General features: G+C 46.8%; 45 protein-coding genes and 1 riboswitch (1 of these 46 running past the window's edge). Of the genes, 20 read left to right on the top strand and 25 right to left on the bottom strand.

The window, feature by feature from the left end:
- The 3 genes from DXD78_RS02050 to DXD78_RS02040 all read right to left on the bottom strand — a co-directional run.
- Nucleotides 1–262: the 5' end (the start) of a SusD/RagB family nutrient-binding outer membrane lipoprotein gene (locus tag DXD78_RS02050; RefSeq protein WP_005826719.1), read on the bottom strand. Its footprint begins 1586 nt before the window's first position; 262 of the gene's 1848 nt are visible here — the first part of the coding sequence; it begins with the start codon at nt 260–262; the stop codon falls past the left edge of the window.
- Nucleotides 263–283: 21 nt separating this feature from the next.
- On the bottom strand, nt 284–3493 hold the full coding sequence (locus DXD78_RS02045) for a SusC/RagA family TonB-linked outer membrane protein (protein ID WP_005826721.1): 3210 nt from the start codon (nt 3491–3493) through the stop codon (nt 284–286).
- A gap of 597 nt (nt 3494–4090) precedes the next feature.
- Nucleotides 4091–5287 (bottom strand): hypothetical protein, encoded by a 1197-nt coding sequence (locus DXD78_RS02040; protein ID WP_009036798.1) that lies wholly within the window; start codon nt 5285–5287, stop codon nt 4091–4093.
- Between the two features lie 288 nt (nt 5288–5575).
- Here DXD78_RS02040 and DXD78_RS02035 point away from each other — a divergent pair, with 288 nt between their 5' ends.
- From DXD78_RS02035 to DXD78_RS02025, 3 genes are all read left to right on the top strand, one after another.
- The gene (locus DXD78_RS02035) at nt 5576–6265 is read left to right on the top strand and encodes a response regulator transcription factor (protein WP_005835972.1); all 690 of its coding nucleotides are present in this window, start codon (nt 5576–5578) and stop codon (nt 6263–6265) included.
- Nucleotides 6240–8033 carry an ATP-binding protein gene (locus DXD78_RS02030; protein ID WP_005835971.1) on the top strand — a complete coding sequence of 598 codons (1794 nt, stop codon included), beginning with the start codon at nt 6240–6242 and terminating at the stop codon, nt 8031–8033. The genes DXD78_RS02035 and DXD78_RS02030 overlap by 26 nt, the downstream gene beginning before the upstream one ends.
- Before the next feature lie 327 nt (nt 8034–8360).
- A riboswitch (cobalamin riboswitch) is annotated at nt 8361–8562 on the top strand.
- 272 nt (nt 8563–8834) lie between these two features.
- Entirely contained in the window at nt 8835–10208 is a 1374-nt protein-coding gene (locus tag DXD78_RS02025; protein WP_005826739.1) for a tryptophanase, read from the top strand.
- A gap of 5 nt (nt 10209–10213) precedes the next feature.
- Here DXD78_RS02025 and DXD78_RS02020 read toward each other — a convergent pair whose 3' ends face one another.
- The 4 genes from DXD78_RS02020 to mutY form a co-directional block, all read right to left on the bottom strand.
- The gene (locus DXD78_RS02020; protein ID WP_005826741.1) at nt 10214–10843 is read right to left on the bottom strand and encodes a 4'-phosphopantetheinyl transferase superfamily protein; all 630 of its coding nucleotides are present in this window, start codon (nt 10841–10843) and stop codon (nt 10214–10216) included.
- Nucleotides 10844–10872: 29 nt separating this feature from the next.
- Nucleotides 10873–12222, bottom strand: coding sequence for a gliding motility-associated protein GldE (gene gldE / locus DXD78_RS02015; protein ID WP_005826743.1), 1350 nt, complete (start codon nt 12220–12222; stop codon nt 10873–10875).
- A 23-nt stretch (nt 12223–12245) separates the two neighbouring features.
- A complete protein-coding gene (locus DXD78_RS02010) occupies nt 12246–12701 on the bottom strand; it encodes a single-stranded DNA-binding protein (protein ID WP_005826745.1) in 456 nt (151 codons plus the stop codon).
- Between the two features lie 72 nt (nt 12702–12773).
- Nucleotides 12774–13814 carry an A/G-specific adenine glycosylase gene (mutY, locus tag DXD78_RS02005; RefSeq protein ID WP_008663717.1) on the bottom strand — a complete coding sequence of 347 codons (1041 nt, stop codon included), beginning with the start codon at nt 13812–13814 and terminating at the stop codon, nt 12774–12776.
- Between the two features lie 157 nt (nt 13815–13971).
- Between mutY and DXD78_RS02000 the strand changes: the two genes are divergently transcribed.
- Together DXD78_RS02000 and DXD78_RS01995 are read left to right on the top strand one after the other, a co-directional pair.
- Nucleotides 13972–14247: an HU family DNA-binding protein gene (locus DXD78_RS02000; protein WP_005826750.1), complete on the top strand. Its 276-nt coding sequence runs from the start codon at nt 13972–13974 to the stop codon at nt 14245–14247.
- Between the two features lie 235 nt (nt 14248–14482).
- On the top strand, nt 14483–16057 hold the full coding sequence (locus tag DXD78_RS01995) for an Rne/Rng family ribonuclease (protein WP_009036797.1): 1575 nt from the start codon (nt 14483–14485) through the stop codon (nt 16055–16057).
- An 80-nt stretch (nt 16058–16137) separates the two neighbouring features.
- On the opposite strand, the gene DXD78_RS01990 is transcribed toward DXD78_RS01995, so the two are convergent.
- The 7 genes from DXD78_RS01990 to DXD78_RS01960 all read right to left on the bottom strand — a co-directional run bounded on the left by DXD78_RS01990 (nt 16138) and on the right by DXD78_RS01960 (nt 23949).
- Complete coding sequence (locus DXD78_RS01990) at nt 16138–17310, bottom strand: iron-containing alcohol dehydrogenase (RefSeq protein WP_009036796.1); 1173 nt, start codon at nt 17308–17310, stop codon at nt 16138–16140.
- A gap of 8 nt (nt 17311–17318) precedes the next feature.
- Nucleotides 17319–18251: a phosphatase PAP2 family protein gene (locus DXD78_RS01985; protein ID WP_009036795.1), complete on the bottom strand. Its 933-nt coding sequence runs from the start codon at nt 18249–18251 to the stop codon at nt 17319–17321.
- Nucleotides 18248–18901, bottom strand: a complete 654-nt coding sequence (locus DXD78_RS01980; protein WP_005826758.1) for a CDP-alcohol phosphatidyltransferase family protein — start codon at nt 18899–18901, stop codon at nt 18248–18250. The genes DXD78_RS01985 and DXD78_RS01980 overlap by 4 nt, the downstream gene beginning before the upstream one ends.
- The gene (locus DXD78_RS01975; protein WP_005826761.1) at nt 18891–19418 is read right to left on the bottom strand and encodes a GtrA family protein; all 528 of its coding nucleotides are present in this window, start codon (nt 19416–19418) and stop codon (nt 18891–18893) included. The genes DXD78_RS01980 and DXD78_RS01975 overlap by 11 nt, the downstream gene beginning before the upstream one ends.
- Complete coding sequence (locus tag DXD78_RS01970; protein WP_005826764.1) at nt 19403–19876, bottom strand: phosphatidylglycerophosphatase A; 474 nt, start codon at nt 19874–19876, stop codon at nt 19403–19405. Before DXD78_RS01970 ends, DXD78_RS01975 begins: the two co-directional genes overlap by 16 nt.
- Nucleotides 19877–20014: 138 nt before the next feature.
- Nucleotides 20015–21304, bottom strand: coding sequence for an inositol-3-phosphate synthase (locus DXD78_RS01965; protein WP_034525517.1), 1290 nt, complete (start codon nt 21302–21304; stop codon nt 20015–20017).
- 107 nt (nt 21305–21411) lie between these two features.
- Nucleotides 21412–23949 carry a DUF5686 and carboxypeptidase-like regulatory domain-containing protein gene (locus DXD78_RS01960; protein WP_005826767.1) on the bottom strand — a complete coding sequence of 846 codons (2538 nt, stop codon included), beginning with the start codon at nt 23947–23949 and terminating at the stop codon, nt 21412–21414.
- Nucleotides 23950–24137: 188 nt separating this feature from the next.
- Between DXD78_RS01960 and aspT the strand changes: the two genes are divergently transcribed.
- Both aspT and aspD read left to right on the top strand, forming a co-directional pair.
- Nucleotides 24138–25832, top strand: coding sequence for an aspartate-alanine antiporter (gene aspT / locus DXD78_RS01955; protein ID WP_009036794.1), 1695 nt, complete (start codon nt 24138–24140; stop codon nt 25830–25832).
- A 276-nt stretch (nt 25833–26108) separates the two neighbouring features.
- The gene (aspD, locus tag DXD78_RS01950) at nt 26109–27728 is read left to right on the top strand and encodes an aspartate 4-decarboxylase (protein ID WP_009036793.1); all 1620 of its coding nucleotides are present in this window, start codon (nt 26109–26111) and stop codon (nt 27726–27728) included.
- A 26-nt stretch (nt 27729–27754) separates the two neighbouring features.
- On the opposite strand, the gene DXD78_RS01945 is transcribed toward aspD, so the two are convergent.
- From DXD78_RS01945 to DXD78_RS01935, 3 genes are all read right to left on the bottom strand, one after another.
- Nucleotides 27755–29068, bottom strand: a complete 1314-nt coding sequence (locus DXD78_RS01945; protein ID WP_009036792.1) for a PAS domain-containing sensor histidine kinase — start codon at nt 29066–29068, stop codon at nt 27755–27757.
- Entirely contained in the window at nt 29059–30420 is a 1362-nt protein-coding gene (locus DXD78_RS01940) for a sigma-54 dependent transcriptional regulator (RefSeq protein WP_009036791.1), read from the bottom strand. Before DXD78_RS01940 ends, DXD78_RS01945 begins: the two co-directional genes overlap by 10 nt.
- A 143-nt stretch (nt 30421–30563) precedes the next feature.
- A complete protein-coding gene (locus tag DXD78_RS01935) occupies nt 30564–32051 on the bottom strand; it encodes a TolC family protein (protein WP_005826781.1) in 1488 nt (495 codons plus the stop codon).
- 289 nt (nt 32052–32340) lie between these two features.
- Here DXD78_RS01935 and mce point away from each other — a divergent pair, with 289 nt between their 5' ends.
- The 7 genes from mce to DXD78_RS01900 all read left to right on the top strand — a co-directional run bounded on the left by mce (nt 32341) and on the right by DXD78_RS01900 (nt 40435).
- The gene (mce, locus tag DXD78_RS01930; protein WP_009036790.1) at nt 32341–32757 is read left to right on the top strand and encodes a methylmalonyl-CoA epimerase; all 417 of its coding nucleotides are present in this window, start codon (nt 32341–32343) and stop codon (nt 32755–32757) included.
- 58 nt (nt 32758–32815) lie between these two features.
- Nucleotides 32816–34369, top strand: a complete 1554-nt coding sequence (locus tag DXD78_RS01925) for an acyl-CoA carboxylase subunit beta (RefSeq protein WP_005826784.1) — start codon at nt 32816–32818, stop codon at nt 34367–34369.
- Nucleotides 34370–34400: 31 nt separating this feature from the next.
- The gene (locus DXD78_RS01920) at nt 34401–35333 is read left to right on the top strand and encodes an OadG family transporter subunit (protein ID WP_008663742.1); all 933 of its coding nucleotides are present in this window, start codon (nt 34401–34403) and stop codon (nt 35331–35333) included.
- A gap of 23 nt (nt 35334–35356) precedes the next feature.
- Entirely contained in the window at nt 35357–35791 is a 435-nt protein-coding gene (locus tag DXD78_RS01915; RefSeq protein ID WP_005826788.1) for a biotin/lipoyl-containing protein, read from the top strand.
- Nucleotide 35792: 1 nt separating this feature from the next.
- Nucleotides 35793–36953: a sodium ion-translocating decarboxylase subunit beta gene (locus DXD78_RS01910; RefSeq protein ID WP_005826789.1), complete on the top strand. Its 1161-nt coding sequence runs from the start codon at nt 35793–35795 to the stop codon at nt 36951–36953.
- A 169-nt stretch (nt 36954–37122) separates the two neighbouring features.
- Nucleotides 37123–38475: a lipopolysaccharide assembly protein LapB gene (locus DXD78_RS01905; protein WP_034528951.1), complete on the top strand. Its 1353-nt coding sequence runs from the start codon at nt 37123–37125 to the stop codon at nt 38473–38475.
- A gap of 109 nt (nt 38476–38584) precedes the next feature.
- Nucleotides 38585–40435 (top strand): glycoside hydrolase family 13 protein, encoded by a 1851-nt coding sequence (locus DXD78_RS01900; RefSeq protein ID WP_009036788.1) that lies wholly within the window; start codon nt 38585–38587, stop codon nt 40433–40435.
- Between the two features lie 470 nt (nt 40436–40905).
- Here the strand turns inward: DXD78_RS01900 and DXD78_RS01895 are convergent, their stop codons facing one another.
- Together DXD78_RS01895 and DXD78_RS01890 are read right to left on the bottom strand one after the other, a co-directional pair.
- A complete protein-coding gene (locus DXD78_RS01895) occupies nt 40906–41916 on the bottom strand; it encodes a class II fructose-bisphosphate aldolase (protein ID WP_005826798.1) in 1011 nt (336 codons plus the stop codon).
- A gap of 282 nt (nt 41917–42198) precedes the next feature.
- The gene (locus DXD78_RS01890; RefSeq protein ID WP_005835947.1) at nt 42199–43206 is read right to left on the bottom strand and encodes an endonuclease; all 1008 of its coding nucleotides are present in this window, start codon (nt 43204–43206) and stop codon (nt 42199–42201) included.
- Nucleotides 43207–43394: 188 nt separating this feature from the next.
- Here DXD78_RS01890 and DXD78_RS01885 point away from each other — a divergent pair, with 188 nt between their 5' ends.
- A complete protein-coding gene (locus DXD78_RS01885; RefSeq protein ID WP_005835945.1) occupies nt 43395–43646 on the top strand; it encodes a type B 50S ribosomal protein L31 in 252 nt (83 codons plus the stop codon).
- Between the two features lie 177 nt (nt 43647–43823).
- Complete coding sequence (locus DXD78_RS01880; protein ID WP_009036787.1) at nt 43824–45347, top strand: M48 family metallopeptidase; 1524 nt, start codon at nt 43824–43826, stop codon at nt 45345–45347.
- A 90-nt stretch (nt 45348–45437) separates the two neighbouring features.
- On the opposite strand, the gene gcvT is transcribed toward DXD78_RS01880, so the two are convergent.
- From gcvT to DXD78_RS01865, 3 genes are all read right to left on the bottom strand, one after another.
- Nucleotides 45438–46526: a glycine cleavage system aminomethyltransferase GcvT gene (gene gcvT / locus DXD78_RS01875; RefSeq protein WP_005826806.1), complete on the bottom strand. Its 1089-nt coding sequence runs from the start codon at nt 46524–46526 to the stop codon at nt 45438–45440.
- Nucleotides 46527–46557: 31 nt separating this feature from the next.
- The gene (gene pepT, locus DXD78_RS01870; protein ID WP_005835942.1) at nt 46558–47781 is read right to left on the bottom strand and encodes a peptidase T; all 1224 of its coding nucleotides are present in this window, start codon (nt 47779–47781) and stop codon (nt 46558–46560) included.
- Between the two features lie 196 nt (nt 47782–47977).
- Complete coding sequence (locus DXD78_RS01865) at nt 47978–49390, bottom strand: amidophosphoribosyltransferase (protein WP_005826808.1); 1413 nt, start codon at nt 49388–49390, stop codon at nt 47978–47980.
- Nucleotides 49391–49561: 171 nt separating this feature from the next.
- Between DXD78_RS01865 and DXD78_RS01860 the strand changes: the two genes are divergently transcribed.
- A complete protein-coding gene (locus DXD78_RS01860; protein ID WP_005826809.1) occupies nt 49562–50368 on the top strand; it encodes a helix-turn-helix domain-containing protein in 807 nt (268 codons plus the stop codon).
- A 3-nt stretch (nt 50369–50371) separates the two neighbouring features.
- On the opposite strand, the gene DXD78_RS01855 is transcribed toward DXD78_RS01860, so the two are convergent.
- The 3 genes from DXD78_RS01855 to DXD78_RS01845 form a co-directional block, all read right to left on the bottom strand.
- The gene (locus tag DXD78_RS01855) at nt 50372–51313 is read right to left on the bottom strand and encodes an EFR1 family ferrodoxin (RefSeq protein WP_005826810.1); all 942 of its coding nucleotides are present in this window, start codon (nt 51311–51313) and stop codon (nt 50372–50374) included.
- A 206-nt stretch (nt 51314–51519) separates the two neighbouring features.
- On the bottom strand, nt 51520–53682 hold the full coding sequence (locus tag DXD78_RS01850) for a glycoside hydrolase family 97 protein (protein ID WP_009036785.1): 2163 nt from the start codon (nt 53680–53682) through the stop codon (nt 51520–51522).
- A 218-nt stretch (nt 53683–53900) separates the two neighbouring features.
- On the bottom strand, nt 53901–54386 hold the full coding sequence (locus DXD78_RS01845; RefSeq protein WP_005835937.1) for a DsbA family protein: 486 nt from the start codon (nt 54384–54386) through the stop codon (nt 53901–53903).
- Nucleotides 54387–55111: 725 nt separating this feature from the next.
- On the opposite strand from DXD78_RS01845, the gene crcB reads away from it, so the two are divergent.
- The 3 genes from crcB to eno all read left to right on the top strand — a co-directional run bounded on the left by crcB (nt 55112) and on the right by eno (nt 57526).
- Nucleotides 55112–55489, top strand: coding sequence for a fluoride efflux transporter CrcB (gene crcB / locus DXD78_RS01840; protein ID WP_005826820.1), 378 nt, complete (start codon nt 55112–55114; stop codon nt 55487–55489).
- Nucleotides 55490–55502: 13 nt separating this feature from the next.
- Nucleotides 55503–56171: a pentapeptide repeat-containing protein gene (locus tag DXD78_RS01835; protein ID WP_009036784.1), complete on the top strand. Its 669-nt coding sequence runs from the start codon at nt 55503–55505 to the stop codon at nt 56169–56171.
- A gap of 65 nt (nt 56172–56236) precedes the next feature.
- On the top strand, nt 56237–57526 hold the full coding sequence (gene eno / locus DXD78_RS01830) for a phosphopyruvate hydratase (protein WP_005826824.1): 1290 nt from the start codon (nt 56237–56239) through the stop codon (nt 57524–57526).
- The last annotated feature ends 145 nt before the right edge of the window (nt 57527–57671 follow it).

The following is a 57671-nucleotide window of genomic DNA, read 5'->3' as shown; positions in this document are numbered from 1 at the left end:
GACTCCAATAAGACATGCTCCAATAAGTACCGCCGTCATAATAGCGTGTCCAATCGCCCATAGACATACTGGAACGCCAAGCAGCAAACTGAGTGGCACTGTTGGTATAAAATTCAATATGTGCCAATCGTGAATCATAGGTCGCATTTCCGGCTGTGGGATTTTCGGGATCGACATTTACATCGAGCCAGTCACTACACCCCGAGAACAAAGTCATAAGGGCACCCACACTACATAATATCATAGATTTGAATAATTTCATATTGCTTCTGTTTTTTAAGAGTTAGAAAGTAAGATTCAAGCCAAACGACATGGTAGAAGTGGCAGGTACACCGCAGTAGTCAAATCCTACTGATGATGAGCCACCTACACCCGCACCGGCGGCAGCCACTTCAGGATCACCGTCGTAATTGGTGATGAGCAATAGATTGGTAGCAGCTACCGATACCGAAGCACGCTTTACAAATCCAATCTTGGAAAGCCACGTTTTAGGAAACTCATAGCTCAATGAAACAGAACGCAAACGCAAAGAGTTGACATCGGTAATATAGTTGGCTGACTCCTTAGAATAATAGTTCTGATAGTAATCCTTAATGATGTTGTAGCCACTCATTTGTACTCCATTAAAAGTATAGGTTTTATCGGCTTCCCAAGTATTGGTCACTGGGTCACCATTGGCATTGACACCCGTTACAGTGAGAGAACGATTGCGTACATCGGCAGAGAACTGGCTCACACCGCTGTTATCCATAGCATATTGAGTACCGTTGACCACATCGCCACCTACACGGAATTCCCATAGCATATTGAAAGTAAAATTCTTCCAAGTAAGGGTGTTGTTCAATCCACCGGTAAACGATGACTCACGATTACCTACTGCTACAAGGGTTTTGTCATAAGTAGGCATACCGTTTTTGTCGAGTATCACCTCACCGGCGTCATTACGTTTCCATTTGGTACCGGCAATACCCATAAAATCTCCACCGCTGAACGAGGCTGCCTGCATACCGGCATATTGCACATCGGTAACATACATCACGCCCATACCTTCGGGAAGCCCGTCCAAAGTACCACGATTACCTGCCATGTTCAAGCCAATGTCCCATGTCCAGTCCTTAGTCTGTATGGGAGTTCCCGAAATAGAGAGTTCCATACCTTTGTTATACACATTGCCCGCATTGATACTCCAAAAGATGTAACCGGTAGATTGCGGACCGCGAGGAGCAAGAATCTGATTATATGAATCGTTGGTATAGTAAGCATAGTCTATGTGCAGGCGGTTTTTGAAGAAACTCAATTCCACGCCTATTTCGGTAGACTTGGTCATTTCCGGTTTCAGTTTGTCATTACCGCGTGTCCAAGTATTTCCCACACCTACCGTACCGTCAAGATAGGTACCCGTAGGCCATAAGGCAGTTTCCAATTCGTACACACCGGTATCTTTACCTACCTTGGCCCACGATGCACGCAATTTACCAAAGTTGAGCACACTGTCATCCAGCCAACCGAGTCGCTGCAAGGCTTCAGTAAATACGAATGAACCGCTTACCGAAGGATAGAAGTACGAACGGTTTTCAAGAGGAAGAGTAGAAGTCCAGTCATTACGACCGCTCACAGTGAGATAGAGCATATTTTTCCATGATGCACGGAATTCTCCAAAAGCTCCTACCAAACGTTTCTTAGTAGCTGCATGTGTGAATTGCTTATTGTCTTTACTGGCATTGGCGTATGAGAAGAAATCAGGAACGGAAAAGTTCCAAGCCATCATCGAGCTACGGTCTGTCTTGGTTTCGTCCATTGTGGCACCCAACAAAAGATTCAAATCGAAATCACCGAACTTATGGCTCATGTTCGACATAAAGTCATGGCTCATATAGCGGAACTGCTGGGTGTTGTCACTCATCATACCTTTTTGCCACACTTGTTTAAGCACGCCATTGGCAGCCAAACGGTTGGAAGCAGTTTGGGTATAACGGTCAATACCTATTTTATAAGAAACAAACCACCATTTGGCAATATCGGCTTTTATACTGAGCATCCCATTGAAACGGTCGATGTCGTCATACATGTGGTTACGATTGACAATCCAATAGGGGTTGTCGCGTTCGTCCCATGGATCAAGACGATCGCCAAACAAACGATAACGGGTACCATCCTCGTTCTGATAGTGGGTCATTCGGTCGAAAGGAGACCAGTTGTACACACCATAAAGAGCACCATTACCACTCGAATTATAAAGCCCGGCACCCGTCAAAGTACGGTCTGTATGAGCATCGCTATAAGCGGCACTGGCGTTAAAGGTAAAAATCCCCACCTTCTGCTCACCATTGAAACGGAAAGCATATTTCTTGTATCCTGTTTCGGGTACAACACCTACTTGATCATAGTAAGACCCTGAAAGATAGAATTTACTGTTCTTGGTACCCCCGGCTACGCTGGCACTTTCATCGAAAATGTTTCCGCCTTGAAAGAAATCACCTATGTTATCATAAGTAGCTGCGTTCGACTTCTCTCCCCACGAAGTATAAGCAAAGTCATTAAACACAGTACCAGTATAGTTCTTCTTTGAATCATATTGGTCTTCCATATATCCACGGGCATATTGGCGTTGCGTTTGCGGCAGGCTCTTTACCCATGAAGCAGTAAACTTAGAATTGATATTCACTTCAACCACGCCCTCTTTACCTTTCTTGGTAGTGATAAGAATAACTCCGTTGGCTGCACGTGAACCGTATAAAGCGGCAGCTGCAGGGCCTTTGAGCACCGACATACTTTCTATATCTTCGGGGTTTATATCCATCAAACGATTGGAAGTAGTAGAGGCAGAACGCATGGAACCATCGAAAGCCGAATTGCCCACCACTGATGAAGAGTTATCAAAAATAACACCATCCACCACAAAGAGCGGCTGATTGTCTTTGCCTTCAGCACCCGACGTTCCTCCACGCAATATAATCTGAGCGCCCGCACCAGCAGCACCGGATGACTGAGTAACATTCACACCGGCCACTTTCCCCGAAAGGGATGAAATAGGATTGGCAGTTTTCATCTTCATCAATTCATCCGACTTCACATCCTCCATTGAATATCCCAAAGCCTTGCGCTCTTTCTTGATACCCATTGCCGTCACAACCACTTCGTCCAGCGCTTGCGAGTCATCTTGCAAACTCACAGTATAAGTAGTGGCGTTCGTCACCTTCAATGTCACTGTTTTGTAGCCAATGAAAGATACCTCCAATGTGCTACCCACCGGCGCCTCTACAGAAAAATTTCCATCAATATCCGTCACAGCGCCGGTACCAGAACCTTTTACTAACACGCTGGCGCCGATGATGGGTTCGCCTGCCGCATCTAAAACTTTACCTGTGATTTTCTTGGCTTGCTGAGTACTTTGGGAACTTAGCACACTTTCAACAGCTGCATTAGCAGCAAAAGGTGCAGACACCCCAAACAATGCAAGCAACACTAATGATAAGCAATAATTTCTTTTCATAAGCTCTATTATTTGGATTTGTTTGCAAACATATGAATTAATTTAGAAATTCTATCATCAATCGAATTAAAAATTACTAAATAAACATTAAAACATTTGCATTTATATTTTTGCAAAGTTTTAAATATCTATTTAGTAATTATTCAAAGCATTAACTCTTAATCATATTAATGCCGTACTTGTATATAATATATCTCAATGATGCGAAAAAACGAAAAACACATCACATTTATCATTTATATATAGCGATGTTTTGAACTATTTGATTTACGCATTAAAGCATATTCATAAATCTTTTTATATAAAAAGAACTTGATTACGTGGGGATATTGGTATGGATAAGGATTCTAAAAAGCAAATTAGTTAAAATGATTCATAAGTTCATCAAAAAATAGTGTTAGACTATTAACAATAATAAATTCCATATATAATCTACATTAACATTTTATTTTTCAGCATAATACTAATATATACAAGTTTCATAACAGAAATCACTAGTGTTCAGTTTTAATTCATTGAAGCCTCTCAACGGTCTTCATTCATAGATGATGATTGGAACGGCCGGTTCGTGAAAATCGGCTGTTTGCATTCTACGCCTCATTTCCCTATCGGCTGTATTCTCCTTCTCACCTCTTTGGATATTTCCAGAAACATATAGTTCAGTTTGCCGGAATGAATACCTTCCTTATTCTGGGCATACTTCTTATTGGCATACTCCTTGGACTTGTCAAAGGTGATGCGCGACATCTGGTTCTGCGACTTTCCCACCATCGTCGAATCCAACTGTTCGTCCGGAAAGAAATCATCCAAATCCACATCACCAATCATGGTCGTTTCAAGGAAATTCATGTCTTTATGACTGGAATCCGTGTAGTATCCTACAAACATATGCCCCGGGGTGCGCACCAATATAGGTTCTATGTTGATGGCACGGAGCAGAGAAGCAAAAAGCACACTTCCATCCACACAGTTGATTTGCGAGGACTCCAAGGCGTCATCGAACGTGCGCACACGCTGTGAAAAGACCACATTGCTGGAAAGGCTCGTATTGGAGACCGAGCTATAACGGAACTTACGCTTCTGCAGTACATTCCACAAGGCATAAACCTGCCTGTCCACCACTTCGGTACCTCCCTGATAACCCAAAAACCGGTTGACGATACGCGTATCCAGCGCTTCACGCAACAGTTTGTCAATCATAGGATTCTCCTCATTTACATATGCTGCAAAAAAGATGCCGGTATCATGGAATTTTGTACCATTCGTGACATACCCCAACAGACATTCATTAATGCTGCGAACGGAAAAAGTACGCACCCTCTGCCCCAAATCCTTACCGTTCATCTCTACCATAACGGCCACACTAATGGGTTCCGCCTGGTTGTTATTCTTCAGAGCCTCATAATTCCATATGATATCAGGATAGATAATATACTCCGTACGCGGTTTTGCCAACACAAACTCCGACACTGAACGGGAAAAGAACGGAGTCTCCGCAACTTCTACCCGCACCCGGCTATAAGCATTCCTCGAACGGACACGGACAGCGATGCACGACTTCGGATTACCTACATACATGGAGTCTACCGGCACTATGACCTGAGCATCGGTGGTAGCCACTGAAAGGATACTGGAAGGGAATATATTACCGCCCAGCTCATCCGCGATATCAAAGCCCGAACGGAAAGGAGCCGTATTCAGCCAGACAGAGCCGATTATCACTAAAAGCAGAGTTCCCACAATAACCGGCAAACGCCTTTTAGAGAAACTCCTGATATACATAAGTTCTTTCATACAATTCAATATTTACGAAGCAAAGATAATATTTTATATGTGACAGGGCTTTTAGATAAACGAGAATTTAATGTAACCCAAATGTAACACTTGTTTCATCATTCCGTAACAAATTAGCCTCACTTTTGTACCCAGAAAGTAGAAATGGCCTGCATCTCAGCACAAGTTTTCATGCAAACATGAAAATTCTGCATTCGGTTTGCACTATTTTTGCCGATAAAAAGAAATAAAGTTTAACTTTGTGACAAGAGAATTGTTTTATCCTTGTCATACATAAACAACAAAGCAATGAACGATTACCGGATTTTAGTAGTGGACGATGAAGAAGACTTATGTGAAATTCTGAAGTTCAACCTCGAAAACGAAGGCTACGAAGTGGATACGGCAAACTCCGCTGAAGAAGCTCTGAGAATGGACATTGGCAGCTACAGCCTGCTACTGCTGGACGTGATGATGGGAGAAATTTCCGGCTTCAAAATGGCGAGCATGCTGAAGAAGGACAAGAAGACAGCCCAGATACCCATCATCTTCATTACCGCCAAAGATACGGAAAATGACACCGTGACCGGTTTCAACCTGGGAGCGGACGACTACATATCCAAACCCTTCTCGCTGCGCGAAGTGGCGGCACGTGTCAAAGCCGTACTTAGACGCACCCGACAAGGAGAAACGGAACATGCACCGGAACAGATTGTCTACAAGACGCTGGTACTGGACATCATCAAGAAGAAAGTCTGCATTGACGGCGAAGAGGCACCGCTCACCAAAAAAGAATTTGAAATCTTATTGCTGCTTTTGCAGAATAAAGGACGCGTATTCTCGCGCGAGGATATACTGAACCGCATCTGGAGCGACGAAGTATATGTGCTGGACCGCACCATCGACGTGAACATCACACGTCTGCGCAAGAAAATCGGAGTTTATGGCAAATGTATCGTAACACGCTTGGGATATGGTTATTGTTTCGAAGCCGAATAACGACAGACACTTTCTGTCCTTCAGCCGGAAGCTTTTCCTTTCGGTCATCTCGCTGTTCCTCGTATTCGCCGCCTGCTTCATCGCCTACCAGTATCAGCGGGAAAAGGAATACAAAGTGGAGCTGCTGGACATGCAGCTGCAAGATTATAACGACAGACTGCACCAGGAGCTTCGTTACCTCCCCGACAGCCTATGGACTTCCATGCTGGACAGCTACATCTCCAAGCATGTGAACAAGGAATTGCGCGTCACTGTGGTAGACCTTCATGGCAACGTATTGTTCGACAGCTCCCAGAACGACAGCCATGAACTGGACAACCACATCAAACGCCCCGAAGTTCAGAAAGCGCTGAAAGACGGCAAGGGCTACGACCTACGGCGCATCTCCGAAACCACCGGCAAGACCTATTTCTATTCTGCCACCGCCTACGAAGGCTGTATCATCCGCTCAGCCCTCCCCTACAACGTCAACCTGATGAACAATCTGGCTGCCGACCCACACTACATCTGGTTCACGGTCATTGTATCACTGTTGCTGATATCCGTCTTCTACAAATTCACCTCCAAACTGGGCAGCGCCATCAACCACCTGCGCGAGTTTGCCAAAAGGGCCGACAAGAACGAACCCATAGACATGGACATACAAGCCGCCTTCCCGCACAATGAGCTTGGAGAGATTTCGCAGCATATCATACAGATATACAAGCGCCTGCGCGAAACCAAAGAGGCGCTTTACATTGAGCGCGAAAAGCTTATCACCCATTTGCAAACCTCCCGCGAAGGACTGGGCGTATTCAACAGAGACAAAAAGGAGATATTGGTAAACAATCTGTTCACCCAATACGGCAATCTGATTTCAGACTCCAACCTGCAGGCTACCGAAGAGATATTCTCCATCTGCGAATTCCAGAAGATAACGGATTTCATCAACAAGGCGCAGAAGCGCCCCTCCTACAACGAAGAACGAAGGATGTCCGTACACATCAACAAGAACGGACGCACCTTCATCGTGGAGTGCATCATCTTCCAAGACCTCAGCTTTGAAATTTCCATCAACGACATCACCCAGGAAGAAGAGCAAGTACGGCTGAAACGGCAGTTGACCCAGAACATCGCCCACGAGCTGAAAACCCCCGTAAGCAGCATACAAGGTTATCTGGAAACCATCGTGAACAACGAAAACATTGCACCCGAAAAGATGCAGGTCTTCCTGGAACGCTGCTACGCGCAAAGCAACCGCCTGAGCCGCCTGCTGCGCGACATATCCGTACTGACCCGCATGGACGAAGCCGCCAACATGATTGATATGGAAAAGGTGGACATCAGCATGCTGGTTTCAAACATCGTCAACGAAGTGTCCCTGGAACTGGAACAGAAGCAAATCACCGTTGTCAATTCCCTAAAACCGAAGATACAGTTGCGGGGCAACTACTCTCTACTCTACTCCATCTTCCGCAATCTCATGGACAACGCCATCGCTTATGCCGGCACCAACATACACATCAACATCAGTTGTTTCCGCGAAGACGAGAATTACTACTATTTCAGTTTTGCCGATACCGGCATCGGCGTCTCTCCCGAACATCTGAACCGTTTGTTCGAACGCTTCTACCGTGTAGACAAAGGACGCTCGCGCAAGTTGGGCGGCACCGGCTTGGGGCTCGCCATAGTGAAGAATGCAGTCCTTATTCACGGAGGCACCATCTCTGCCAAAAACAACCAAGGTGGAGGACTGGAGTTTGTATTCACACTGGCAAAAGAGAGATAACAGCCCGTTTTACCACACCAAACAAAATGCTTTGCATACCTCTGGAGAAGGTTCTTGTGGCAAGTGTGGCTTGTATTGGTATCTTTTCACCTTACCGACATGACGGATTGCTTAAATCGCCTTAAGTCACTATCAATCAGAGAGTAATTTTGCCAACCGATTGCCATGCTTTTGGCAAACTTTTGCCATGCCTATGGCAAAGTTTTGCCAACGCGGTGACAAAGTCTTGCCAAGAGGGTGGCAAAACCTTGCCAATTTGTCGGCAAAAAGAAAGAGAGCGGGGAAGAAAATTTATCACTCATAGAATTGTTTTCTCAAAAAGAATCCGTATCTTTGTCATGCATTGGTTCGCTCCCCCTCTTCTGGGAAAGCGATTAAAAGGGAATCAGGTGTAAATCCTGGACAGTCCCGCTGCTGTAAGTTTCGTGCAACGTTGCAGACAATTACTCTATGCCACTGGAATATTCTTCCGGGAAGGCGCCTGCAACAGAAACAAGTCAGAAGACCTGCCATGCATACTTTATCATTGCTTTCGAGGAAAAAGCGTTGAGTCTAATGAGCCGGACAAACCGTCCATCATTTCATTCATCAAACCTAATTCAGAGAAAGTAAAGAAGGTAATAAACTCTGCCAAGTTTATTTGATGATGTCCGGCCGAAGTGATTTCGTCCGGACATTTACATTACAAAAAGTCATATTTAAATTGGTTATTACATAGATTTTGCCTAAATTCGGCACATTAAACTGCAACAATCGGTTTATCCGTTAACCTATTGTCAAATTATTAAAGATACAGAGTCTATGGAATTACCATTTGCCGAAGCATGGAAAATCAAAATGGTGGAACCTATCCGTAAAAGTACCCGCCAGGAACGCGAACAATGGCTGAAAGAAGCCCACTACAACGTATTCCAACTCAAATCGGAACAAGTTTATATCGACCTCATCACCGACTCAGGCACCGGCGCCATGAGCGACCGCCAATGGGCAGGCATGATGCTGGGTGACGAAAGCTATGCCGGAGCCACCTCATTCTTCAAACTGAAAGAAGTCATCACCCGCCTCACCGGATTTGAATACATTATCCCCACCCACCAGGGACGCGCTGCCGAAAATGTACTCTTCTCCTACTTGGTGCACGAGGGCGACATTGTGCCGGGAAACTCCCATTTCGACACCACCAAAGGACATATCGAGGGACGCCGGGCATTGGCTCTGGACTGCACCATAGACGAAGCCAAACAGACACAGCTGGAAATTCCCTTCAAAGGCAATGTAGACCCTAAAAAACTGGAAAAAGCATTACAGGAACATAGCGAACGGATACCGTTCGTCATCGTCACCATAACCAACAACACTGCAGGCGGCCAGCCGGTTTCCATGCAGAACCTGCGCGAAGTCCGCGCCATTGCCGACAAGTACGGCAAGCCCGTTCTCTTTGACTCGGCACGCTTTGCGGAAAATGCCTACTTCATCAAAATGAGAGAAGAAGGTTACCGCAACAAGAGCATAAAGGAAATTACCCGCGAGATGTTTGACCTTGCCGACGGTATGACGATGAGTGCCAAAAAAGACGGTATTGTCAACATGGGCGGATTCATAGCCACCCGCCGGAAAGACTGGTATGAAGGTGCCAAAGGCTTCTGCGTGCAGTTCGAAGGCTACCTTACTTACGGAGGCATGAACGGTCGTGACATGAACGCCCTTGCCATCGGCCTGGATGAAAATACTGAATTTGACAATCTGGAAACCCGCATTCACCAGGTGGGCTATCTAGCCATGAAACTGGATGAGTACGGGATACCCTACCAACGTCCCGCAGGCGGCCATGCCATATTTGTGGATGCCCCCAAAGTGCTGACACATGTGCCCAAAGAAGAATTCCCGGCACAAACACTGACCGCTGAGCTCTATCTGGAAGCAGGCATACGCGGCTGCGAAATCGGGTATCTGCTGGCAGACCGCGACCCGGTGACCCGCGAAAACCGCTTCAACGGCCTGGACTTGCTTCGGCTTGCCATCCCCCGCCGCGTGTATACCAACAACCACATGGATGTGGTGGCAGCCGCTTTGAAAAATGTATATGACAAACGGGAAAGTATTACCCGCGGAGTGCGCATCACCTGGGAAGCTCCGTTGATGAGACACTTCACGGTACAACTGGAAAGGCTGTAAGAGATTTACAGACTCAATGTCAAGACAAAATCCGGAAACAAATAATAATGAATAGTGAACCGGCGTTTCTCCACCGTACGATATTCTTCGGCGGAGAATACGCCGCTTTCATTTACAGCAAAAGGCAGAATGCGCATGTGCCCGCGAAAATCAACCTCGGAAGCATTCAGGCATTTGAACATGGTCTCCTTAGCCGACCAGTGCAGCAACAGTGACCAAGTGTCTGTTCCGCGAAACACGGATGGCTGTTCATCTTCGCGCATGAATTTATGTGCCACCTTCCTTACCCGCTCACCATACTGCTCGATGTCAACACCCACTTCCCGACCCGGCAATCCCAAGACAACAGCCACATAACCTTTCGTATGCGAAATACTGAGAGAGGCGGAGTCATCCGCCAGATAAGGTTTCCCACTGGGATGATAGGCAATCTCTTTCTCTTCTCCCGACAGAGTATAAAGCAATACGCGGACAGCCAACCACTCCAAACGGCGGTGTGCCGCGGTGAAGCGCCGCATACCTTCCCGGTATACTTCCTGATGAGGAAGCATGGCCAGCAATTCCTCCGGAGATTCCTCCGTTTTCCAAATTCCCCATCGACAGGGAAGAGCGGTATGTTGCAAGAAGAGGGGCACGGAACAATTTAAAAATTAATAATTAAAAATTAAAGGGAAGAAGAGTTGGGTTCTGCCGGGGCATTTACTGTGAACTTCACTTTCAGGATACGGCGGTTGTCCATCTCCAACACCTCAAACTCATAACGGCCGTAGGTCACCTTTTCATGGAGAGCAGGAAATTCCCCCTTCAGTTCCAGCAGAAGTCCGGCAAGCGTATCGGCATCCCCTGCCACCTCATCGAACGTTTCCTCGTCTATCTTCGTTATTTTATAGAAATCAGTCAGCTGGGTCTTGGCTTCAAATACCCAAGTGTGGTCATTCAGTACGGCATATGTACGTTCTTCATCATCGTATTCGTCATGAATTTCGCCCACAATCTCCTCAATAATGTCCTCCATGGTGACAATGCCCGACGTACCACCGAACTCATCGACCACAATGGCTATATGAATCTTGTTTGCCTGGAAATCGCGCAGCAAATCATCAATCATCTTGGTTTCGGGCACAAAATAGGCGGGCCGGATAAGCGACTGCCAACGGAAATTATCCCCTTTGTTCAGATGGGGAAGCAAATCCTTGATATAAAGCACCCCCTTGATATTGTCACGGCTATCCGCATAGATGGGAATACGGGAGTAGACATTCTCTACGATGCACTTCACCACATCTTTGAAAGGGGTACGGATATCCAGGTCCACCACATCAAGGCGAGAGGTCATGACCTCCTTGGCCGTTTCCCCGCCAAAGCGGATGATACCTTCCAGAATATTATTCTCCTCCGAAAGCTCTGCCTTGTCGGTCAGCTCCAACGCATGCGAGAGTTCATCGACCGATATGTTATGGTTCTTGCGGACCATATGCTTGTTCAAGAAAGAGGTGGAACGTACCAGCATAGATGCCATCGGATAGAATACGGAACGGCAAAACGTGATGCCGGGAGCGGCAAAACGGCAGAAAGCCAGCGTCTTCTGAGCCGAATATATCTTAGGCATGATTTCACCGAAAAGCAACAGCAAAAATGTAAGGACTACTGTCAGAATGAGGAACTCTGCAATGGGAGAATGAAATTGGAACACATTCATAAAGAAGAAGTTGCAGAGCATGATTATGGTTACATTCACGAAGTTGTTCGTAATCAGAATCGTTGCCAACAAACGTTCGCTGTTGTCCAGCAGATTACTGATTTTCTCATCCGAAGGATGCTTTCTCTCCGCTATTGCATTCAGGTCTGACGGAGAAAGAGAGAAAAAGGCTATTTCGGAAGCTGATGCAAAACCGGAAACAAGCAAAAGCAAACCTGCCAACACAATGGCTACAACGGCCGAAATAGAAGGAGTCTGTACGGATATACCGTTAAAAACATCTGCCAACTGGCATAAATAAGCGTCTGGGTCCAAAGATTTTGGTTTTAGTTAAACAATTAGAACGGCAAGTCGTCCGTCGGGTTATCTTGTGCAGGGGCAGCCTGCGGTTGTACTGGTTGTTGTGGCTGGGGGGCGGCTCCCGCCTGCGGCGCATAAGGGCCAGCACCGGGAGTTGCCGTTCTCGGAGTCAGCATCTCCATATTGTCGACAAATATCTCAGTCACATAACGCTTGATGCCTCCCTGGTCATCGTAAGAACGGGTACGTATCTTACCTTCCACGTAAAGCTTATCGCCTTTATGCACATATTTCTCAACGATTTCGCCTAAACGGCCACGGAATATCAGGTTATGCCATTCGGTACGGTCCGGAATCTGCGTACCATTCTGCAAAGTGTATCCTTTCTCCGTAGTGGCCAAAGAAAGCTGGGCAACACAGTTTCCACCTTCATAATAGGTTATTTTAGGGTCTTGTCCCACATTTCCTATCAATATCACTTTATTTACTGACATAAGCTTCTATTTTATTAATTTGCTGCCAAAATTAACGAGAATATTCACACCATGCAAGAATACAAACAACTTTTATACATATTTCTCCAAGAAAGCATGTATAAGGCGGGGCACCGCATAACGACCCAAATCTTCGACTGCAACCCGTTGGTAACTTGAGAAGGAGCTCGAATTATCGGGCAGAGTAACCTCGTAGAAGTTGGTGTAAATCACTCTGTGGGACAATACATGTTTCACCCCCCGAAGCAGTGTACGGACCATCCGCACCTCTCCCTCTGCAAACAGCGCATGAAACTGCGGACATGCCAGAAATTCCTCTTCGGATAAATCTTTTTCCGTTTCAACCAGAGGCAATTCAAAGAGATTTTTCCAGATATCGTCCTCCGTCCTCTTATGTATCAAGGTATGCGCGCCCATGCGTACATATATATAATTAAAATAGCGGTTGGTGGTCTTGGTTCTGTGCTGCTTCACGGGCAGTTGCTGCACTTTTCCTTCAGACAATGCCCGGCAGCTGCCGGACAAAGGACAAAACAGACAGTTGGGCGACTGCGGCGTACACTGCACGGCTCCGAAGTCCATAATTGCCTGGTTATAATCTGCCGGCCTGGATTTATCGAGCACCTCACCCGCCAAAGCGGTAAAAGTCTTTTTCCCTTCAGTAGAATCAATGGGAACATCAATGCCGAAATAGCGGGAAAGCACCCGATACACATTCCCGTCGACCGCCGCATAAGGCATGTCATAGGCAAAGGAGCAGATGGCTGCTGCCGTATAATCCCCCACTCCCTTCAAAGCACGTACCTCTGCATAGGTTTTCGGAAATGTCCCCTTCATGCTTTTGGCTGCGGCATGCAGGTTGCGGGCACGCGAATAGTACCCCAGGCCCTGCCAATATTTCATCACTTCGTCCTCGGACGCAGCAGCCAGCGACACCACATCCGGGAAGCGTTTTATGAAACGCAGAAAATACTCATACCCCTGCGCCACTCTTGTCTGTTGTAAGATGATTTCAGAAATCCATATCAGATAAGGGTCCGTGGTATTTCGCCACGGAAGGTCGCGTTTGTTCTCCGCATACCAGTCCAACAATGTTCCGCTAAAAATATTCATGCTGCAAAAATACTTCATTTTCAGCCTAACAAAGCTTAATGCCAAGACTTTTTTAGAAAATTGTCCGAAATATATTTTTTAGAGCCACGGAAAAGCTATATATTTGCAGTCCAAAAAATTAGGAAAACTATAGTAATAATATTTTTTTTAAAGAAAAATGACTAAAGCTGATATTGTAAACGAAATTACAAAGAACACCGGAATTGATAAGACAACCGTACTTACAACCGTTGAAGCATTCATGGACGCAGTAAAGGCATCTTTATCCAAAGATGAAAATGTTTACCTCCGCGGGTTTGGTAGTTTTGTAGTGAAGAAAAGAGCTCAGAAAACTGCTCGCAACATCTCCAAGAACACTACAATAATCATTCCGGAACATAACATTCCGGCATTTAAGCCTGCAAAAACGTTCACCCTCTCAGTGAAGAAATAATAAACAATAGTATTAACCCATAAAAATTTTGAAGCTATGCCAAGCGGAAAGAAGAAAAAAAGACATAAAATGTCTACGCACAAGCGTAAAAAAAGACTAAGAAAGAACAGACATAAAAGCAAAAAGTAATTTTTAGTCTGAAGGACAAAATAAAGAACAAACTTGTGAAGCAAAATGTCTCGCGGGTTTGTTCTTTGTTTAAGTAGTAAATTGAATCATTTAAAAGCCAATTATTGTGACAAGCGAACTCGTTGTAGACGTACAGCCCAAAGAGGTATCCATTGCACTGCTTGAAGACAAGCAGCTGGTGGAACTCCAGAGCGAAGGAAGAAACATCTCCTTTTCGGTGGGCAACATGTATTTGGGACGCGTCAAGAAATTGATGCCCGGCCTGAATGCCTGCTTCGTGGACGTGGGTTACGAGAAAGACGCTTTTCTTCATTATCTGGACCTGGGTCCTCAATTTAACTCGTTAGAGAAGTACGTAAAGCAAACTTTAAGCGACAAGAAGAAGCTGAATCCCATTACCAAAGCAACCATACTTCCCGACCTTGAAAAGGACGGAACGGTTTCCAACACACTCAAGGTGGGACAAGAAGTAGTGGTGCAAATTGTCAAGGAACCTATCTCTACCAAAGGGCCGCGACTGACTTCCGAACTTTCCTTTGCCGGAAGATACCTCGTGCTGATTCCCTTCAATGACAAGGTTTCCGTATCACAAAAAATTAAATCGAGCGAAGAGCGCGCACGCCTCAAGCAACTGTTGATGAGTATCAAGCCGAAAAACTTCGGCGTCATCGTCCGCACCGTGGCCGAAGGAAAACGTGTTGCCGAGCTCGACGGAGAGCTTAAAGTATTACTGAAACATTGGGAAGATGCCATTACAAAAGTACAGAAGGCCACCAAATTTCCGACACTGATTTACGAAGAAACCAGCCGTGCCGTAGGACTGTTGCGCGACTTGTTCAATCCTTCCTTCGAAAACATCCACGTGAACAGCGAGGCTGTGTACCACGAAATCAAGGATTACGTAACCCTCATCGCCCCTGAACGGGCAGGAATCGTGAAGCTGTACAAAGGTCAACTCCCCATTTACGACAATTTTGGTATCACCAAACAAATCAAGTCGTCATTCGGCAAGACCATTTCATACAAAAGTGGTGCCTACCTGATTATTGAGCATACTGAGGCGCTTCACGTAGTAGACGTGAACAGCGGTAACCGCACCAAGAATGCCAACGGGCAGGAGGCCAACGCACTGGAAGTGAATCTGGGTGCAGCCGACGAACTGGCACGCCAGCTCAGACTAAGGGATATGGGTGGTATCATCGTGGTGGACTTCATCGACATGAATGAAGCCGAAAACCGACAGAAGCTTTACGAACGTATGTGTGCCAACATGCAGAAAGACAGAGCACGTCACAACATCCTGCCGCTCAGTAAATTCGGACTGATGCAGATTACACGCCAGCGTGTACGCCCGGCTATGGATGTAAATACGACGGAAACCTGCCCCACCTGCTTCGGTAAAGGCACCATCAAATCGTCCATCCTCTTTACGGACACCTTAGAGAGTAAGATTGACTACCTGGTCAACAAATTGAAGATAAAGAAATTCTCGTTACACATCCACCCGTACATCGCAGCCTACGTCAATCAGGGACTCGTCTCCCTGAAACGGAAGTGGCAGATGAAGTACGGATTCGGTATCAAGATTATTCCAAACCAGAAATTAGCATTCCTGGAATATGTATTCTACGACCTGCAAGGGGAAGAGATAGACATGAAGGAAGAAATCGAAATCAAATAAAAAAGACGGCGAAGGGTATTTATCTTCGCCGTCTTTTTTATCTCTTGCTTTGGGGGAGCTCTCCCCAAACATGCCTTCCGCTATAAAGCCAAACGATAGATTTCCCTGCAATCAGTCATGGTCAGCTTCACGTAGTTGCCAAGCAGTTCGCCTTTATTGCGCTGCAGACTGACGAGCATACGGTCTATATCGGGATGCTCGATGCCCAACTCCTTAAAGCTAACCGGCAAGCCCATGTAACGGAAAAAGTGTTTCAGGCGGGCGGTACCAGCCAAAGCCATCTCTTCCAAATCTTCGGACTTGGGTATATCAAAAACGCGGTGGGCAAACTGGGCTATCTTTGCCGGATTATGTTCTGCCATAAAAGCCATCCAGGCAGGGAAGATTACAGCTAAGCCGGCACCGTGGGCTACATTATAGATAGCACTGATTTCATGTTCCAGTGCATGGGATGCCCAGTCTTCCTCACGCCCTACCCCACAAGTTCCGTTATGCGCCACAGTGCCACACCACATAATGTTGGCACGCGCGGCATAGTTGTCCGGTTGCTGTTTCACCCGGTAAGCTTCTTTAATGATAGCTGTCAAGGTGCCTTCGCAAAGCCGGTCGCTGATTTCCACATCCGGTGTATTTGTGAAATAACGCTCCATGATGTGAGCCATCATGTCGGCAATACCACAAGCCGTCTGATAAGCTGGGAGAGTGTAGGTCAGTTCAGGATTCATGATGGAAAATACGGGACGCAAATGCTCGGGGGCACAGAGCCCCAGTTTTTGGAGTGTCTCTGTCTTGGTAATTACCGTATTGCCCGAACCTTCGCTTCCGGCAGCCGGGATAGTCAGCACCACGGCTACTTTCAACGCTTTCTCCACCTTGGCACGACCGATAAAGAAATCCCAAAAGTCACCATCATAGAGGGCTCCGGCAGCAATGGCCTTTGCCGTATCTATGACCGAACCACCTCCCACAGGAAGCATCATATCCACCTGCTCACGACAGCAAAGCTGAATACCTTCGTATACCTTCCCGTCAATGGGATTGGGCTGGACACCTCCCATTTCGCAATAAGCCACACCGGCTTCCTGCAAGGATTGCTTCACTCTATCCAGCAGACCACTCCGTACAACAGAACCGCCTCCATATACTATCATCACTTTTTGTGCACCATACTTACGCGCCAATGCACCGACTTGCACTTCAGTATTCTTGCCAAAGACAAACTCTGTAGGACTATAAAAAACAAAATTATTCATTGTATACCTTATTTAATGTATCGACTGTATCTTTCAAAGAAGCGTCCGAACGCTCCCCACTTCATCAGTCCTTTCTCAAAAACAAAAATACCCAGCAATGCACAAGAGATGCCCAGCATCACATCAATCAGATAATGGTGTCCCGAATAGACAGCCGTCCACCAGATACCGACCATAATCACCGCAAACAACGCTATCAACCACTTTTTGCTGCGGTCCATAACCGCGTAAGCCAAAGCCACCACCATATAGGCGGCATGGAGCGAGGGCACTGCTGCAAATACATTGGCATTCCTTCCGTAAATGGAGTTGAAGATGGAACATCCCAGCAATTCGTCAAAGCGCCCTAAGCCTGCCACATTGCCCGGAGTGTCGAGTATCGGCTCGAAACCATAATTCATGGCATACCAGGGCGGAGCAGCGGGATGGATGTAATAGCCGGCAAAACCGATGAGATTAACCAGCAGGAACACCATCGCAAAACGAAGATATACCTTACGGTCACCCTTCAGATAGAGCCACAACCCGAATGCAATGGGAACCGGTACCCAACAGAGGTAGAATATCCCGGCAAAGAAATCGGCAACAGGACAATGGTTCAAAGCAAAATACTCACAAGGGATAAGGACAGCACCGTCTACAGACAAGCCAAAAAGGGATTTTTCTGCCTCATAAAGTCCTTTTACATCAATGGGATTCACCTGGTAATTGGGATATACGCGCATCCAGTCATACGAAATGCCGAATATGAAAAACGGCAACAGCGCCACTGCCAACTTACGGGTTATCTGTCCGGCAAAGAACAATACCAAAAATACACCCGCCATCAGGAAATGTTCCGGACGAAGCCCGATACAGACCGCTGTCAGAATCAGGAAAAACGCTGTGATGACAATCACCAGCACCGCCTCTCTCACAGAGGGAAACAAACTATTTTTCATTCCTTGTCTTTCAGTAGTTTATAGCAATGCGCCAAGCGGGCAAATGCCGTCAAATTCGCCAATATTGCAATCACTGCCATAGGCACAATCAGTATCAGCATCGGGTCGAATAAAGTACAATCACCAAAGATACCGCAGAACATGGCACCGAGGGCAGTCAGCACAACGCGTTCGGGGCGCTGCATGAAACCCACTTTACACTCCAGCCCCAAACCTTCGGCACGGGCACGCACGTAACTCACCATCAGCGAACCTATCAGCGCAATGAATGTAATGATGGAGCCCCACAAATAGCCTTGCAGCATCAGGTAATAGAAGATGCCGAACAATGTCACGAGCTCGCTGTAACGGTCGAGTACGGAGTCGTAGAGCGCACCGAAAGTAGAACTCATTTTACCCACGCGTGCCACGCGTCCGTCCATCATATCAAACAACCCGGCAAAGAGCACAATACCGCCTCCCCAGCCTACATAGGCCAGTTCACCACTCTTGTACACTCCTGCATACACAAACAAGGCAGCCGCCACGATATTCAGTACCAGCCCCGTAGTCGTAATAAAGTTAGGCGTAATGCCAATTCTAATCATACCATGCACCACAGGGTTGATAATCTTGTATATCACCTGCTGCAACCAATCTCTATAATTCATATTCGTCTTTTTTGTTCTCTAAATAATGTTTCAGAAAGCCTTTTATATTGTGATTACGATAAACGAAAAAACGTTGCAGATGGTAGTTCCAAAAAAAAGCTACCAGCACTGCTACAATTATCTTTGACAGAATAAATACATTGTCGATATAATATCCCAACAATCCATTGACCCATGTCATGCCGGTAAGCCACTCGGTCAATGCAAAAGTGCCCCAGGTATTCAGTATAATGCTGCCTCCCCAGACAAAGAGATATTTCACGGCAACATGCGTTTTCTTACAGTCTTCGGCATGGAACACCCATCCGTAATTAATGGCACAGTTTACAATGCCTCCTACCACGGAACCCGTGAATGTGGCATAAAGATAAAAAACAGCAAAAGCCTTTACCAGAAGGATAGTCACCAGAAAATCGACAAAGCTTGCGAATTGCGCAGAAATCTGGGCCTTGAAGAAGATCCAGACAGAATGGCGCCACGACACACCTTTGCCATTTGATTTCAACTGATTATCCATCTTGCCACAATCAAAATTATAAATCCGTAGACTCCAGACAGAATATCGTCCATCATTACCCCGATTCCACCCGGCAGACTTTCCATACGGCGAATGCCCAAGGGCTTGAATATATCAAACAAACGGAACAAGACAAATGCTCCCAATGCATACCATACATGTCCGGCGGGCGCCGCAAGCAAGGCAATCCACACACCGACCATTTCATCGACCACCACGCGCGAAGGGTCTTCGCCCCAAGATGCCTCCAGGCGGTTAGCAGCCCAGATACCGGCAAGTGTAAATACCAAAATCAATGCTACTGTCAGCCACAAAAGGCAGGCACTTGAAACCAGATAAGACAACCCGAACCAGATAAGCGTAGCCAGCAAAGCTCCCGCAGTGCCGGGTGCAAAAGGAGAAAAGCCCGAGCCAAAGCCCGTACCGATAATGACTGGGAGGAGGGAGGGTTTCTTCATCAAAAAAGTAATAAGGTGATAAATGCGATAAAAACGGTAAAGTGATAAATGCAATAAAGTAATAAAAGTGATAAAGTGGTAAAGTGCTATCACTCTATCACCTTACCACCTTATTTCTATCACCTTATCACTGTTTTTTTAATCCAAATAACTTGGTGCAGTTTCACCCACCATGTTGCGGAGAGTCTCTTTCACCATGCGCCATTGCTGGAACAAATCGTGTACCGGCTCATGCTCGAAATCGTGCATCGGGCTCTTGCAGAAGAAGGACAGCCACGTCTGGATGCCGCACATACCTGCACGCAATGCCAAATCACTGAAAATAACCAAGTCGAGCGCGATGGGAGCAGCAAGAATGGAGTCACGGCACAGGAAGTTAACCTTGATTTCCATCGGATAGCCCATCCAGCCGAAAATATCGATGTTGTCCCATGCTTCCTTGTTATCCTTACGAGGAGGATAGTAGTTGATGCGTACCTTATGATAAACATCACCGTACAAGTCAGGATATTTCTCCGGTTCGAAGATATTGTCGATAACAGACAGCTTGCTGACCTCTTTTGTCTTGAAGTTCTCCGGTTGGTCGAGTACCTCGCCGTCACGGTTACCCAGAATATTCGTAGAGAACCAGCCGCTTACACCCAACATACGGGTCTTGAACATCGGAGCAAGCACCGTCTTCATCAAAGTCTGGCCACTCTTGAAGTCCTTACCGGAAATGGGCACATTCATTTTCTTGGAGAATTCCCACATAGCCGGAGTATCCACACACAGATTAGGAGCACCCATAATAAACGGAGCGCCTTCTGCAATGGCAGCATATGCATAGCACATACTCGGAGAGATAACTTCAGTATTGTTTTCCTTCATTGCCTGCTCCAAAGCAGCGAGAGATTCGTGCTCTTTGGACAGCGGAATATATATTTCGGTACTTGCAGCCCACAGCACAGCAATACGCTCGCAGTTATTGGCTGCCTTGAAGTTACGGATATCCTCACGCAACTGCTCTGTCATTTCCCAGCGAGTAGCAGCCTTCTTAATATGCGTACCGTTCAAACGTTTTGCAAAATTGTGGTCGAATGCAGCAGGCATCGGCTTGATGGCTTGCAGTTCGTCTTTTACCAAATTCAAGTCTTTCTCTTTCAAAACCTCGGCATACATAGCAGCTTCGTAGGCGTTGTCCGGGAAAATGTCCCAACCGCCGAAAATGATATCATTCAAATCAGCCAAAGGCACTATGTCTTTGATAAGTTTCTCTTTGCCATCCTGCATGCGCATAGCAGCCATTTGTGTGATTGAGCCTATAGCTTTTGCCAAGCCCTTGCGAGCAGCTAATGTACCGGTAATCATGGTGGTTGCAACCGCACCACCTACTCCGACTACCAGCACGCCCAGGCGTCCGGTTGCCGGCTTAATGTTTTCTTTCATTGCCATTGTATTATTTAGAGTTTAAAAAATTGCTCAAATTTAGGGTATTTTACTCAATTGGGATTAGTCATTTTATCCGATTTAATGTCCTATTAGTAAGATTTAAGTTAAAATGTCATGTGTAGACTGATTCTGAGCCCGGATTTGTCGATATTTGGTAAATTTCGGTAAGTCAAACGCCATACATAATCGACACGCAATACTTTGAAAATATTTTCAACACCTACACCTGCCTCTACGTATGGCGTATGCCCCATTGTAGTGCTGCCGGCAGGAAAACGGAACAAATCCTGCTGAAAAGCCGGATTATTCTTATCACTCAAATTCCCATACAAGCCGCGACAGGAAAGCACTTCACGCCATTTCAACTTTTTCAACAAAGGAATACGGTTGAAGAGCCAGCCGTTCAAGTAATAGGTCACATCCCAGGAAGCGTATTCATCGTTCATGAATTCCATGGCATTCATCAGTGAATAGGACTCGGGCTGTATGGTATAGGACAAGTTCGCGTTGGGAATGACGAGCAAAGGGAAAGGAACCTTGTTCCATACTTTCCCGGCCTTCAGGATAACGTCCGTATAACCGAATGCCGAGAACCAGAAACGCTTTTGAAAACCCGCTTCCGTATAGTGATAGGTATAGTCTCCTCCCAGTACCCCTTTGGCAGCCATGGTATGTGTAAGCGAAAAGACCGGAGCATCCAGCGAAACGGGGAAACGGTTCCATTGGGTCTGGAAGAATTTCTCGTTGGGAGCATAGCGCAGCTTCAATTCCAGTTCACTGGTCGAAATACTTTTTACATACGTATTATGGTCGTCCTGCTTGACGAAAGGAATCAGATGGGATGATTCATCTTTACGCAGACGCGTCGTCATCTGTACGGAAAAGCCGGAATGGAACTCATTGGTATAGGTCAGTTCCGCCTTCCGCTGATAACCGATACGGTCATCCTTCTGACGTTTCAAGGCAAGAAAAACATTATCCTGACTGGTATAAAGATAGTGTTGTCCATATTGATTGACGTCTGACAAGTAACGGAGCTTCAACGAATGTATAGGAAATTCATTGGCATATTCCTTCTTCCTATGAAAAGAATATTCCAGTTCGGCGAGTCCCTTTACACGATGGTCGCGAAAACCGTATGCCATATAGCCCCTGCCGAACAAATGCGGATTGAGCCATGCCGTCGTCATACCGCCGGCACGCAAGCGCACCCCTTCCAGTGTATTTCCGCTGATAGTGGTATTCATCATACCGATATAGAACAAAGGTTCTTTTTCCTTCGGAGCGGGAATATACCCCGTGAACAGCACCTTCAACACTTTCTCCGTCCAGAAATAAACGGGATAGCTGCGCAACTGGGCCATCATCTTGTCCACCGAAGTCTCTTTCTTGCTGACTTCCACCTGGCGGTTGGCATCCCAATATGCTTCCGAATAGCCGGAAGCCGATGTCTCTTCAATCACCTTTTCCGGTTTTCGGAAAGCCTGCAGAGCCTTGTCATCCGGTTCATACTGATAGTTTCTGTAATACACATCCCGCTTGGCATAAATACCGTCACTATTGTCCACCAACTTGAATTCCGTAGTGATACTCTCATTGAGCAACTGCCTCGTACCGTCCTCCGCGCGGTCAAAATTCTGTTCAATCTTCATGTAGTCCACAAAGTTCAGATTTATTTTCTGAGGAAAGTTCATGACGGCACGCTTTACAAAATAGGTACTGTCCAGCATGACGTATAAATGTCCCGTAAAACCGAACGACTCGGAGTTGAAAGGGACAAATGTCAAGTCAACACAAGGCTTTCCGGCAACGGTAAGCGTATCCATCAGATAATATTTGTAGAAAGACGGCCCAAGGGAGGAAAGCGGACTGACAAACTTATTGGTGAACAAGGTGATGTTGTTCTCATAAAGGTCTACATCGGTCATGGTGACACTGATAGCCTGCTCCATACCCTGCTGGGAAAGCATCTCGTCCACTCCTGCCTGCCTGCGGGCGGTGACCCACTGTTTCCGGCTATGCGGAGACTTGCGGTAATAGTCTGTGGCAAGTAACTCACGGTTGGAGATGGCCAGTACCGGCCTGCCGGTAACGGCAGAGGTATCGACATAATCCGTCAGAAACTTGAACTTACGGTAAAGCCACTTCTGTTGCTTCAAGCTGTCGAAGTTATTGATGGCAAAAGTCATCTTTTCATAGCGGTCACGTTTCCAGAAGTCGCGTTCGTCGGGCGAGTAGTCATCCCGATGCTCTATCATCTTGCGTACAAACTCCACTGCGGGATTATCCTTTTTCTTATACCGTTCACGTTTCGGCTTCACCACCACCTCATCCAGTGCATAAGTGGCTGGCGAAAGGGCAATATTGAACTTAGAAGACTTTGCAGGATGAATCAGCCGGACATATTCATTATATCCCACGGCCGAAATGACCAGCGTGGCCTCCGGGCGATAGGTCTTGAAGGAAAAACGGCCGTTATTGTCCGTCATCCCTCCCTCCGTAGTTCCTTTCAGATAAACTGACGTATAAGGCAACGGCTCCTTCGTCAACGAATCGGTGACAACGCCTTGCACCATATATTGTGCTCTCAATGGAAGAGTAACCAGCTGGATAAGCAGAAATACCCTAAAAAACAACTTCATACCTTGTTTTACCTAATTTGGATGGCAAAGGTACGGAAGAAAACTTTTTCTTAAAGTTCGGTTTTACGGAATAAATGTTCTAAAAAACTCCTTTTGTACAAAACACTTCCCGTTAAAAGCCGTTGTATAGCGAAACGACGCTCCAGAAAGCATCGGAACAACCAATATATAACCTAAACAACTTGATTATGGAATGGATTTTCAACCAGCTCAGGGAACGCCCCGAACTTGCCATTTTCCTCACTATATTCCTGGGATTCTGGCTGGGGAAACTGCGTATCGGTAAGTTTACGCTGGGCACAGTGACCAGTGTACTGCTTGTAGGCGTACTGGTAGGGCAACTGAATATAGCCGTACCGGGTCCGATAAAGTCGGTATTTTTTCTGCTTTTCCTTTTTGCCGTGGGCTATAAAGTGGGTCCCCAGTTCTTCCGCGGACTGAAAAAGGACGGATTACCCCAAGTAGGCTTTGCCGTACTGATGTGTGTATCCGTACTGTTAGTGACCTGGCTGCTGGCCCTGATGATGGGCTACAATGCCGGTGAAGCTGCCGGACTGCTGGCCGGTTCGCAAACCATCTCCGCCGTCATCGGAGTGGCAGAAGACACCATGGCCAATATGGGACTGGACGAGGCCCAACGACAAAGTTACGTCAACATCATTCCCGTATCCTACGCCGTCACCTACATTTTCGGTACGGCAGGCTCGGCATGGGTCCTATCATCCATTGGTCCCAAGATGCTAGGCGGGCTGGAAAAGGTGAAAGCCGCCTGCAAGGAACTGGAGGCGAAGATGGGCAGCTCTCTGGCTGACGAACCGGGATTCATGCCGGCGGCACGCCCCGTCACTTTCCGTGCCTACCGGGTCGAAAACGAATGGTTCAAGAATGGAAAGCGGGTGATTGACCTGGAAGTCTACTTCCGGCAGCACGACAAACGTCTATTTGTGGAACGCCTCCGCAAATCCGGAGTTGTGGTGGAAGTCAGCATGAACATACAGATAGAGCCGGGAGACGAAGTAGTGCTAAGCGGACGCCGCGAATACATCATAGGCGAAGAAAGCTGGATAGGGCCGGAAGTACAAGATGCCCAGCTCCTGGATTTTCCTGCCGAAAAGTTACCGGTTACAATCACACGCAAGACGGTTGCCGGCAAGACGGTTGCAGTTATCCGAAGGGAAAAGTTCATGCACGGTGTCAGTATCCGGAGCATCAAGCGCGCCGGAATATCCATTCCCGTGCTGGCACAAACGGTAGTAGATGCCGGCGACGTCATCGAAGTGGTAGGTACCAGGCAGGAAGTGGAAGCAGCAGCCAAACGTCTGGGGTATATAGACCGCCCTACCAACCAGACGGACATGATATTCGTAGGCCTGGGTATCCTTGTCGGAGGTTTGTTCGGAGCACTTTCCGTCCATATCGGCGGCATCCCCATCAGCTTGAGCACAAGCGGCGGCGCATTGATTGCCGGCTTGTTCTTCGGCTGGCTCCGCAGTAAGCACCCCACCTTCGGGCGCATTCCCGAACCTTCGCAATGGGTGTTGAACAATGTCGGTCTGAACATGTTCATCGCGGTAGTGGGCATTTCGGCAGGTCCCAGTTTCGTGCAGGGCTTCCACGACGTAGGTATCAGTCTGTTTCTGGTGGGAGCAGCCGCCACCGCCCTGCCGCTGATTATCGGCTTGCTGCTGGCAAGGTATGTTTTCAAGTTCCATCCGGCACTGGCTTTGGGCGTCTGCGCGGGGGCACGTACCACTACGGCCGCTTTAGGCGCGGTGCAGGATGCCGTTGAGAGTGAGACACCTGCTCTGGGATACACCGTGACCTATGCCGTGGGCAATACCTTATTAATAATATGGGGTGTAGTCATCGTTTTGCTAATATAAGACGATTCTGTACCAATGCTTACTAATCCGGAGCATTCAAAGAATTATTGCCGGAAATGCAAGCGACTATATACCCATTCACTAATAGCTATTCGTCCGACAGCTGTCGGACGATAATTCAACAGTTGTCGGACGATGATTCAACAACTGTCGGACGAAAAGGAAACATATATCGGACGATTAATTTCAAGCAAGGAAAGAAATAGTATACCGCATGAACAGAGATTATTCGCCGAATGACTGAAAACAATAAATAACGAACCTAAACTTGAGCTTATGGATACAAAACTTTTAGAAAAGAAAATGGAATCTATCAGTCCTTTCGAACTGAAGAACCGCCTGATAGACATGGCAGACGAGAGTCTGAAGAAAACCGCCCGTACCATGCTGAACGCAGGGCGCGGCAACCCCAACTGGATTGCAACCGCTCCACGCGAAGCCTTCTTCCTGTTGGGAAGCTTCGGCCTGGAAGAGTGCCGCCGCATCATGGATTTGCCCGAGGGAATTGCAGGCATCCCCGAAAAAAAAGGCATTGCCTCTCGCTTCGAAGCCTTCCTGAAAAAGAACAATAACGTACCGGGCGCCAAATTGCTGGAACAAACCTACAACTACCTGCTGATGCAGCATGCCGCCGACCCCGACAGCCTTGTACACGAATGGGCCGAAAGCATTGTAGGCGACCAGTATCCCGTGCCCGACCGCATCCTTCATTTTACGGAAATCCTTGTGCAAGATTACCTTTCGCAAGAGATGTGCGACAACCGTCCTCCCCGGGGTGCCTATGACCTGTTTGCCACCGAAGGTGGAACAGCCGCCATGTGCTACATCTTCGACTCCCTGCAGGAAAACTTCCTGCTGAACAAAGGGGACGGCATCGTCCTCATGGTTCCTGCCTTTACCCCCTATATTGAAATCCCACAACTCAGCCGCTACCAGTTTCGAGTGACCAAAATACATGCCAACCGCATGAATAACGAAGGGATGCACCTCTGGCAGTACAGCGACGAAGACATAGACCGCTTGAAAAGCCCTAAAATCAAGGCCCTCTTTGTCACCAATCCCAGTAATCCGCCCAGCTACACACTCAGTCCGGATACAATGGCGCGCATCGTGAGTATCGTCAGAAATGACAACCCTAATCTGATGATTATTACAGACGACGTATACGGTACATTCAGTCCGCACTTCCGTTCGTTCATGGCAGAAATTCCCTACAATACGCTTTGCGTCTATTCATTCTCCAAATACTTCGGTGCCACCGGATGGCGCAATGCGGTCATCGCCCTGCACGAATTCAATCTGTTCGACAAGCTGATAGCCAAACTGCCGAAAGAGAAACGGGAGATTCTGCACCGCCGCTACTCCACCCTCACTCTGGAACCTGAAAAACTGAAGTTTATCGACCGTATGGTTGCCGACAGTCGCCAGGTGGCACTGAACCATACCGCCGGACTGTCATTGCCACAACAGATGCAGATGGGCCTTTTCGCCGCCTTTGCCCTGCTGGACAAGGAAAACAAATACAAGCAAAAGATGCAGGAGATTATCCGCCGCCGATTGCATGCCCTTTGGGAGAATACCGGTTTCACGCTGACGGAAGACCCGTTGCGTGTAGGTTATTATACAGAAATCGACATGCTGGTTTGGGCAAAGAAGTTCTATGGGGACGACTTTGTAGAATATCTGAAACGCACCTACAGCCCGCTGAACGTAGTCTTCCGCCTTGCCAAAGAAACCTCTCTGGTGCTGCTGAACGGCGGTGGTTTTGACGGCCCCGAATGGAGCGTGCGCGCCTCACTCGCCAATCTGGACGAGAAAGACTATGCGACCATCGGCCAAGGCATTAAAAGGATATTGGACGAATATGCAAAAGAATTCTTTAAAAGCAGAAATTGAAAGGTGAAAGGTAAAACTTTCAAATTTCAATTAAATAGTATACGGAAGCGGGTCAATCCATCGTTGTAGGTACGTAGGGAGAACGTGCAACCATGACGGCTCAAAACTTCCCGGATAAACACCAGGCCAATTCCCTGCCCGTTCGGCTTGGTGGAAAAGAAGGGACTGAAGAGTTTAGCTTCGGTCTCTTTACTTATCCCCGGACCATTGTCAACGACTTCGACAGAAGCGGGGGCAGTGGTCCTTACTATTATCTCACCTTGCTGTCCGTTTTCTCCGGCATCCCCCTCTATACTTTCGGCAGCATTCTTGATGATATTCACAAGCACCTGCTCAAAAAGAGAAGCATCCATACGCACCATTCCCACCTCCGGGTCGCATTCCAGACGTAGCTCTATATTGCGGTCATTGCACATTCCTTCCATAAAACGCTTGCACATGGACACCAACTCATTCAGTTGGACGGGCACCAGGGTAGGTTCAGGTATCTTTACCACATCTGCAAAACGGGTAATGAAACGGCTCATCGAGAAACAACGCTCCGTACAAACGCGCATCACGTCGCAGATGTCCTCCATATCATCTTCTGTAGAAAGTGCCTGCTCCACTGTATCGAGTGTGGAAGTGATGCCCGCAGTGGTATTGTTCACTTCATGAGCTATCATGCGGATTACCTTTTCATAGGCACGCTTCTCGGCACGCATCACTTCTTCCGTCATACGCTCTATCAAGAAAAAAGGATGTTTGAACCCTCTGTCAATAAAAGAAGAATGGGTGCATTTATAAATATTCGCATCATTGAGACGGACCACTGCCGTCTCGTCTTTGGGAATGGACGAAAGTTCGGCAGCCAACGGGGAGTCCATCTGGTCCAACCGCTTTGCCATCGCCTCCTCCATACGGACACCGAGCATCTTTACCGCCATCGGATTCAGTTGCGACACTTCATCGTCCATTGTCAGGATAATAACCCCCATTGGAGATGCCTGAATCAGCAAATCCAAGAAGTGATTCTGCTCGCGCATGCGCAACCGTTCATTCTTGAGCTGCTCCATCATTCGGTTAAAGATATTCACAATGCGGTCTGCTTCGTACTGCCCTACCCGGCTGAGACGGCTACTGAAATCCTGCTCGCGCAACAACTCCATACCGCTGCCTATGGTGTTCATCGGCTTCACTATCTTATTATAGAATACTATCAGATAGATAAGGATAAACCCGATGAGCCCCTCCAACACGTACAGATACAAAGAAGGCTTTCCACTCAGCAGATATACCAGCATTCCACCCAGACCGAGCAGAAAAAGGACAAGTATGAAGAAAAAGAATTTTATGCGCACGGGACTTGAATATTATATTTTTCCAAACGTCTGTAAAGCGCAGCGCGGCTGATGCCTAATGACACTGCCACTTGACTGAGATTCCCTTTATGCTGTTCCAACGCCTGCAAGATAGTCTGCCGCTCTATTTCATCCAAGGTCATACCTGCAAAAGAAGTACCTTCGGCAGCTTTGGCCGGTTCGTCGTGACGCAGATATTGGGCATCGAAATCCGTGGCATCCAGCACCGGCTTGCCGCTGACCAGAATGGTACGCTCCACCAGATTCTTCAACTCACGAATGTTGCCCGGATAAGGCAGGCGGGAAAGGAAATTCAGAGCGTCGGCCGAGAAATCCGTACGCGGCAAGCCGTTCACCTCTGCCTGACGGTCGGCAAAGTGACGTGCCAGCAAAGGAATATCTTCACGGCGCTCCCGCAAGGAGGGCAGTTTTACGGTAATCAGGTTGATACGGTAAAAAAGGTCTTCACGGAAAGTACGTTCGGACACCATCTTGCGGAGGTCTGCATTAGTGGCGGACACAACGCGTACATCGACTTTGCGGGGACGGCTATCGCCCAGCACTTCGAATGTCTGGTCTTGAAGCACGCGCAGCAGTTTCACCTGGCAGGAAGGGTCGAGGTCACCAATCTCGTCGAGGAAGATAGTACCTTTATTTGCCATTTCAAAACGCCCTATACGGTCGGCGCTGGCATCGGTAAACGCCCCTTTCTTATGGCCGAACATCTCGCTCTCGAACAAGCTCTGCGAGATGCCACCAAGGTTCACCTTGACAAAGGGCTGCTTCACGCGTTGGCTGTTGATATGGATGGCTTCGGCAATCAGCTCCTTGCCCGTTCCGCTTTCGCCCGTAATCAGCACCGAAGCATTGGTACGGGCTATGCGAGCCACTGTGTTCAGCACTTCCATCAGCCCTTTGGACTTACCTATAATATGGCTGCGATTCAATGCGGTAGTCTGCTCTTCCGGCACCTCTTTCGGGGCGGCCGTAAGCTCAAGGGCCGTCTCGATGCGCTGCAAAAGAGCAGCATTGTTCCAAGGCTTGGTTATGAAATCGAATGCGCCGGCCTGCATACCCTGCACGGCAAGCTGGATACTTCCCCATGCCGTCATCAAAATAACGGGCACATCGGGACGGAACACCTTTACCTGCTTCAATAAGGTAAGTCCCTCTTCTCCGGTAGTGGAAAGAGTGAAGTTCATATCCATCAAAATCAAGGCGGGAGCTTCGGCCCTCACTATGTCCATAGCTTCGCGAGGACTTGGAGCCGTTTTCACCTCATATCCGGCACGCTTCAGCATAAAGCTGAGGGAAGAGCGCACAGCACTATCGTCGTCTATTATCAGTATCATAAAAATTGTAGTTTGTTTCCCGCAAAAATAAGTAAAAAAGCAGAGTTATGAATGATAAGTTATAAGTTATTTACCTATAATATCGCATATACGGTACTTTTACCGGCAAATAACTCATAACTTATCACTTGCAACCCGTCGACTTATCCTCTTACCACCTCTTCAAAATCAGCTTCCAATTCCGTATCGCGTTCAAAATCCCAAAGGGTCAAGCTGCGGAGCTGATAGAAGTAATACCAATAGTAGTACAGCTCTGAAATATGCTTTTGACGGGCTTCGTCTTTAGAGTTCTGTGCATCGTTCAGGTCCAGGGTGCTGATTTTACCTATCATAAAGGTCTCTACACTGGTCTTGTAACGCTTCTCAGCAATGACATCCGCCTCTTCGGCTATGTCCAGCTGTTGCGCCTGGTTGTTGAAGTTAGCCACCAGCAAAAAGATGTCCTGGTTAAAGTCCATCTGTTCCTGACGGATTCTGGACAAGACCACTTCACGGTTGCTCTTTGCCACCCTTACCTTGCCGCGGCGCTTGCCCCAGTCAAGGATAGGAATCTTGACGCCTACCTGCACAATCTGATTATCAAGCAAGTCCCGGTAGGCTGAAGAGAATTCATGGTTCTGCCCCGTATAGCCCACACTGGCAAAGAGGTCGATGCTGCGCAAGTTTCCGCGTGCCGTTGCCACTTCATAATCAGCTTCGAGCTGGCGGCGGCGAATGTTCTGTGCAAAGGAGTTGCGTTCCAGTGCCTTGTTCAGCACACGGTCATACTCCATCTTTATATCGGGAACAGTGGCGGGCAACACCGGATTCAGGCTTTCCTGCTCGGACACCCCGAGGAAAGAACGGAGCTGGAACATTTTTGCATTCAGGTTGCTCTCTGCCTCAGTCACGTCGGCCTTGCCCTGCAATGAATTCAGTTTAAGCTGCAACAAATCATTCTCGGATATCTGTCCCATTTTACGTTTGGCTATGGCCACTTCATAAAGGCGGTCGGCATTCGTCTTGTTCTGCATGGCGGTAGCGAGCGATTCTTTGGCCAGCAGCAACTCAAAGAAATAAGTGATGGTTTTCATCGTCACCTCTTCCGTAGCTGAAATGAACTCGGCCTTTGCCTCGGCATAGCGTACGGGCTCTATACGGCGGTTCCACTTCAAGGTATTCACTCCGAAGACCGGTTGCGTCAACTCCAGACTCACGGGGACTGACATGAACTGCTTCGCTCCTCCGGAACCCAGTTGTTTGAGATAATCCAGCGAAGAAGTCAGTGACAGCTTACCCCCCGTAAACCAAATGTTCTGGTCTACCGAAAGCTGTCCGGACAGCCCCAGTGTATTGTTGCGAACAAAGCTATAGGAGCCGTCGGAATTCTGGTAGGTACTGTAGGACTTGTTATAGTTGGGTAGTGTACCGGTGAAATTCACTTCCGGCAACAAGTCCGCACGGAATGTACGGTATTCCCAATACGCGGTTTTCAATTCATTCAATGCCACAGCAGCATCCACAGACTGCGTACGGGCCAGTACAATGGCCTCCGACAGCGTAATATTGCGTTCATGTCCCAAAGTATCATTCTGCGCCATGGTTGCCAACGGCATCAAAAAACAAACTGCAAGTAAAATATTCTTTTTCATGTTCAATCTTTAAAATTGTCGCAAACAGAAAAGCAAAGAGTGTGCCAAGTGGCCGGAAAGGTTTCATAGAGGGGTAAGTGTTCATTTTCGGACAGTGGGGATGTCCGTTAGCGGACGATATCAAGAAAACAACCGGTCTCTATCTAAAGTCTGAAAAAATCCTTCTAAAGTTCAATTAACCATTAATTAATTGATGAAAAATTTCTTTATTAAGGAAGAATTCTCTTTCTTTGTGCTGCTTTATACCTTTATTAAAAAGGATACAATACTAACATTAATTTATATAGTTATGAAGATTTCACACATTGAGCATCTGGGCATTGCCGTTAAGAGCATTGAAGAAGCCCTTCCGTACTACGAAAACGTTTTAGGTTTGAAATGCTACAACATCGAAACCGTGGAAGATCAGAAAGTTAGAACCGCTTTCCTGAAAGTGGGCGATGTAAAGATCGAATTGTTGGAACCTACTTCTCCCGAAAGCACAATTGCCAAGTTCATCGAAAAGAACAACGGTAACGGTGGCATGCATCATCTCGCATTCGCCGTTGAAGACGGAGTGGCCGGTGCGCTTGCCGAAGTCGAAGAAAAAGGTATCCGCCTTATAGACAAAGCTCCCCGCAAAGGTGCAGAAGGTCTGAACATTGCATTCCTGCATCCGAAGTCAACTCTCGGTGTCCTGACCGAGCTTTGCGAGAAACCGGAATAAGCAAGACTGTAAAATCATCAAATCATAAATTGTATAAACACTTAAAGAATATAAATTCATGAGTAATCAACTTGAAAAGATTAAAGAGCTTATAGACCGCCGCGCTGCAGCACGTCTCGGTGGTGGTGAAAAAGCGATTGCAAAGCAACACGAGAAGGGTAAATATACAGCTCGCGAGCGCATAGCCATGCTTCTCGACGAAGGCAGTTTCGAAGAAATGGACATGTTCGTAGAACATAGATGCACCAACTTCGGCATGGAAAAGAAACACTACCCCGGTGACGGTGTAGTAACCGGTTGCGGTACAATCGAAGGCCGTCTGGTTTATATCTTCGCACAGGACTTCACAGTTTCTGCCGGTTCACTGTCCGAAACCATGTCTCTGAAAATCTGTAAGATTATGGACCAAGCCATGAAAATGGGTGCTCCGTGTATCGGTATCAACGACTCGGGCGGTGCACGTATTCAGGAAGGTATTAATGCCTTGGCTGGCTACGCTGAAATCTTCCAACGTAACATACTTGCTTCGGGTGTCATTCCGCAGATTTCCGGTATTTTCGGTCCTTGTGCCGGTGGCGCCGTTTACTCTCCTGCCTTGACAGACTTTACTTTGATGATGGAAGGTACATCCTACATGTTCCTTACCGGTCCGAAGGTAGTAAAGACTGTAACCGGAGAAGACGTAAGCCAGGAAAACCTGGGTGGTGCGAGCGTTCACTCCACCAAATCTGGTGTTACTCATTTTACTGCACAGACAGAAGAAGAAGGTTTGGCTCTTATCCGCAAACTGTTGAGCTACATTCCCCAGAACAACCTGGAAGAAGCTCCCTATGTAGACTGTACAGACCCTATCGACCGTCTGGAAGATTCCCTGAACGACATCATTCCTGATAACCCGAACAAGCCGTACGATATGTACGAGGTAATTGGTGCTATCATAGATAATGGTGAGTTCCTCGAAATCCAAAAAGATTATTCAAAGAATATCATTATTGGTTTCGCACGTTTCAACGGACAGTCCGTAGGTATTGTTGCCAACCAGCCGAAGTATCTGGCAGGTGTGCTCGACAGCAACGCATCCCGCAAGGGCGCACGCTTCGTCCGTTTCTGCGACGCCTTCAATATTCCTATCGTATCATTGGTAGACGTACCGGGATTCCTTCCGGGAACCGGCCAGGAGTACAACGGCGTCATCCTGCACGGTGCCAAACTGCTGTATGCATACGGTGAAGCTACTGTACCCAAGGTTACCATCACACTGCGTAAATCCTACGGTGGTTCGCACATCGTGATGAGCTGTAAGCAGCTGCGTGGCGACATGAATTATGCTTGGCCTACTGCTGAAATCGCTGTAATGGGTGGTGCAGGTGCTGTAGAAGTATTATATGCCCGCGAAGCCAAAGAGCAGGAAAATCCGGCTCAATTCCTGGCTGAAAAAGAGGCTGAATACACCAAGTTGTTTGCCAATCCTTATAATGCAGCTAAATATGGCTACATTGATGATGTTATCGAACCGCGTAACACACGTTTCCGCATCATTCGTGCCCTGCAACAGTTGCAAACCAAGAAATTGACTAACCCGGCTAAGAAGCATGGTAATATTCCCTTGTAATCAAGCTTTTCACACTAAAACAAGAACGATTATGAATAAAACAAAAATCGGAATATTCCTTTCATTGATGCTGGTGTTAGGCTTTTGCTCTTCTTGCAAAGAACAGAAATCGAACAACAAACTGCTGCTGAATGAAGTGCTGGTCAACAACGAAAGCAACTATCAGGATGACTACGGTGTGCACAGCGCATGGATTGAAATATTCAACAGATCATACGGCAGCGCCGACCTTGCAGGTTGCTATCTGAAATTCAGCAGCCAGCCGGGTGATACTGCCAGTTATTTCATTCCCAAAGGTGACGTTCTGACACTCATAAAACCACGTCAGCATGCACTTTTCTGGGCTGATGGAGAACCAAGACGCGGTACATTTCATACGAACTTCAAACTGGATGCCACAAATGCCAACTGGATTGGGTTGTATGATTCCGGCAAGAAATTGCTTGATCAAGTCATAGTGCCTGCCGGTACTTTAAAAGCCAACCAATCCTATGCCCGTGTCAGTGATGCAGCCGACCAATGGGAAGTAAAGGGTGGAAGCGAAGATAAATATGTCACTCCGAGTACCAACAACAAGACTATCGACAGCAATGCCAAAATGGAAAAATTCGAAGAGCATGACAGCGTAGGTATCGGTATGGCTATTTCTGCCATGAGCGTTGTATTCTGCGGGCTGATATTACTCTACATCTCCTTCAAGATTATAGGTAAAATATCAGTTAACCTCAGCAAACGCAATGCCATGAAAGCTAAAGGTATTACTGATAAACAAGAAGCAAAAGAGAAACAACTGGGGCAGGCTCCGGGAGAAGTTTTTGCTGCCATTTCAATGGCCATGCACGAATTCCAAAGCGATGTACACGATGTGGAAGACACGATACTTACCATTACCCGTGTAAAACGCAGTTACTCACCGTGGAGTTCAAAGATTTATACGTTGCGTGAGACTCCTCACAAAAAGTAAGTCACCCATAATAAAATAAAACGATGAAAGAATATAAATATAAAATTAACGGTAACGTATATAAAGTTGCCATTGGAGATATTGAAGACAACATCGCTCATGTAGAAGTGAACGGTACTCCCTACAAAGTTGAAATGGAAAAAGCACCGAAGGTAGTCGTTAAACCGGTAGCACGTCCGGCAGCCACATCCGCTCCTGCTGCTCCTGCTACTCCGGTAGTAAAACCGGCCGCTGCTTCTACCGGCAAGTCAGGTGTAAAATCTCCGCTTCCCGGTGTAATCCTCGATATCAAAGTAAATGTCGGCGATACAGTAAAGAAGGGACAAGTTATCATCATTTTGGAAGCCATGAAGATGGAAAACAATATCAATGCTGATAAAGACGGTAAGATTACAGCCATCAATGTAAACAAAGGGGACTCTGTTCTCGAAGGTACTGACCTCGTAATTATTGAATAATATGGGAGAATTTATCACATTTTTAGGAAACAACCTTGCCGACTTCTGGACTTATACAGGTTTTGCCAATGCAACGGTAGGACATGTGGTAATGCTTCTGGTAGGTTTGTTTTTCATATACTTGGCTGTAGCCAAGGAATTTGAGCCGATGCTATTAATTCCTATCGGTTTCGGTATGCTGATTGGTAATATACCTTTCAATATGGAAGCCGGATTGAAAGTTGGTATCTATGAAGAAGGTTCCGTACTTAATATTCTGTACCAGGGAGTAACCTCCGGTTGGTACCCGCCACTCATATTCCTGGGTATCGGTGCCATGACGGATTTCTCTGCTTTGATATCGAACCCCAAATTAATGTTGGTTGGTGCAGCAGCCCAATTCGGTATATTCGGTGCTTATATGATTGCCCTTGCCATAGGATTTGACCCGATGCAGGCTGGTGCAATCGGTATCATTGGTGGTGCCGATGGTCCGACTGCCATCTTCCTCTCTTCTAAACTGGCTCCTAACTTAATGGGTGCCATTGCGGTATCAGCCTATTCATATATGGCATTAGTACCGGTGATACAGCCGCCTATTATGCGTTGGCTGACCAGTAAAAATGAACGTCTTATCCGTATGAAACCTCCCCGTGTGGTTTCACATACGGAAAAAGTAATGTTCCCGATTATCGGTTTGTTACTGACCACATTCCTTGTACCATCCGGTCTGCCTTTGCTGGGTATGCTGTTCTTCGGTAATTTACTGAAAGAAAGTGGAGTCACACGTCGTCTGGCAAACACAGCCAGTGGTCCGCTGATTGATACCATTACTATTCTGCTTGGTTTGACAGTAGGTGCTTCTACGCAAGCATCCGAGTTCTTAACCCTTGATTCAATCAAGATATTCGGTCTGGGCGCCTTATCATTTGTCATTGCCACAGCATCCGGTGTCATCTTCGTGAAGATTTTCAACCTCTTCCTGAAGAAAGGCAACAAGATTAATCCGTTGATCGGTAATGCCGGTGTATCTGCCGTACCCGACTCTGCACGTATCTCCCAAGTAGTAGGTCTGGAATACGATCCTACCAACTATCTGCTGATGCATGCCATGGGCCCGAACGTTGCCGGTGTAATCGGTTCCGCTGTAGCAGCAGGTATCCTGCTGGGATTCTTAATGTAATACATTTATTCATTCCGTTATCCGGCTTGAATTCTGAACTATTTTAGAGCCCCTTCATTTTTGGAGGGGCTTTTTCGTTAATCTATCTAAAACAGATTACGATTATTTCGTAAATACATTCTTTTTAGTAACTTGCAGTCAGTTTAACCTCATATAAATGATATACTGTATGCGAAAGCTTTTTATCTCCTTATGTTTCAGTGCATGCTGTTCGCTTCTGGCGGCACAGACCACAAATCCCATTCAAGAGGCGATGGCCAACTACGATTATGAAACAGCCTTGATGCTGATCGATCAAGAAACCCCGACCGTCCCCCTACTCTACCAAAAAGGGAAAGCGCTGAAAGGGCTGGGCAATAACCTTGAAGCTCTGAGCGTATTTCAGGAAGTCGTAGCTCGGGATTCTCTCAATCCCCGGGCATACATTGAAGCTGCCGAATGCTGCAAATCACTTGCCAAATATAGCGAGGCACTGGATTACTACCAAAATGCGCTCCACATAAATCCGGACAATAAATACGCACGCATCCAGTATATCAGTCTGCTGATGAACATGAAGAGATACCGTGAGTCTCTAAAGGAAAGTAACCTGCTGGCAGAAAGGGACAGTTCCGCCTATGTACTACACCTTAGAGCCGAAAGTATGGGGCAAGTCTATGACAACACAGAAATCATGCATGTGATAGATGCCTATCTGGACATACAGAAAAGATATCCCAATGATTACCTGTCTGCTGCCAAACTCGGCAACATCTATGTAGCAGGCCACCAGTATGAAGACGCCATAAGCATAACGGAGAAATACCGTTCCATAGACTCCACCAACGTCCTTGTGAACCGCATCAATGCCCAAGCCTATTGCCTGAACAAAGATTACCCCAAAGCAATAGAAAGATATGAACAACTGTTACAGGAAAAAGACAGTTCTTTCCAAACCTGCTTCTACGCCGGAATCAGCTATTATGCCCTCGAAGACTTCTACCCAGCACACGACCTGCTGGAAAGGGCTCTTAAAGATGACAATACCAACATCAACGTTCTCTATTATCTGGGACGCGCCTGCTCCAAGACATCATGGAAAGAGGATGGAGTGACTTATCTGGAAACTGCCGTAAGCCTCGCCATGCCCAGCGACAGTGTCATGTCCCGCCTATATGTGGGGCTTGCGGACTGCTACAAGATGGCATTTCAATACACCGACCAGGCGAATACCCTTCTGACGCAATACGAAAAATACGACCGGCAGAAACACAAACTGCTCTACGACGCAGCCTTTATCTATTATTACTATCTGAAAGATGTGTCCAAAGCAGAGAGATATCTGACGGCATACCTGAAAACCCGTCCGAAAAACAGCAAGGACAAAGTGCAGGAAGTAGATGCGGACGGAGTTCCCATCATCGGAGAAGACAACCGATACAATGCCGCCGAAAACTGGCTGAAGGACATCAGGGAAAAGCGCAAGAAAGAGGACTTCTTCAAGGGAAAGGTCGATACCGCCAGCGTAACCCCCATCAAATAGCCCAATGAAAACGTTTGCATAATATAATAAGGTACAGTAACGGAGAAAGATTAACTTTCTCCGTTATTTGTTTTAAATTAGCGCAAAAATTAACCGTAAAGTTACTATCATGAAAAAAGTATTCTTAATCTTGGGAACACTCTTACTCTCCCTCAGTACGTATGCAGCTATGAATGTGAACAAAATCGACCCTCCGTTTTGGTACACCGGCATGCAGAACCCGGAACTCCAGCTGATGGTCTATGGCGAAGGCATCGGCAACGCGGCAGTATCCGTCAATTATCCTGGCGTCTCATTGAGCAGCACCGTCAAGCTGGAAAGCAACAACTACCTCCTGGTCTATCTGAAACTGGACAAGGATGTAAAACCCGGCAAATTCAACCTCACCTTCACTGAAGGAAAAAAGAAACTCGTAAAGGAATATGAACTGAAGGCACGCAACAAGAAAGGTTGCGAACATAAAGGTTTCGACGCCTCCGACGCACTGTACCTGCTGATGCCCGACCGCTTTGCCAATGGCAACCCGGACAATGACCAGATTGCGGGCATGGCCGATTACAAGGTAGACCGCAATGACCCCAATGCACGCCACGGCGGTGACCTTGCCGGCATCGAACAACATCTGGACTACTTCTCCGACCTCGGCGTCACAGCCCTCTGGTTTACTCCAGTCCTGGAAAACAACATGACCGGTGGTTCCTATCACGGCTATGCCACCACAGACTACTACAAGGTGGACCCGCGCTTCGGTACCAACGAAGAATACAAGCAGCTGATTGAAAAAGCCCATGCACGCGGCATCAAAATCGTAATGGACATGATTTTCAACCACTGCGGTGTAGAGCATGTATGGATTAAGGACATGCCCTCCAAAGACTGGTTCAACAACCCCGACCACGAAAACAACTTCGTGCAGACTTCCTTCAAACTGACCCCGCACGTAGACCCTTATACTTCCCAGTACGATGCCGACCAGATGAACAACGGCTGGTTCGTACCTTCCATGCCCGACCTCAACCAGAAGAACCCTCACGTTTACCGCTACCTGGTACAGAACAGTTTCTGGTGGATTGAATTCGCCAACATCGACGGCATCCGCATGGACACTTACCCGTATGCCGACTATGATGCCATGAGCAACTGGATGAAAGAGCTCAACGAAGAATATCCCAACTACAACACCGTGGGCGAGACCTGGGTTACCGAACCCGCCTACACCGCCTGGTGGCAGAAGGATTCCAAGCTATCAGCCCCCAAGAACAGTAACCTCAAGACCGTTATGGACTTCAGCTTCTTCGACAAGATAAATACCGCCAAGAATGAACAGACCGAAACTTGGTTCAAGGGACTGGACCGCATATACAATAACTTCGTATACGACTTCCTCTACCCCAACCCCGCTTCCGTACTGGCATTCATCGAAAACCACGACACCGACCGCTTCCTGGGCGAAGGCGACAACCTTCCGATGCTGAAGCAAGCCTCTACCCTGCTGCTTACCACCCGCCGCATTCCGCAACTCTACTACGGAACGGAAGTTATGATGAATGGCGTGAAGAGCAAGAGCGACGGCTATGTCCGCAAGGACTTCCCCGGTGGATGGACCGGTGACGCAACAAACGCACTGACCCCAGCCGGACGTACCAAAATACAGAACGAGTGCTACGACTTCTACAAGACCATCCTGAACTGGCGCAAAGGAAACGATGTGATTGCCAAAGGCAGCATGGTGCAGTTCATGGTACAGAATGGTGTTTATGCCTACGCACGCCAGTACGAAGGCAAGACGATATTCGTGATGCTGAACGGTACAGATGCAGAGACCACCGTTCCTTTGAAATTCTACAAGGAAATCCTGAAAAACAGCAAGCAGGGAAAAGATATTCTTAGCGGCAAGGCCATCACCTTCGGTGAAGAGCTGAAGATGGGCCCCAGAGAATCATTAGTGATAGAATTATAACGCGTACTCCACACAGAGAGCTCATTCTTGCAAATCTCCCTTGCAGATAGCTGGCAGACACTTCTCCTGCCAGCCATCTGCAAGGGATTTTTAGTATGGAATAGGTGTCACGGGGATATGCTTTTCACCGGTCTCAAATATAGCTAATCTGTTAGTTCATAACGGTGAACACTTTGTTCCAGTATAGAGAAACAAAGTGTTCGGATATGTAGAAACAAAGTGTTCTTACGTATTGGAACGAAGTGTTTTTGCATATTGGAACGAAGTGTTCTCTTTATTGAAACAAACTGTTCAGTTAAGGGAAACAGACTGTTTTGTTAAAGGAAACAGACTGTTGTACACGTTGAAACATCCGCTTCTGAAATAAGCGGCGAACTTAACCATCCCACAACACCGGCCTATATACAACAAGTCAGCCCTTGCAATATTGATGTTGCAAGGGCTGACGCTATATTCGGATTATCTTTCGATTAGTCCAGTTGAGCCAATTTGTTCTCTGAACCAAGCACGTTGATGATTTTATGCTTGTACAGTTTTTCCATATTGTCACGAGCCGGACCCAGATACTTACGCGGGTCGAATTCTGCCGGTTTTTCAGCAAATGTCTTGCGGATAGCAGCTGTCATAGCCAGACGTGAGTCAGAGTCGATGTTGATTTTGCAAACAGCAGACTTGGCAGCCTTACGCAACTGCTCTTCGGGGATACCGATAGCAGCTTCCAGCTTACCACCATACTTGTTGATAGTATCAACTTCTTCCTGAGGAACTGAAGAAGAACCGTGAAGAACGATGGGGAATCCCGGAAGTTTCTCCATTACAGCATCCAGAACGGCAAATTCCAAAGGAGGAGGAACCAGACGACCGGTAGCAGGGTCAACGTGGCATTGTTCGGGTTTGAACTTGTATGCACCGTGAGAAGTACCGATTGAGATAGCCAGTGAATCGCAACCTGTACGGGTAGCGAAGTCAATAACTTCTTCAGGATTAGTATATGTATGGTGTTCTGCAGAAACTTCATCTTCTACACCGGCCAATACACCGAGTTCGCCTTCTACAGTTACGTCGAACTGATGGGCATAGTCAACTACCTTCTTAGTCAGTGCAACGTTTTCTTCGTACGGAAGGTGTGAACCGTCAATCATTACTGAAGAGAAACCGGAGTCGATACAGCTCTTGCAAGTTTCGAATGTATCTCCGTGGTCAAGGTGAAGAACAATTTCAGGATGTTTGCAACCCAATTCCTTAGCGTACTCAACAGCACCCTGAGCCATGTAACGCAACAGCGTAGCGTTGGCATACTGACGGGCACCCTTAGATACCTGAAGAATAACCGGAGACTTTGTTTCAACTGCAGCCTTGATGATAGCCTGCATCTGTTCCATATTGTTGAAGTTGAATGCCGGAATAGCATATCCACCTTTGATAGCCTTAGCAAACATCTCTCTTGTGTTTACCAGTCCTAAATCTTTGTAATTAACCATTTTGTTTAAATTTTATTGTTAGTGAATTAAAATTCTACGCAAAAGTAATCATTATCCTTTAAAGTAAAGAACTTGAGAGGAATAAAATATCCGGCTCATCCTACCAAATCCATTCTATTTTAAAGCTATTGGCTTCATTTAACAGATTATTGTAATCTCTATATTACAAACTCTTTGCATTTATCTCTGCCAACCATACTTTTGCCATCTATACTTCTATCAACAAAAAAGCCGGAGAACATGTTTGCTCTCCGGCATCTGTTTACACATTATTATGTAATACTAATTTTTCAGATAGATGATGGTCGGCAAATGGTCACTGTAACCGTTCAGCCAAGTCCTGCCCCCATGCGTACGCAAGGGGGAACCTTTGTATTTGCCATCCTGCTGAATCAGATAATCGCGGATGAAAACTTCATTGTGATCATAGCGCAACCCTTTCTTAGCCTTCAGCAACGGTTTCGAAATGACAATCTGGTCAAACAAGTTCCACTTGCCCCGATAGAGCAATGTCCCCACTCCCTTGTCTTCCAGTGTCTCCCACCAGGGATTGTAGAATTCGCCTTTCTTCACCTGCTTCGGATATTTGCGTGCACCCAGCACCTCCATGCTTTCATCCATCGGGTCGTCATTCATATCCCCCATCACGATGAGTTTCAGCTTCTTGTCGCTACGCATCAGAGAGTCCTTCAAGGCCTTTACCTGCCTGGCTGCATGCACACGCACCGGTGACTTTGCCCCACGGGAGGGCCAGTGGTTCACTATCACGCAGACACGCTCTCCCGCCAGTTGTCCGTCCACAATCAGGAAGCCGCGCGTCAAGTGCACCGTATCCCCCTCAAAAGGAGTAGAAAGCACCAACTTTGAGTGGGTAACGCTGAACTGCTTCGGGTCGTACAGCAAGGCACAGTCGATGCCCCGTCTGTCCGGTCCTTCATAATGCACGAACTCATAATTGGAAATGGCCGGCTGCTTCACGAGGTCTTCCAGCACCCGGCTGTTCTCCGCCTCTGCCACACCGATGAATGCCGGACCTTCCGGCACTAAATCACGCGAAAGGGAACCCAACACTTTGGAAAGGTTCTGCAGCTTGGACTCATACTTCTTTGCCGTCCATTGGTAACTGCCGTCGGGCAGGAACTCATAGTCATTCTTACCTGCATCATGAATCGTATCAAACAAGTTCTCAAGATTGTAGAACGCAACACTATACAGTTTCCGTTCCGCATTTTGTGCCCCCAGCGTTGCCACGCACAGCCAGAAAGAGCATAAGACAAGTAGTTTCCTCATAAATTCACAAGATTAAGTCCTGCAAAAATCAGAAATAAAATGCGATAAACCTACTAAATAAAAATAAATCTGAATTTATTTTGTAGAGTCTCCAACTTGCACTATCTTTGCGCTCTGAAAAGAAGACCATTACACTATTTATTACCAAAATAGTAACAGAATATAAATTTTTAAAAGAAAATATCAAAATGAAAAAAGGTATTCATCCTGAAAATTACCGTCCGGTAGTATTTAAAGATATGTCAAATGGTGATGTATTCTTGTCTCGTTCCACTTGCAACACGAAAGAGACTATCGAATTCGAAGGTGAAACTTATCCGCTGGTAAAGCTGGAAATCTCCAGCACCTCTCACCCGTTCTACACAGGTAAGTCTAAGCTGGTTGACACTGCCGGTCGTGTTGATAAGTTCATGAGCCGTTACGGTAACCGTAAGAAATAATCAGTTTCAAGCAAACTGAAAAAAGGGAGTCTTTTACTGAAAGGTTCCCTTTTTTGTTTCCGCCTCCCGCTAAGCGATAAATAGGGAATCTCCTATCACAGAATAGGGGAAAAAACAAGAAAGGGGAAAAACACTTTCCTATTTTTGTATCATCGAAACCGAAAACATACCATAATCATGAAACGACTCGCCACCCTATTCATCCTAACAATCCTTGTCACAACGGCAGGGTTTGCCAAACCCAAGCACAAGGACTTAAGCGGAAACATCGCCATCAAAGGAGAATTGACAAAAGAGTACCAGCAATCTCCCGCCGGTACCCCGGTCATTATCCGACGGGTTGTCAAAATGAACAATCCCGGCGAAAACAGCGACAACATTTACTATGCCGTCGAAGTGAATGGCATACAAGAAACCATTCCTTCGGATGAGATGGGTATCATTGCCATATCCGCTCCGGAAACGGACCGGGAATTCTGGCAGCAAATATACCTGAAGAATCATCTTTACGAATATTTCAACGACCGCGGTTACAAGCACAAACTGCGCCAGGAAATCGACGAAGAATGCCTGGACTATCTCGATAAACTGAACGAGATAGCCTATCAGGACGACTACATAACCTCGTACGTGCAAGGAATATTCTCCAAACTGAATGCCACCACCATTGACAGCAATCGTGGAGAAAGCCTGAACATACGTATCATCCAGTCGCCCGAACCAGATGCCTTCATGCTTCCCAACGGCTCCATGGTTATCAGTACGGGCCTCCTCTGCACTCTTGATTCCGAAGACGAACTGGCCGCCGTCATCGCATGTGAGCTGGGACATTTCGTCCTCGACCATCAGGTAAACAACATTTACCGTGCCGAGCGGCGTGCCAAGCGTGCAGCTTTTTGGGCAGATGTCTTTGCCACTACCGCCAGTGCAGCCCTCGATGTGGCCTACTGGGACGATAATGAAGATGCTTATGCCGTCAGTCTGGTGGCAGATATCGGAGCCATCGCTTCCCTTTTGAGCATTCCGGCAACGGACCGGTTGGGGATGAAATACAAAACTTCCCAGGAAATCTCTTCAGACCGCCTTGCGCGCCAACTTCTGGCATTCAAGGGCTATAATCCCGACGGAATCGCATCGGCCCTCAGTAAAATTATAGGGTATTACAACCTGCACCAGCGCAACAAGGATATTCCTCGCTACGGCAGCATCGGCGACCTGCAAAAGCGTATAGAAAAGGCCGGTGAATCCCATAGCTTGAGTGCCCGCCCCTACCTACGGACTACCAGCGATGTCGTTTCTTTCAACGCAAGTATGAACTACGCCAACAAGCGCTATAAGGAAACTGCCCGGCTGATACGCAAGAACATTGACAACAGACTAGCCACGGACAATGACTACATCATCCTGGTAAAAGCGGAAATGGCACTGTCTAATACGGAAGAAGTGAACAACCGCTGCCTCGCCATGCTTGATAAAGCCCAGGAGATGGCAGGAACAAGCCCCAATCTGGACATATATAAACAAAAAATACTATTATTGATGCGCATGAACAAACAAGCCCAAGCCGCTGATATACTGAAAGAATATATCACCTTGCTTTCGGCCTACGAAGGCCAGGGCATAGAAGGAACCGAAAAGGAATGGACCAATAAAGAGATAGGTTGGGCAAACCAAATGCTGGACAGGATAAGCAGAATATAGAGAAAGGAATAACTAAGAATAAAGAATGAAGAATTTGTCATGCGGCATCATTGCGCAGCCAAATTCTTCATTCTCAGTCATTTATTCAAACTACTGTTTGCGGAACGGCGGCTTCACAACCACAGCTTTCAGCTTACGTCCCCGCATGTCAATGCAGATTTCCGTACCGACCTTGCTGTATTCGGGTCTGATATACCCCATTCCGATACCAATCTTACGGGTAGGCGACATAGTTCCGGAGGTAACCACACCGATGGCAATACCGTCTGTACTATACAGCTCGTAACCATGACGGGGGATACCGCGGTCTATCATCTCAAATCCCACCAACTTACGGGTAGTGCCTTCCGCTTTCTGTTTTTCCAGCATCGGGCGATTGGTGAAGTTCTTTCCCTCCACAAACTTGGTAATCCATCCTAAACCCGCTTCAATGGGCGAAGTGGTGTCATCCAAATCATTGCCATACAAACAGAATCCCATTTCCAGACGAAGCGTATCGCGCGCACCCAGACCAACTGGCTTAATGCCGAACTCCGCGCCTGCCTCGAACACGGCATCCCAAATCTTCATGGCAGCCTCCGGATAGAAGTAAAGTTCAAAACCACCCGCGCCGGTATATCCGGTATTGGAGATAATGACATCCTTTTCTCCGGCAAACTCACCGTGGGTAAAAGTATAGTAAGGAAGGTCGGAAAGATTAATGGAAGTCAGCTTCTGCAAAGCCTGAATAGCCTTCGGTCCTTGCACAGCAAGCTGTGCCATGTGCTCGGAAGCATTTTCCAATTCAGCGCCTTCCGTGTTATGAGACACACACCAGTTCCAGTCTTTCTCAATGTTCGACGCATTCACGACAAGCAGGTATTTCTCCGGCTCATAATGATAGACCAGAAGGTCGTCCACAATGCCTCCATTTTCATTTGGGAAGCAGGTATACTGTACTTTCCCCGGTGTGAGGGCAGCTATGTTATTGGAAGTCACTTTCTGCAGAAAGTCCAAAGCATGGGGACCTTTCACCCAAAATTCTCCCATGTGTGAGACGTCGAATACACCGACACCCTGACATACTGTAAGATGCTCGTCAATGATGCCGGAATACTCGATAGGCATATTATATCCCGCAAACTCGTGCATCTTGGCACCCAGCGAGATGTGTTTTTCGGTAAACGGAGTGGTTTTCATGGAACTATTAGAGTTATGAGTTATGAATTATCTATTTGCTTGCTACGAGCTCGGCAATCTTGACGATGACGTTCATGGCTTTCTCCATGTTCTGGATAGGCACGAACTCATAGCGGCCGTGGAAGTTCAAGCCACCGGCAAAGATATTGGGACAAGGCAGGCCCTTGAAAGAGAGCTGGGCGCCGTCCGTACCTCCGCGAATGGCTTTTACACGAGGCTCTACACCTACCGCCTTCATGGCGGCAAAAGCGGTGTCGATGATATGCATCACCGGTTCAATCTGCTCGCGCATATTATAGTATTGGTCGCGAAGTTCCAGAGTAGCGGTACCCGGACCGTATTCTTCATTGATTTTTGCCACAAGACGTTCCATCTCCTTCTTGCGCTCTTCGAAGCGGGTGCGGTCGTGGTCACGGATAATGTAAGAGACTGTTGTCTGCTCCACCTCGCCGGTAATACCTATCAGATGATAGAAACCTTCGTAACCTTCGGTATGCTCCGGAGCCTCGTCAGCCGGAAGCATGGACATGAAACGGTTGGCAACGCGGATAGAGTTAATCATCTTATTCTTGGCATAGCCCGGATGCACATTCCGTCCCTTGAAGCTTATCTTGGCAGAGGCCGCATTGAAGTTCTCGAATTCAAGTTCACCCACTTCTCCGCCATCCATGGTATAGGCCCATTCGCAGCCGAACTGCGCTACATTGAACTTATGGGCACCCAGACCGATTTCCTCATCCGGATTAAAGCCGATACGGATTTTACCGTGCTTGATTTCGGGGTGCTCCTTCAGATATACCACCGCCGATACAATTTCGGCAATACCGGCTTTATCATCGGCACCAAGCAAGGTCTTGCCGTCGGTCACAATCAAATCTTCCCCTTGATGGTCGAGCAGTTCGGGGAACTGGGCAGGAGAAAGAACCACATTCTCTTCGGCGCAAAGAACAATGTCCTTACCGTCATAATTCTGCACGATACGCGGAGAAACATTCTTGCCACTCATATCGGGGCTTGTATCCATGTGGGCAATAAAGCCGATGACGGGCAACGGCTTGTCTGTATTGGCAGGAAGAGTGGCGAACAGATAACCATTTTCGTCCAACGTGATTTCTTCCAGACCCAAAGATTCCAATTCTTCTTTCAGATACCGGGCAAACACCATTTGCCCCGGAGTACTCGGAGTAATCTCAGTCTCTTCACTGGACTGAGTATCGAAACTTACGTACTTTAAAAAACGTTCTACTAAAGTCATGATGAATAATGATTAGTGATTAATGGTTAGTGATTAATGGTCAGTGATTAGTAATTGGCGAAAAGCATTATCCGAATGGCATTAATCATTAATCACTAATCATTAACCACTATTTTGTGCTGTAAAGATAAAAAAAGGGGCGTGAACTGCCAAGCAATTCACGCCCCTTTTTTATTTCTTAAGGACAAAATGTCAATCAAAAATGGCTGCTACCATCAAAACAATGCGTACATATCTTACACTTAGGCAATCCGATAGCTTCAACCAGAGTTTCCAACGTATTGAACTTCAAGGATGAAAGTCCGAAACGCTCGCGGATAACGTCCACCATCTTTTCGTATTCGGGTGAGCCAGTAGTGGCATACTTATCGAGATTCTTATTCTCGTCACCCTCCAGCTCCTTGATGACACGACGGGTAATCAGCTCCATGTCGCTTTTGGAAGCCGTGAATCCTACAAACGGGCAGCTATATATCAATGGAGGACAAGCAATCCGGATATGCACCTCCTTGGCACCATACTCATACAGCACCTTCACATTGTCGTGCAACTGAGTCCCCCGGACAATAGAGTCATCACAGAACAGCAGACGCTTACCCTCGAGCATGGCACGATTGGGAATCAGCTTCATCTTTGCCACCAGCGAACGCAATTCTTGCTTGCTGGGAGTAAAACTACGAGGCCAAGTCGGAGTATATTTGGAAATGGCACGATGATAAGGAACTCCTTTACCTTCGGCATACCCAAGCGCCATACCTACACCCGAATCAGGAATGCCGCAGGCACAATCCACCTCTGACTTATCTGTCTGTGCCATCTTGAAACCGGAGGCAAAACGCACTTCCTCCACATTCTTACCTTCGTAGCAGGAAGTGGGAAAACCGTAATATACCCATAGGAAGGAACAAATCTGCATTCCCTCATCAGGCTTGCGCATCTGTTCCACACCATCGGCACGCAGGCGAACAATCTCTCCGGGTCCCAAATAACGGTCTATCTCATAACCAAGATTCGGAAAGCTGCTCGACTCACTTGTGGCGGCATACGCTCCGTCCTTCTTGCCAATCACAATCGGAGTACGTCCCCAGCGGTCGCGAGCGGCAATGATGCCGTCTTCCGTCAATAACAGCATGGAGCAGGAACCTTTGATATGCTTATACACATTTTCAATTCCTTCGACAAATGTCTTTCCTTGTATAATAAGGAGGGCGATAAGTTCCGTCTGATTGGTTTTGCCCGAACTGAGTTCGGCGAAGTGCATGTTTTGGGCCAACAGTTTTGTTTCCAGTTCTTGCAGATTTACTATTTTGGCTACCGTTACAATGGCAAAGCGACCGAGGTGGGAGTTAAGGATAAGGGGTTGAGGGTCTGTGTCACTGATGATTCCTATTCCGGAATTTCCTTTGAACTTATCCAGTTCATCCTCAAACTTCGTGCGGAAATAAGTGCTTTCCAGATTGTGAATGGAACGGGTAAACTGCTCCGTTTCTGCATCGTATGTAGCCAACCCACCACGTTTTGTCCCTAAATGTGAATTATAATCTGTGCCGTAAAACAAATCCGCCACACAGCTTGTTGCCTTGGCGACTGTTCCGAAAAAACCTCCCATAAGTTCTGTTTTGTTATTGGTTTCTAAAATTAACGGATGCAAAGGTATGAAGAATTTGCGAAATTCGGGCAGATTTGAAATGAATAAAAAAGGCAATATATTTCTTGCCCACAATAGAAGTTATATTATTGGAAACATATACTTTTGTGATCGAAACCAAACAACTGTATAATGGGAGAAACCGCAAATATTATAATAGCCGATACTCTTCAAGGTCTGGGGACGGACGCATACAGTGGCTATCTTGCACACGCCCTCTGTCTGTCAGGAATCTGCCGATTGAAGTACAATGGAGAGGAGCGCGAGCTACGTGCCGGCGACCTGATGATTGTCCGCAAAGGAAAACTGGTAGAGAAAATTCAACCTTCAGAAGATTTTCGCGTAAAGGTCATCTATATCGCATCGGGCTTTGTGGTGCTGAGTACACCACAGAACAACTACGGCATGAAAGGGCAACTTTCCCTATTTCTCAATCCTATCATGTCCCTGACTACCGAACAGCAAGAGCTATGTCTCCGGGATTTTGAACAAGTGGAATACAGACTCCGGAATACAGACCATCATTTCCATCGCGATATGCTTATCGCCTCCACACAGATGTTGATACTCGACTTCTTCGATTTCCACTCCCATCTATATGGCGAGGACAATATCTCTGTACAAAATGCTTCCATCATGAGCCGTTTCCTCAACATGCTGGAGAACGGAACTTTCCGCGAGCATCGTGAAGTGACCTATTATGCCGACTGCCTATGTGTCACCTCCAAATATCTTTCGGAAGTTTCCAAGAAAGTAAGCGGTTATACAGCAAACTACTGGATAAACCGTTATACCACACTCGACATCTCGCGTTTGCTGCGCGACAAATCACTAACGTTCGTCCGTATTTCCGATATGTTCGGTTTTTCCTCTCCTGCTTATTTTAGCCGTTACGTACAACAACATCTGGGTGTAAATCCGACAAAATACAGAGGTTAATGATTATAGTTTTTGATTGTTTGCCCGTTTCAGATCTATTAGCGAAATATGCTCATTACGATAGCGGGCATTGGGGTTCTTCTCCGTTCCGTCAGGAAAAGAGCCATCTTCCTGCTTTATGAACTGAATAGCCTTCTGCGGACAATTCTGTATGCAGGCAAAACAGAACTCGCAGTCACCGGACGTCTTCACTCCTCTCGACGTCAGCTCATAGTTGCCGCGCGGACAAACGTAGGTACAAATGCCACAGTCAATACAAACATCGGTCACGGTAAAGAACTTCTCGCTTTTCATCAGGAAGCCCACCTCGGGGTCGAGTCCACTCCGCTGCATAAAACCTTGGTGCTGTTGCCGTTCCTCCTCCGTCACCGGTTCGTGCCAATGCTGCCGACTGTTGATATCTGCCGTTATCTTCTGCAAGTTCTCGGGGATGTGCTTGTCTATCTTGAGTTGCTCGTTCATGTCGAAGTTGGGTAGCCAGTTATCCACCATGATGATAGTGTTGATATAGTCAAACGCATTGTCGGCTTTACGGGATATACGGTCCCAAATCTCTACCGCATCGCACTTCCTTGCACCATAGGTGAGGACAGCAAACTTGTATTCTGCCTTCAGTTTTGCTTTCCGAATGAACTGCCGTACCATATAGGGAGGCATATGACCGTAGATGGGATAAACGATGCCGATTTCATCTGCCTCAAATTCATACTTCCCCCGTTTCACCATCTGAGGGATACTCAACAATTCTGCGTTCTCTCCAGCCAACTGACGGGCGATGTAAAGACTGTTACCCGTTCCGGTAAAATAAAAGATGATACGCTTACTCCTTTTTGTTTCGCAGGATGCCAACGAGAGTAGGCCGGAAGATGCGATAGCACTGCTCATCACGGCAAATCCCATACGCTTTAAAGCCTCCCGACGACTGATTTTCTTATCCGTATTCATATCTCTGATTTTTAATGATTATGCAATCTGTTATCTGAGTGCAAAAATAAAGGTTTCCCCAAAGAACGGACTTACCAAAAACTCGGGTCTTGATGCTATTTTTACGGTATAAGAATGAGCTTACCCTAACACAAAAAAAAGCCCCGCAAAGATTGGACTTCTGCGGGGCCTCACTAATGCCTAATAAAAACTCTTTCTACCCTAAATTATCTCCACTTCTTCACAGCTTTCTTGTCAGCCGGAGTCGCTTCAATCAAGCTCAATGCAAAACCACCGCTACGCGCTTCCTTCACGGACATTTTGGTCTTGCTGGTTACGATACCCTTCTTTATCTGATAAGAAGTAGGGTTCTCCTTGTAATCAGCATCTTTACCGTCGGCATAGAGAGTGGCTACGTATTGCTTGCCCGGTTCAAGGAAGTCGAGCGTAAAGTTGGCTGTACGTGCATTCTCGTCTGTAATACCTCCAACAAACCAGTTGCCGGTTCCTTTTGCCTTACGGGCCACGGTAATGTAATCACCCGGTTCTGCTTCAATGTACTTGCTGTCGTCCCAGTCTACTGCCACATCCTTGATGAATTGGAAAGCATCCATGTGCTTTTCGTAGTTCTCAACCAAGTCGGCAGCCATCTGCAACGGGCTGTATAAAGTTACATACAGAGCGAGTTGCTTAGCAAGTGTAGTCTGCACTTGTCCGTGGGGCAAATCGCCCATAAAGTCAAGTTTGGTATCGAAGACACCCGGTGTATAATCCATCGGACCGCCAATCAAGCGGTTGAATGGAAGCAATGTGGTATGGAACGGTTTACTACCGCCGAATGCCTCATATTCAGTTCCTCGTGCAGATTCGTTGCCAATCAAGTTAGGATAAGTACGGCACAAACCGGTAGGGCGTACAGCTTCGTGCGCATTTACACAAATTTTGTAGTCGGCTGCCTTCTTCACGGCATAGAGGTAGTGGTTGTTCAGCCATTGCCCATAATGATGTTCACCACGGGGAATCATATTACCTACATATCCGCTCTTCACGGCATTGTAGCCATTATCCACCATAAACTGATAGGCCTTGTCCATGTGACGTTCGTAGTTGCGCACCGAACCGGATGTCTCATGATGCATCATCAGCTTCACGCCTTTGCTCTTGGCATATTCATTCAGCATCTTCACGTCGAAATCGGGATAAGGGGTCACAAAATCGAATACATAATCCTTGGATTTGCCAAACCAGTCTTCCCAGCCTTCATTCCAGCCTTCTACCAATACTTGGTCCAGACCGTGCTCAGCTGCGAAGTCGATGTACTTTTTTACATTTTCGTTAGTGGCACCGTGACGGCCGTTGGGCTTCATTTTGGAGTAGTCCACTTCACCCAGTTTGATGGAGGGAAGGTCGTCTGTATATGCCCAGGTGCTCTTACCTGCAATCATTTCCCACCATACACCTACGTATTTCACGGGCTTAATCCAGGAAACGTCCTCGTAAGCACAAGGTTCGTTCAAGTTCAGCGTGATTTTAGAGGCAAGGATGTCACGAGCATCGTCGCTTACGATAACCGTACGCCACGGTGACGTGCAGGGAGCTTGCAGATAACCTTTATCGCCTACTGCATCGGGAGTAAGCCAAGATTCAAAAACAAAATTCTTATCATCCAGATTCAAGTGCATGCAAGAGTAATCCACCAAAGCAGCTTCGTGCAAGTTGATGTACAAACCATCAGCAGTCTTCATCTGCAAAGAAGTCTGAACACCGGTGGGCGAAAACGGGGTTTGCGAAGAGTTAGGCGTAATGGCCCCTTTCATCAGCCCGCGGATTTCAGAAAGTTTGGATTCTGTGTAATCATATTCCTGCGTATCGTAGTCGCCCGGAATCCAGAAGGCTGTATGGTCGCCAGTCATGGCAAACTGAGTACGCTCCTCCTTAATCACGAAATAGTTCAAGTTCTTCTGCAAAGGGAACTCATAACGGAAGCCCATACCATCGTCGAACAAACGGAAGCGGATAATGATGTTCCTATCCTGCGCCTTTTGGTTGAGCGTCACAGCCAGCTCATTGTAGTGGTTACGGATTTGCTTTACTTCACCCCATACCGGTTCCCAAGTCTCGTCGAAAGTGGAAGTCTTTGCATCCGCCATCGTGAAGCCATTCATCAGACCGGGGTCGTTCTTCAGTTCGAGTCCTAATTTGGAAGGGTTAATCACCGGCTTTCCATTGTAAGAAAGTTCGTAAACGGGTTCGCCTTGCGCATTTACCGAAAAATTCAATTGAAGTTGTCCGTTGGGAGAGGTAATACTCTCTGCCATTGCTACGCCGCTCACCAACAAAACGAGCAGGAAGCAGGCTAATTTTGTACAGATTGCTTTCATGTTTCTCATGCTATATTTATAAAATTATGTTCCAGATGCAAATATAGGCAGGAAAGAAATACACTCTGACGCAATTAAACTAAAATGATAGATGATTTGTCGGCAAACGTTTGCATGAAAACCAACTTCCCTTGAACAATATCCTGCCTACAAACAAAATAGAAGGAGAAGTATCGCTACGAAAACTTCGCCCTCCATATTTTTACAACTTTAATCGTGCACTGGAATTATCCCAAAGGATTTTCACCTTGGTCCCCGTCATTGCCTCCCGAAGGATTGGAGTTATCCCCTCCACCATTGCTACTTCCATCCGTATAGTCCGTATCGGGAACCACCATCTTGGTGACGCTCATATTGCCCAACATTTGACTAAAAGCTTTCCCCGGAAAAAACAGAATACGTTTACGGACAATGTTACTGGCCGAAACGCCAGCCTCCGTATCAGCACTCTTCCCTACAAAAGAAGGGCGGAACAATCCGAAATCACCTAAACGAACAGTCTTTCCATCGTCTATTTCTTCCGACATGATGTCCACCAGTCCTGCAGCCACTAAGTCCACCGTCTTTCTGTGAATACCAAGAATACGGCTCACTTTGGCACATAACTTATCAAAATCCAATTCACCCGCTCCTACGGATTTAGCTACATACTTTACATTTTTGTCCTTGTCAAAACCAAAGATTCTCTTTGCCACTACATACTGAAGTCCCATAATTTTTAATGTTTTAGAAAGTTAATATAATAATGTAATAAATAGGCCGAAGCCTTTTCCTCTCTTTCAAGAAGTGGAGATCCATCGTGAGGCCTCAACGATAAACTTTCATTCTCTTGAATTCGATGTTGCAAAGTTAGGGTGTGAATGACGGGAATACAAGGAAATGACATCTACAACCAATTTCGTTAAAACTCTAAAAAACAACAAATTAAAAACAACCCTTCTCTACAAGTGAAGAAAGAAAGGCAGGAAGAGAATGAGAAGGAATGGGTACAATCTCTACAGCCAATGAAAATAAATCGCTGATTATCAAGACAAGGTTCTAGAGAGGTCTCTACAATATGGCATTTGAACAGTTAAGACCTCAATTTCAAGAGTGGCTCAAGTTTCACAAGTTATTACCGTATCCAAAAATACAGACAAACCAGTCATCCTTCCAAAGCCCCTTCTACTCGTTTACTAAAATCTCCCGGACATTTTACTAAATCTCCGGCAACGATTTACTAAATCTTCCTCCAAGATTTAGTAAATCGCTTCTGCCCCATCACGAACTATCCGGAACCAAGATTGGCAATCACTCATATCAAATATCAAAATTATATACATCCCGCCAATAACTACTTCCTCCAGTACAGAATCGCTTTATGAAATTTCGGGCTATGATTTACTGAAATTCCTTTGTCTTCACTACCTTTGCAGCCAAAACCAACCCCAGACAACCTATGACTAGACTACTGATAGCTATATTCCTTGGCGGCGGTACCGGCAGCGTACTGCGCTACTGCGTGCAGATGATGCTCCACGAGCGCATAGTCCCCTACTCTTTCCCATGGGCTACATTCACAGTCAATATCCTCGGAAGTTTCCTCATCGGGCTATTCTATACCTTATCCGCCCGTTTCAACCTTTCTACTGAGGTACGGCTGTTGCTGACTACCGGCCTGTGCGGAGGATTCACCACCTTCTCCACTTTCAGCAATGACGGACTGATTCTGATAAAGCAAGAATTCTACGGAATGTTTGCTTTATATACCTTATTAAGTATCACATTAGGAGTCCTGGCAGCCTTCGCCGGCGGTGCCTTCGGACGCTGTATATAACCCAAACACCCCTATGAAACCCAGCAAGCCTTTTGTCATGCCTCCCGTACGCATCATCCCTCCTACCTTAGAGGGACAAAGTGAAAGTTCCAAATCATTGGGAGAATGGCTGAATACGGAAGAAACTGTCAGAGACCTTCACTTCGGTAAGCGGACAGAGGAACACATGGAGTATTTCTACAAAAGCATCACCAACTGTACTTTCAGTCATATCCAATTCAGCGCCTGCAAACTGAAATCCTGCCATTTCACTGATGTACGTTTTGAACATTGCGACCTTTCCAACATCTCATTTGCCGAAAGTTCTCTGTTCAGAGTGGAATTCATATCCTGCAAACTGGTGGGAACCAATCTGCCGGAAACAATATTGAACCATCTGGCAATGAAGGACTGCAATGCCAGATACCTCAATCTTTCCATGAGTAAAATCAATCAAGCCCGCTTCACCTCTTGTGACTTGCGCAACAGCGACGTCAACAACTGCAAACTTGCCTCCATCGCCTTTGAAAACTGTGAGCTGGTAGAATCCGAGTTTTCACACACCCCTCTAAGAGGAATCGACTTGAGCGACTCGCACATAGGAGGTATACGCCTCAACCTGCCCGACATACGGGGAGCCATCGTCAATACTTCCCAAGCCATGGAGCTGACTGCTCTTTTAGGCATTACAATAAAGGATTAAAAACGAAAAACAATTCCTTGTTTTCATTTGTTAGTAAGATAGTTTATAATTAAAATTGACTGAATATGAAAATAGAGAAGATTATCGGACGTGAAATCCTCGATTCAAGAGGTAACCCAACTGTAGAAGTAGACGTAACCTTGGAATCCGGCTTCATAGGCCGTGCATCTGTCCCGTCAGGAGCATCCACGGGAGAACACGAAGCATTGGAACTGCGTGACGGTGACAAAAAACGTTACGGAGGCAAAGGTGTCCTGAAAGCCGTGGACAATATCAATAATATCATTGCTCCCAAGCTCATCGGTATGTCCGCCCTCAACCAGATGGGTATCGACCATGCCATGCTTGCACTGGACGGAACCAAAACGAAAGCCAATCTGGGTGCCAATGCCATCCTCGGCGTATCTCTTGCTGTAGCCAAGGCTGCCGCCGCTTACCTTGACATCCCACTCTACCGATATATCGGTGGTACAAATACCTATGTGATGCCTGTACCGATGATGAACATCATCAACGGCGGTTCGCATAGTGACGCTCCCATTGCTTTCCAGGAATTCATGATACGCCCCGTAGGTGCCACTTCCTTCCGCGAAGGTTTGCGTATGGGTGCCGAAGTGTTCCACGCACTGAAGAAAGTCCTGAAAGACCGTGGCCTCAGCACAGCAGTAGGCGATGAAGGAGGTTTTGCTCCTAATCTGGAGGGTACAGAAGATGCCTTGAACTCCATCATTGCCGCCATCAAGGCTGCCGGATACGAACCGGGCAAAGATGTAATGATTGCCATGGACTGCGCTTCTTCCGAGTTCTACCATGATGGCATCTACGATTATACCAAATTCGAAGGTGAAAAAGGCAAGAAACGTACTGCCGACGAACAGATTGACTATCTGGAAGAGTTAATCAACAAGTATCCCATCGACTCTATCGAAGACGGCATGAGCGAGAACGACTGGGACGGCTGGAAAAAACTGACCGACCGTATCGGCAACCGTTGCCAGTTGGTAGGAGACGATTTGTTCGTCACCAATGTGGACTTCCTTGCAATGGGCATCGAAAAAGGCTGTGCCAACTCCATATTGATTAAAGTAAACCAGATAGGTTCGCTGACCGAAACACTGAATGCCATCGAAATGGCACACCGCCACGGATATACTACCGTAACTTCCCATCGTTCCGGTGAAACGGAAGATGCGACTATCGCAGACATAGCCGTAGCTACCAACAGCGGACAAATCAAGACTGGTTCGCTGAGCCGCTCAGACCGTATGGCAAAGTACAACCAACTGCTTCGCATCGAAGAAGAACTGGGAAGCAATGCGGTGTATGGATATAAGAAAGTTATAAGTAATAAGTGATGAGTTATTTGCCGGAAGGCGGGGCTTATAAAGAAGAAAGCAGAAGGGGCGAACCATCACGGTCCGCCCCTTCTCTTTTTAACCTTAAATCAAGGCACTATAAAATATTTTGTGTAAATGCAAAATACGGGATTCAGTATGGGTT

The organism is Bacteroides sp. D20, assembly GCF_003436255.1.
Taxonomy (GTDB): Bacteria; Bacteroidota; Bacteroidia; order Bacteroidales; family Bacteroidaceae; genus Bacteroides; species Bacteroides uniformis.
The sequence above is the reverse complement of the archived record's forward strand: the minus strand, read 5'-3'. Positions and strand labels throughout refer to the sequence as shown.

What these genes read in the sequence shown, in the direction of transcription:
- DXD78_RS01865 (WP_005826808.1), bottom strand. Translation starts at nt 49,390, where the DNA reads ATGGGAGGTTTTTTCGGAACAGTCGCCAAGGCAACAAGCTGTGTGGCG.
- DXD78_RS02025 (WP_005826739.1), top strand. Translation starts at nt 8,835, where the DNA reads ATGGAATTACCATTTGCCGAAGCATGGAAAATCAAAATGGTGGAACCT.
- DXD78_RS01915 (WP_005826788.1), top strand. Translation starts at nt 35,357, where the DNA reads ATGAAAGAATATAAATATAAAATTAACGGTAACGTATATAAAGTTGCC.
- DXD78_RS02010 (WP_005826745.1), bottom strand. Translation starts at nt 12,701, where the DNA reads ATGTCAGTAAATAAAGTGATATTGATAGGAAATGTGGGACAAGACCCT.
- crcB (WP_005826820.1), top strand. Translation starts at nt 55,112, where the DNA reads ATGACTAGACTACTGATAGCTATATTCCTTGGCGGCGGTACCGGCAGC.
- DXD78_RS01940 (WP_009036791.1), bottom strand. Translation starts at nt 30,420, where the DNA reads ATGATACTGATAATAGACGACGATAGTGCTGTGCGCTCTTCCCTCAGC.
- DXD78_RS01935 (WP_005826781.1), bottom strand. Translation starts at nt 32,051, where the DNA reads ATGAAAAAGAATATTTTACTTGCAGTTTGTTTTTTGATGCCGTTGGCA.
- DXD78_RS02030 (WP_005835971.1), top strand. Translation starts at nt 6,240, where the DNA reads ATGGTTATTGTTTCGAAGCCGAATAACGACAGACACTTTCTGTCCTTC.
- DXD78_RS01880 (WP_009036787.1), top strand. Translation starts at nt 43,824, where the DNA reads ATGAAACGACTCGCCACCCTATTCATCCTAACAATCCTTGTCACAACG.
- DXD78_RS01860 (WP_005826809.1), top strand. Translation starts at nt 49,562, where the DNA reads ATGGGAGAAACCGCAAATATTATAATAGCCGATACTCTTCAAGGTCTG.
- DXD78_RS01975 (WP_005826761.1), bottom strand. Translation starts at nt 19,418, where the DNA reads ATGGATAATCAGTTGAAATCAAATGGCAAAGGTGTGTCGTGGCGCCAT.
- DXD78_RS01990 (WP_009036796.1), bottom strand. Translation starts at nt 17,310, where the DNA reads ATGAATAATTTTGTTTTTTATAGTCCTACAGAGTTTGTCTTTGGCAAG.
- DXD78_RS01835 (WP_009036784.1), top strand. Translation starts at nt 55,503, where the DNA reads ATGAAACCCAGCAAGCCTTTTGTCATGCCTCCCGTACGCATCATCCCT.
- DXD78_RS01845 (WP_005835937.1), bottom strand. Translation starts at nt 54,386, where the DNA reads ATGGGACTTCAGTATGTAGTGGCAAAGAGAATCTTTGGTTTTGACAAG.
- DXD78_RS01980 (WP_005826758.1), bottom strand. Translation starts at nt 18,901, where the DNA reads ATGAATTATAGAGATTGGTTGCAGCAGGTGATATACAAGATTATCAAC.
- DXD78_RS01890 (WP_005835947.1), bottom strand. Translation starts at nt 43,206, where the DNA reads ATGAGGAAACTACTTGTCTTATGCTCTTTCTGGCTGTGCGTGGCAACG.
- DXD78_RS01895 (WP_005826798.1), bottom strand. Translation starts at nt 41,916, where the DNA reads ATGGTTAATTACAAAGATTTAGGACTGGTAAACACAAGAGAGATGTTT.
- DXD78_RS01910 (WP_005826789.1), top strand. Translation starts at nt 35,793, where the DNA reads ATGGGAGAATTTATCACATTTTTAGGAAACAACCTTGCCGACTTCTGG.
- mce (WP_009036790.1), top strand. Translation starts at nt 32,341, where the DNA reads ATGAAGATTTCACACATTGAGCATCTGGGCATTGCCGTTAAGAGCATT.
- DXD78_RS01960 (WP_005826767.1), bottom strand. Translation starts at nt 23,949, where the DNA reads ATGAAGTTGTTTTTTAGGGTATTTCTGCTTATCCAGCTGGTTACTCTT.
- DXD78_RS01965 (WP_034525517.1), bottom strand. Translation starts at nt 21,304, where the DNA reads ATGAAAGAAAACATTAAGCCGGCAACCGGACGCCTGGGCGTGCTGGTA.
- DXD78_RS01920 (WP_008663742.1), top strand. Translation starts at nt 34,401, where the DNA reads ATGAATAAAACAAAAATCGGAATATTCCTTTCATTGATGCTGGTGTTA.
- aspD (WP_009036793.1), top strand. Translation starts at nt 26,109, where the DNA reads ATGGATACAAAACTTTTAGAAAAGAAAATGGAATCTATCAGTCCTTTC.
- DXD78_RS02040 (WP_009036798.1), bottom strand. Translation starts at nt 5,287, where the DNA reads ATGAAAGAACTTATGTATATCAGGAGTTTCTCTAAAAGGCGTTTGCCG.
- DXD78_RS01900 (WP_009036788.1), top strand. Translation starts at nt 38,585, where the DNA reads ATGAAAAAAGTATTCTTAATCTTGGGAACACTCTTACTCTCCCTCAGT.
- DXD78_RS02035 (WP_005835972.1), top strand. Translation starts at nt 5,576, where the DNA reads ATGAACGATTACCGGATTTTAGTAGTGGACGATGAAGAAGACTTATGT.
- aspT (WP_009036794.1), top strand. Translation starts at nt 24,138, where the DNA reads ATGGAATGGATTTTCAACCAGCTCAGGGAACGCCCCGAACTTGCCATT.
- DXD78_RS01925 (WP_005826784.1), top strand. Translation starts at nt 32,816, where the DNA reads ATGAGTAATCAACTTGAAAAGATTAAAGAGCTTATAGACCGCCGCGCT.
- DXD78_RS01885 (WP_005835945.1), top strand. Translation starts at nt 43,395, where the DNA reads ATGAAAAAAGGTATTCATCCTGAAAATTACCGTCCGGTAGTATTTAAA.
- mutY (WP_008663717.1), bottom strand. Translation starts at nt 13,814, where the DNA reads ATGAATATTTTTAGCGGAACATTGTTGGACTGGTATGCGGAGAACAAA.
- DXD78_RS01905 (WP_034528951.1), top strand. Translation starts at nt 37,123, where the DNA reads ATGCGAAAGCTTTTTATCTCCTTATGTTTCAGTGCATGCTGTTCGCTT.
- DXD78_RS01850 (WP_009036785.1), bottom strand. Translation starts at nt 53,682, where the DNA reads ATGAGAAACATGAAAGCAATCTGTACAAAATTAGCCTGCTTCCTGCTC.
- DXD78_RS01985 (WP_009036795.1), bottom strand. Translation starts at nt 18,251, where the DNA reads ATGAAAAATAGTTTGTTTCCCTCTGTGAGAGAGGCGGTGCTGGTGATT.
- DXD78_RS01970 (WP_005826764.1), bottom strand. Translation starts at nt 19,876, where the DNA reads ATGAAGAAACCCTCCCTCCTCCCAGTCATTATCGGTACGGGCTTTGGC.
- DXD78_RS02045 (WP_005826721.1), bottom strand. Translation starts at nt 3,493, where the DNA reads ATGAAAAGAAATTATTGCTTATCATTAGTGTTGCTTGCATTGTTTGGG.
- gcvT (WP_005826806.1), bottom strand. Translation starts at nt 46,526, where the DNA reads ATGAAAACCACTCCGTTTACCGAAAAACACATCTCGCTGGGTGCCAAG.
- DXD78_RS01855 (WP_005826810.1), bottom strand. Translation starts at nt 51,313, where the DNA reads ATGAATACGGATAAGAAAATCAGTCGTCGGGAGGCTTTAAAGCGTATG.
- eno (WP_005826824.1), top strand. Translation starts at nt 56,237, where the DNA reads ATGAAAATAGAGAAGATTATCGGACGTGAAATCCTCGATTCAAGAGGT.
- DXD78_RS02000 (WP_005826750.1), top strand. Translation starts at nt 13,972, where the DNA reads ATGACTAAAGCTGATATTGTAAACGAAATTACAAAGAACACCGGAATT.
- pepT (WP_005835942.1), bottom strand. Translation starts at nt 47,781, where the DNA reads ATGACTTTAGTAGAACGTTTTTTAAAGTACGTAAGTTTCGATACTCAG.